Raw genomic sequence first — 57,671 nt, 5'->3', positions numbered from 1 at the left:
GCCCGGCGGCCGTGACGAACAGGAACGCGTCGTCCATCTCCACGATCGTCTGGCGGACGGCGCCGCCGTTGAAGTGCCGCCCGGCGCTGCGGGCCAGGCTCTGGAAGCCGGACGCGACCGCCGACAGGTGCTCGGCGTCGTCCCGGCCGAGCCCCGTGGACGCGCCCATGAGCAGCCCGTCGGCGGAGAGCACCACGGCGTGCTGCGCCGACTCGACCCGATCGACGAGATCGTCGAGGAGCCAGTCGAGCTTGCCGGTGCGACTCGTCGATTGTGCCACCTATGCGTCCCTTTCCGATGTGGGTTGATCGTCGGTGAGCGCCGCCTCCCGGCGCCCCCGGGTGAACCCTGCCTGCAGCGACGTCATCATCGCGCGGGTCTGCTCGGGTGACCTGCCGGCCGCGGCGGAGGCGAACTGCGACGCCGGCACGCCGTCGACCGTGTGCTCGTCGTCGGGCCGCTCCCGCAGCTGCGGCGCGAGGCTCGCCTGCCGGCGGCGCTTCGGCAGCCCGTCGTCGGTCAGGTCCAGCGGCACCTCGGGTCCGGGCCGCGACGACCCGGGCTCGGACCGCGATGACGACCCGGCCTCCCCTCGCGGCGACAGCCCGGCCTCCGACCGCGGCGACGGTCCGGTCTCGTGCCGCGGCGACGAGCCGGTCTCGTACCGAGGCGACGAGCCGGTCTCGTGCCGCGGCGACGGGCCGGTCTCGTGCCGCGGCGACGGGCCGGTCTCGTGCCGCGGCGACGCCACGGAGGAAGCACCGTTGCGCTGCGACGGCACGGAGGCCGGCACGACCTCGGCGTCGACGGGGGCGGCACGGCGGGCGGTCACCGGCGGGACCCGGTCCAGCACCGGGATCCGGCCCGCCTCCGCCGGCGCGGCGTCCAGGACCGCGGGCGTGCCGCGCGACGGCTCCGCCCCGGCGACCTCGCCGGCGGCCTGGGGCTCGACCATCACCTCACCGTCCACCTCACCGGCCAGCTCGCCCACCAGGTCGTTCCTGAGCTCCGACGGGGTCGGCGCGGTCAGCTCCGGGGTCGCACCGGTGATCAGGTGCGGCGGGATGAGCACGACCGCGGTGATGCCGCCGTACGGCGAGGACCGCAGCGTGACCCGAACCCCGTGCCGGGCGGCGAGCAGCGCCACCACGAACAGCCCCAGCCGGGCGCTGTTGGCGGGGTCGAAGTCCGGCGGGTGCAGCAGCCGCTCGTTGGCCTCCTCGATCGCCTCCGGCGACATGCCCAGGCCACGGTCCTCGATCTCGACCGCGAACCCGTTCGGCACCAGCTGGCCGCTGATCTGCACCCGGGTGTGCGGCGGCGAGTACGACGTGGCGTTCTCGATCACCTCGGCCAGCAGGTGGATGACGTCGGCGACGGCCCGGCCGACCAGCGACGCCTCCGGCAGCGTCAGGAAGCCCACCCGCGCGTAGTCCTCGACCTCGGACACCGCGCCGCGGACCACGTCGACCATCGGCACCGGGTTGCGCCAGCCCCGCCCGGGCGTCGCACCGGCCAGGATGACCAGGTCCTCCGCGTGGCGGCGCATGCGGGTCGCCAGGTGGTCGACCCGGAACAGGTCCTCCAGCTCCTCCGGGTCCCCGGTCCGCCGCTCCATGCGGTCCAGCAGCGCCAGCTGCCGGTGCAGCAGCGTCTGGCTGCGGCGGGCGATGTTCAGGAACACCTCGTTGAGGCCGCGCCGCAGCTGCGCCTCGTGCGCCGCGGACTCGATCGCGGTGCGCTGCACGGCGCTGAACGCGTTGCCCACCTTGCCGATCTCGTCGGTGCCGTACTCCAGCGGCGGCGCCGCCTCCGCCAGGTCGAGCTCCTCACCGCGGCGCAGCCGGCCGACGACCTCCGGCAGCCGCTGGTCGGCGAGGGCCTGCGCGTCCTGCCGCAGCCCTGTCAGCCGGTTGATCAGCGACCGGCCGATCCGGACCGACAGCACCACCGACACCGCGATGGCCAGCAGGCCCAGCACGGCGGCGAGCACGAGCCGCACGATGATGCCGACGGCGAGCGGCTCGGCCCGCACCAGGATCGTGTCGCCGTACTCCAGGTCCAGCTGGCGCAGCTGCTCGGCGAGCTTGTCGTACGCCTCCCGCCACACCGTGATGTCCACCGGGACCGCGGCGTTCGGCCGGGCCTCAGCAATGATCTTGTTCTCGAAGTCGGTCAGTTTCTTGTGCGCGTCGCCGGCGACGATGTCCTGGTAGGTCCGCCGCACCGACTCGGGCAGCTCCGCGGACTGCTCCGCGTATTCGCTGCGCTTCGCGCCGATCGCGGCGACGAGGTCGGCGGCCTCCGTGCGGACGAACTTGCCCGCCGCGGCGGCGCCGTTGATCAGCGCGTCCTCGCGGGCGAGCAGCTCCCGGGCCCGGCTCATCGCGATGTTGGTCCGGGCGTCCTTGCTCAGCTGGGCGTCACTGACCCCGGGCAGCGCGTTGTACCAGCGGTAGACCGCGTCGATCGGCCCGTTGTAGATGTCCATCGCGCCGGCCCGGTCGACCTGCCCGAGCGAGATCCCCGACCGCCCCGGCACGAGCCCGTCCAGCGCCACCATGATCTCGGTGAGCCGGCCCCGCGCGGCCTCCGGCATCGCTTCGCGGGTCTCCCCCTTGCCGGCCAGGGACCGGAAGTGGCTGACCGCAGCGTCCGTCTTGCGCCGCTGCTCGGCCAGCAGCGCCGTCTCCGGCTTCCCCTCGGCCCGGCCGGCCCCCAGGTACACCTGCGACAGCTTGCGCTCCCGCTGCAGCTCGACGGTCATCGTCTCGGCCGGCTCGGCGGCCAGCTCGTAGTACGTCTGAGCGTCGAACAGCTCGAACACCGCACTGGACGTCAGGCTCGTCGCGAAGACCCACAACACGACCAGCGACAACAGCGGCGGCAGCAGCAGGGTGACGATCTTGGCGCGGATCGACCACGTGCGGATTCTCCACGTGCGGGACTTCATGTGATCCTCGTGGGTCGCGTCGACAAGGGGGGTGGCGCGTCTCGGGCATGATACGGACACACAGGCGGGGAAGTCACCAACAAGGTCGTCCTCGTCCCAAACCCGGCTTCGCCCGTGATCTCCTCCCCCTCCTCCCCCTCCTCCCGGTGTGCTTTCCCGCCCCCCGGGCAGGGCGCCCGCCATGCGAGGTGGACGGTGGATTTTCGCGATCGGCGCCTGGACCGTGTGCACGGCGGCCCTCAGCGCCTTCGGCATCGGCAGGATCGAGGCCATCCGCACCTCACTGCTGGCCGCGACGACCCGCACCCCGGCACAGCCCGCCTCGACAGGCCCCTCCGCCGCCGGGTCGGTCTCCCCCTCGCCGCACCCGGGCTCCTCGCCGACCGCGGGCGCGCCGAAGGTGCTGCGCACCCCCGGCGGCAACATCACCGCCCACTGCGAGGCCGGCATGGTCTGGGCCGACCGGATCGGCCCGGCCCTCGAATACCGCATCGAGGAAGCCCAGCAGGGCCCCGGCACCGAGTACCGCCTCACCTTCCGCTCCGACACCCAGGTCATCCACATCGTCGTCCGCTGCAAGGACCTGGTCCCGGAGCTCCAGCTCAACTGACCGCCCCTGACACCGCCGGTCGCCGTGAGCGGCAGGCGCTCGCAGCCGATGTAATCGCGCAGCGTGCCCCCGGCGGCGCGGCGGGTATGCCGGCATGAGGTGGGTCCGTGTGCCCACAGGGCGGGCAGGGCGGGCAGGCCGGCTGGCAGGACGGGCAGGGCCGACAGGGCCGGCAGGGCCGGCAGGGCGGGCAGGGCCGGCAGGGCGGGCAGGGCCGGCAGGGCGGGCAGGGCCGGCAGGGCGGGCAGGCCGGCTGGCAGGACGGGCAGGGCCCACAGGGCGCGTCCGGCGTGCTGGCAGGGCGGCCGCACCGCGGCACAGCAGGGCCATTCGGTGAGTTTGTGGGAGTCGGCGGACCAGGCCGGGCTCCTGGTCAGCCGGGCTCCTGGTCAGCCGGGCTCCACAGCCACGGACCCTCACCGCACGGCAGGCCCCACACAACGCCCCGGCTGACCGCGACGACGCGCAACCCCTCACCGCGCGAGCCCGCCGCGACGCCCCCGCTCAACCCTCCCGTGTCACGCCGGCCCTTCCGCCCCCTCCCCCGACAGGCCGCCGCACACCCAGGAACCTACCCCCGGGGTACGACACTTCTCCGCCCCCGCCGACGAGCCAGGCGGCGTCAGGTCGGGATCGTGGTCAGGCCGGCCCGCCGGCCCAGGTTCAGCGCCAGGTCACGGGCCCGGATGGCGGCGCAGCGCTGGGCGGTCGCGGCGGCCTCCGCGATCGGGGCCTCGGCGAGCTGGGCGAGGACGAAGCCGGCGACGTACGCCGACCGGTTGCGCGGCCCCGGCGCCGCCGAGGTGTGCACGGTGTCGGCGTCCTGGCTGATCACCACCGCCCCGTCGGCGTCCAGCGCGACGGACACGACGGCCGCGGCGGTCGACCGCAGGAGCATGCCGCGGGCCGCGGTGACGGCGGCGGCGTTGGTACCTTCGACGACCCCACTGACCGTGTCGAGGGTCGGGGTGACCAGGTCGGGGCCGAGGTGCGCCCACGGGCCGAGGTCGAGGGCGTCGACGGCGAGCAGCGGCACGTCGAGGCGCCGGGTCGCCAGCATCGCGCGGACCGCGGGGCCCAGCGTGCCCGCGCCCAGGTCGCACACGACGACCGCCTCGGGGGCCTCGGCCAGCGACTCGTCGAGGCGTTGCAGCAGCGTCTCGGCCGCGGTCCCGCCGAGCGGGGTGGTGTCGCCGTCGTCGAACCGGGCGATCACCTGACCGGCCGCGACGAGGCGGCGTTTGGTGAGCGTACGCCGGCCGACGGAGACGACCAGACGGTCCGTGGCGCCGCTGTCCCACACCCTGGAGCGCAGCGTGGCACCCGCGTCGTCGTCGCCGGTCGCGCCGACGACGGTGGTCCGGGCGCCGAGGGCGGTGAGGGCGCCGGCGAGCGCCGCGGCACCGCCACCGACCTCGCGGGTCTTGTCGAGGGTGACGACGGGGACGGGGGCCTCGCGGCTCATACGCGTCGGGGTGCCGTGCAGCCAGCAGTCGAGCACGGCGTCTCCGACGACGAGCACGTGACGGTCCTGCCAGCGGGCGGCGAGCTCGGCGAATCTCACGCGGGGCGACTACCCGGCTCGTAACGGAACATTCCCTGCGACAATCACAGGATCGAACGCGCAGACGTGGCGATGATCGGTGGGGGCATGGCCGGCCTGTCCCTCGCCGCCGAGCTCGCCGAGCTTGATGGCCGGTTGGTGGAACGCGCCGAGGCCGCCGGTGGGCACCGGGAGCCGTTGCGGATCGTGGTGCTGGAGCGGGAGAACCAGTTCGGGTATCACACGACCGGGCGGTCGGTGGCCGCGTTCCTGGAGAGCTACGGCTCGCCGGAGGTGCGCGCGCTGACCCGCGCGTCCCGCATCATGCTCGACGCGCTCGGCGCCGAGTCGGGCACGCCGCTGCTGCGGACCCGACCGCTGGTCTGGGTGGCCCGCGAGGACCAGCTGCCGGCGATGAACGCGCTGCTGACCGCCAACCCGTCGCTGCGCGGCACCGACGTCGCGGGCGCGCAGACGCTGTGCCCCGCGCTGCGCCCGTCGGCGGTGGCCCGCGCGGCGGTCGAACGCACCGCACAGGACATCGACGTCGACGCGTTGCATCAGCTGTACCGCAAACGCGCCGCCGCCGCGGGAGTGGTGCTGCGCACCGCGATCGGCCTGGAGGCCGGCGAGTGGACGGGGCACGGCTGGCGGCTCACCACCGACCGCGGCGACCTGGAGGCCGGGCGGGTCGTCAACGCCGCCGGCGCGTGGGCGGACGCCGTGGCCGGGCGGCTCGGGGTGCGGGCGGCCGGGCTGACGCCGATGCGCCGCACCGTGGCGATCGTGTCGATCGACGGGGTCGCGCCGACCTGGCCGCTGGTCCTCGACGTCGGCGACGAGTTCTACTTCCGGCCGGAGAGCGGCGGGCTGCTGGTGTCGCCGTGCGACGAGACGCCGTCGCCGCCGGTCGACGCGGTCGCGGCGCCCGAGGACGTGGCCCTGGCGGTGGAGCGGGTCGCCGCCGTGACGACGCTGGAGCTGCGCCGGGTGCGGACCAGCTGGGCGGGGCTGCGCACGTTCGCGCCGGACCGCAACCCGGTCGTCGGGCCCGACCCCGCGCAGGAGGGCTTCTACTGGTTCGCGGGGCAGGGCGGCTTCGGCATCCAGACGGCGCCGGCCCTGGCCCGGCTGGCCGCCGCGGAGCTGCTCGGTGAGCCGTTCGAGATCCCGGGCCTGAAGCGCGGCGCCCTGCACCCGAGGACCTGACGCGCGGTCACCGCACCGAAGAGAGCCGCGCTGACAAAGGCGGTTACGCGGGACGGCGCAGCTCGTCCGGCAGCGGATCCGCCCTCCGCACGCCCGCCAGCCCCGCCACCGTGGCCGGGTCCCGCAGCAGCGCCTGCTCCGCGTCGTCGACGAACGCGAGATCCGCCTCCACGTGCCTCGTCGCCGCCGACAGCAGCAGCGCCACCACCGGGTCGGGCCCCTTGCGCCGCAGCCCGTCGAGGTTGCGCAGCTCCCGCAGCAGGTACGTGCGCTGCTGGCCGAGCACCGTGCGCACGATCTCCGGGTCGCCGGAGCGGGCCGCGGCCGTCACCTTGAGGAAGAAGTCGTCGCGGAAGCCGCCGCTGCGCGGGCTCGCCTCGTCCAACCACCGGCGCAGCTCGCCCCGGCCGGCGTCGGTGATCTCGTATACGACCCGGTCGGGCTTCACCGCCTGCGCGTGCCGCTCCGAGCTGACCATGCCGTCGCGGGAGAGCCGGTCGAGGATCTGGTACAGGTGGCCGATGTTGAGCGGCCCCCACTGCGGGCCGACCGCGGTCTCGAAGGCGCCCTTCAGCTCGTACCCGTAACTGGGCCCGTGCGACAGCAGCGACAGCACCGCGTGGTGGATCGGCATGCGCAGAGCCTACTCGCCTCTTGCATTGTCGCAATGCATTGCGACAGAGTAGGAACCATGACCGCACCGCCGACCGGCGCCGAGCTGTCCGTCACCGGGCTCACGAAACGGTTCCACACCGGTGAGCAGGACATCGTGGCCGCCGACGACCTGACCCTGCGGATCGAGGCCGGCAGCTTCACCGCCGTGACGGGCCCGAGCGGCTCGGGCAAGTCGACCCTGCTGCACCTCATCGGGGCGATCGAGTCCGCCGACGCCGGCACGATCGTGGTCGACGGCGTCGAGGTGACGGCCCTGCGGCGGCGCCGGCTGAGCGAGTACCGGCGCACGGTCGGCTTCGTGTTCCAGCGCTACCATCTGCTGCCCGCCCTCACCGCGCTGGACAACGTGATCGCGCCGGTGCTGCCGTTCCGGGTCGGCTTCGACAAGCAGGCGCGCGCCCGGGAGCTGCTGGAGGCGGTCGGTCTCGGCGGCCGCGAGCGGGCCCTGCCGGCGCAGCTGTCCGGCGGGCAGCAGCAGCGGATCGCCATCGCGCGGGCGCTGATCGGCTCACCGAAGCTGCTGCTCGCCGACGAGCCGACCGGCAACCTCGACTCCGCCAACGGCACACAGATCCTGGACCTGCTGCTCGACCTGCGCGAGCAGCACGGGATGACGGTGCTGCTGGCCACGCACGAGCAGCACATCGCGGCCAGATGCGACCGGCTGCTGCGGCTGGCCGACGGCCGGCTGACCGACGACATCGACCTGACCGACGGTGAGGACCCGTCCTCGACGCTCGCGCGGGCCACGCAGCTCCGGCTTTAGTCTGATTTCACCCCTTTGCGCAGGTACGATCAACGCCAGGTGCTTGCGGGTTAGGGGTGTGACATGCCGCAACTCGACCTCGGCGTGCTCGCGCAGCCCGGACGGCTCGCCGCGCTCCGGCGCGCACAGGCGCTGCTCGCCTCGTCATCGGCGCCCGTCGACGGGCTGGTCCGGCTCGCGGCCCGCTCCGTCGTGGCGCCGGTCGGCCTGCTGACCCTCGTCGACGACGAGCGGATGCACATCGTCGGCCGGCACGGGCTGCCGCCCGACCTCGACCGGGTCCACGCCGAGCCGGCGACCAGCTCCTTCTGCCAGTACGTGGTGGCCGAGAACACCCCCGTGGTGGTCAGCGACGCCCGGGACCACCCGGCGCTGCGCGACCTCGGCGCGGTGCACGACCGGGGCGTCACCGCGTACCTCGGCCAACCCATCCACGACCTGCACGGCCACACGCTCGGCGCGATCTGCGTCACCGACTCCGTGCCGCGGCACTGGACCGACGACGACGTCGCGGCCGTCGGGGAGTGCGCCGCCATGCTCGAGGTCATGCTGGGCGCCGAGACCAGCCGGCAGGACATCGCGATCGCCGCCACCGAGACCGACGCGGTGCTGGAGACGGCGCTGGAGGCGTTCGTCGGCATCGAGCTCACCGGCGAGATCACCCGCTGGAACCGGGCGGCGGAACGCACCTTCGGCTGGTCCGCCCAGGAGGCCCTCGGCAAGCAGGTCGACGAGCTGATCATCCCGGAGCGCTTCCGGGCCGCGCACCGCGCGGGGCTGACCAGGCTGGCCCGCGGCGGCGTGCCGAAGCTCATCGGGCAACGCCTCCAGCTCTACGCGGTCAACCGGGCCGGCGACGAGTTCCCGGTCGAGCTCACGCTCAACGTCGTGGACGGCCCGACCGGCCGGCACGCGCACGCGTTCGTCTACGACATCAGCGAACGCGTCGCCGCCGAACGGCAGCTCGCCCGCGAGCGGCACTTCCTCAGCGCCCTGCTCGACAACCTGGACGCCGGCGTGGTCGCCTGCGACGAGCGCGGCCGGCTGATCCTGTTCAACCGCGCCATGCGGGAGATCGCCGGCAGCGACGCCGACCAGTCGACCGTCGATTCGTGGGTGCAGCACTACCGCGCGTACCAGTCGGAGGAGGTCGCCTCCGACGACCTGCCGCTGGTGCGCGCGTTCCACGGCGAGCACGTCCGCGAGGCCGAGGTCGTCGTCCACCTGCCCGGCCGGCCCCGGCGCAGCTTCACCGCCAACGCCCAGCCGATCCGCGACAGCGACGGCAACCGGCTCGGCGCCGTCGCCGCCCTGCACGAGGTCACCGACCGGCGCCGGGCGCAGCGGCTCATCGAGTGCGAGCTCGCGGTGTCGCGCATCCTGGAGCACGCCCCGACGATCGAGGACGCCGGCCCGGAGCTGCTCGGCGCGGTCGCCCGTACGCTGCGGTGGCCGCACGCGGAGCTGTGGCTGGTCGACAAGGTCGGCAACGTCCTGCGCAACGCGGCGATGTGGACCGAGCCCGGTTACGTCATCCCCGAGCCAGGCCCGCTCGCGCCCGGCGTCGGCGTCTCCGGCGTCGCGTGGGAGACCGGCCAGCCCGCCTGGATCCCCGACATCTCCGTCGTCGGCAGCCGGCTCAACGTGCCGTCGCTGGCCCGGCACGGGCTGCGGGTCGGCCTCGCCGTGCCGATCCGCGACGGCGGCGGGGTCACCGGCACGCTGAGCTTCTTCGGCGACGCCGCCGAGGAGCCGGAGCAGTCCCTCATCGCGCTGCTGTCCGGGATCGCCGCGCACGTCGGGCAGTTCCTGGAGCGCCGCCGCGCCGAGGACCTGGCCCGCCAGCTGGCCCGCACCAAGGACGAGTTCATCTCGCTGGTGGGTCACGAGCTGCGCACGCCGCTGACGTCGATCTCGTCGTACACGGAGCTGCTCCTGCACGACAACGACGACGAGACGACCCGGGCCCAGTTCCTGTCGGTCATCGCCCGCAACGCGGAGAACCTCCGGGCCATCATCGACGACCTGCTCGACCTCGCCGGCCTGGAGAGCGGCTACGTCTCGCTCGTCGAGCGGCCACTGGACTTCGCCGCGGTGGTGCGGGCCAGTGCCGAGACCGGTACCCGCGCCGCCCGCGAGAAGGACATCGACATGCAGGTGGCGCTGCCCGACGGGCCCGCCATGGTCGCCGGCGACCAGCCGCGGCTGCGCAAGGTCGTGGACCACCTCGTCACCAACGCGGTCAAGTTCACCCCCGCCGGCGGCCGGGTCGAGATCGAGCTGGTCCGCGACGCCGCCGGGGTCGACCTGCGCGTCGCCGACACCGGCGTCGGCATTCCCGAGCAGGAGCGCTCCCGCCTCTTCGAACGCTTCTTCCGCGGCTCCAACATCCGCAGCCTCGGCCTGCCCGGCACCGGCCTCGGCCTGGCCATCAGCCGCACGGTCATCGAGCGGCACGGCGGCACGATCACCGTCACCGACCACGGCGACAAGCCGGGCACGACCTTCCTCGTCCGGTTGCCGTCCTTGTAGGCCGGGGCACAATGGTTGCTGATGCAACTACAACGATTGACCCTGCTGTTCGTGGTGAGCGCCCTGGTGCTCGCCGGCTGTGGCGACCCCGCCCCCTCCTGGAAGGGCGGCGGCGGCTCCGGTACGGCGGCCGCCGCCACCGTCAAGGTGGCCACGCCCACCGACGGCGCGCGGGACGTGTCGACGGCGACCTCGATCGTCTACGAGTCGTCCGCCGACGCCACGGTCACCCTGCAGGACGCCGCCGGCGCCACCGTCGAGGGCGGCCCGGCACCCGTGACGTCTGTTTCGTCCGGATCGTCCGGTCCGTCCGCGTCCGCGGCCCCCGGCGGCACCGAGTGGATGCCGGCGAAGCAGCTCAAGTACGGCACGGAGTACACGGCCACGGTCACCGCCGGCGCCACCAAGACCACGGTGAAGTTCACCACCATGGCCAGGCCGGCCAGCCTCGCCCGCACCAGCAGCCAGATCGGCGACGGCCAGGTCGTCGGCGTCGGCATGCCCATGATCCTGTCCTTCGGCGTCGACATCCCGAAGGACAAGCGGGCCGGCATCCAGAAGCGCCTGTTCATGTCCTCGGACCCGCCCCAGGAGGGCGTCTGGAACTGGTTCTCCGCCAAGGAGATCCACTACCGCCCGAAGGAGTACTGGCAGCCCGGCACCAAGCTCAGCCTGCGCGCCGCCGTCGGCGGCGTGTCCTTCGGCGGCAAGTCGTACGGCGAGAAGGACATCACCGTCGACGCCACCGTGGGCAAGAAGCTGATCATGGAGGTCGACAACGCCACCAAGCAGATGACCGTCACCGAGGACGGCGTGCTGCTCAAGACGATGCCCGTCTCCCTGGGCAAGCCCAGCAACCCCTCCGACAGCGGCAACTTCATCGTCATGGTGAAGAACGAGTGGGAGTGGTTCGACTCCTCCACCTACGGCGTCCCGGTCGACTCCCCCGACGGCTACCGCACCAAGGTCGAGTACCCGCAGCGGATCACCTGGAGCGGCCAGTACATCCACGCCGCCCCCTGGTCGGTCAAGGACCAGGGCAAACGCAACGTCTCCCACGGCTGCGTCAACATCTCCCTCGACCTGGCGAAGTGGCTGTACGGCGTGACCCACATCGGCGATCCCGTCATCGTCAAGGGCACCGAGGAGCGCGTGAAGTACGGCGACGGCTGGACCGACTGGGAGCTGTCCTGGGACGAGTACCGCAAGGGCAGCGCGCTCTGAGCCGCCGCCCCCTGTCCCCCTTGCCCGCCGCTGGCGGGCGGCCGTTTTGGCTGGCCGGGTGGGGACCTGGTAACCTGATTCATCGCGCACGGTGACGCGTCCCTGTTGCTTGCGCTTCAACGTTTTCCAACCCGAGCTAACAAGACGAGGTCTGTCGCGTGGCGAACATCAAGTCCCAGATCAAGCGCAACCGGCAGAACGAGAAGCGCCGCCTGCGCAACAAGTCGGTCAAGTCGTCGCTGAAGACGGCGATCCGCAAGTTCCACGAGGCGACCGCCGCCGGCGACACCGAGGCCGCCACCACGCTCCTGCGCGCCGCGTCGCGCAAGCTGGACCAGGCCGCCAGCAAGGGCGTCATCCACAAGAACCAGGCCGCCAACCGCAAGTCGGCGATCACCAAGAAGCTGGGTTCGCTGGCCGCCTGAGCGGTCACCACACCTCGTTCTGCCGAAAAGCGCCGCCCACCCGGGCGGCGCTTTCGCTGTACCCACCAACCGCCACCGGACCGTCTCCCGGCGACCGACGCGTCCGCCTCCGCGCACTTTCCCGCGCCGCGTTGTTCCCCACGCCGCGCTCTTCCCCACTCCCGCAGCCGGGCGTTGCCTACCACCCTCACAACCTCGCTGCCAGCTCAAGGCCGTGCCCGGATTACCCGCTGATCCCACCAGGGCGGTGCACCGCTTCCCAGCACCGCGCCACGCTGACGCGGTCACGCTGACGCCTCGGTCACGCTGACGCCTCGGTCACGCTGACGCCTCGGTCACGCTGACGCCTCGGTCACGCTGACGCCTCGGTCACGCTGCCAGGTCCTCACCGCCCGGACATCGATGAGCCGGAGGACCCGGGCTGTTCCCCCCGCGATCCTCCGGCTCATCATCTATGTCCCCGGACACGTGCACACCACGGCCACTGCCTTACCAGCGACCCCGGCGGCACCACCCGGGCCAGGTGACGCATCTTGAGCGCTTACCGCACCACCGGTCAGGCGAACCGCCCCTGGTTGAACCCCCCGGTCCGCTGCCTGGTCAGGTCCTCGTCCGCCCGCCACGACCGCTCGGCGTGCCGCCCCGACTGGAACTGCCCCGACGAGAAGTTGCCCGTGTCGTCCGCCCTGCGCCGCCCACCCGGCTGGCGCTGCGCGTGCCGCCCACCGGTCGCGTCCCGGTTCGCGCCGCGCCCGCTGTCGACGGGCCGGGTCGGGTCGTTCGGGTCGACGTCGTCGGCGGGCTCGTACCCGGACCACGCCGCCTGCCCCGCCGCCCAGCCGGTCTGCGCACCCCGGCTCGGCGCGGCACTCCACTGCGCCTGGTCCGCCCAGCCGGTCTCGTCGTCCCAGTCCGCCCACGGATCGACCGGCTCACCGTGCGCCGCCGCGCCACCCCGCCCGATCCACGCCGCCCGGTCACCCCAGACCGTCTCGTCACCCCAGTTGACCTGCCCGTCACCGGCACCGGCCGACCCCGCCCAGGCGGCCGCACTGCCCCAGCCCGCGGCGGTGTCCTCGCCCCAGGCGTGCCTGGTGTCGCCGGTCGACTCGACCCGGACCGGGTGCCCGCTCCACTGGCCGTCGTTCTGCCGCACACCACGCCCGCGCCCGTCGGTCGTCTCCTCGACGTCCCGCCCCCGGCCGTCACCACCCCAACCAGCCGCCCGCACCTGATCGGCACCGCCCTGCGCGTAGTCGTAGCCGGCCTGCGTATGACCCGACCCGGCTTGCGCGTAATCGGACCCAGGCTGCGCGTCGAAGCCGGCCTGCGCATAACCCGACCCGGCATCCGCGTAACTCGACCCCGCCTGCGCATAACCCGACCCGGCGTGCGTCCCCGGGTCGACGCCGGCTCCCTGCTCCCGGCCGGCGCCCTGCTCCCAGCCCACGGGCACAGCTCGGTCCCAGCTCTGACCGTCATCCTCATGGTCCCAGGCCTGCTCGTCGCCGACCCGCCGGTCGCGGCCCTGCCCGGCGTAACCAGCCTGACCGGCATAACCGGCCTCACCGGCATAACCGGCCTCACCGGCGTAACCAGCCTGGTCGTGGCCCCAGGCCTGACCAGCGCGGTCGTGACCCCAGCCCGCCTGGGCGTAAACGGCCTGGTCACGGCCGGCCTGGTCGTGGCCGGCGTGAGAGTGGCCGGCCCGGTCCCAGACGTCGGTGGTCTGGTCGTCGTGGCCCCGGCCGGTCTGCACCGGCTGGTCGAAGTCCTGGGCGAACTCGCCGGACCGCTCCCAGTGCTGACCGGCCTGCGCGGACCGCGCCGACTCATCCCAGCCGGTGCGGGTCGGCCACGTGCCGCCACCGGCCGTCTGGTCCCAGCCCTCGTGCTCGCCGGTCCGGCCGTGACGGCCGTCGGCGCTGGTCTCGTCGTCGCGGGAGCGGACTCCGCGGGCGTCGGCGCCGCGGTAGGCGGCGTGCACACCGGTGTCACGGTCGTGCTGGTCGGGACGGTGGGCGTCGCCTTCGGGGGACGCGGCGTGCGCGCCACCTTCGCCCGCACGGAACGCCGGGTACACGCCGGTGTCACCGTCCTGGAACGCTCGCCCCGAACCCGTGTCACCGTCACGGAACGCACGACCGGAGCCCGTGTCACCGTCACGGAACCCACGACCGGAACCCGTGTCACCGTCGCGGAACGCACGACCGGAGCCGGTCGTCTCCTCGTGGAACGCCGAGTGGGCGCCGGTGTCGCCGTCGCGGAGGGCACGGCGGGCGGCGGTGTCGGAGGTGGCCTGGCCGGGTGGAAGGTCGCTGGCGGGCGAGATCCCGTACCCGGCGTCGGGGGCGCTCTCCGGCTGGCGGGCACCGCCGCGGGGGCCGCCGTCGCGGGCCGGGACCGTGATCCGGATGACGCCGACCTTCTTACGCTGCGCCGGTGGCTCGCCGGCCGACTGCCGGGTCGCCGTGCGGGTGCCCCCGGTGCCCGCGCCGCGCCCAGCGCCCGCACCCGTGCCCGTGCCGCCCGCGCCCGTGCCGACCGTGCCCGTGCCGGCCGCACTCGTGCCGCCCGCACCCGTGCCCGTGCCGCCCGCGCCAGTACCGCCGCCGGCGCCGGCTACGACACCGGACCCGGCGCCGCCCTGCCGCACCCCGACCCCGCCGCGCCCGGCCCCGCCAACAGCAGCGCCGCCACCAGCGGTGCCGCCAACGCCACCGTCGGCAGCACCACCACCGGCAACCCCCGCGGCGGCCGACCTCGCGACGCTGCCCGCCGCCGCCCGGCCCGAGCCGGCGACCGGCACCCCGGCCCCGGACGGGTCACGGCCGGCGGCGCCGATGCCAGTGCCGGTGCCGGTGCCGGTGCCGGTCGAGTTGCCGGCGCCGCGGGCCATCTCGGCCCGGTCCAGCACGGTCGCGGTCCGCCGGGCGGCGGACACGGGCTCGTCGTCGTGGGCAGGAAGATCCACCCGAGTGGATGACGCCCGTTCGGATGAACCCCGGGCGGCGGAACGCGCCTGGGCCCGGACCCGCTTCGATCCGCCGATCGCCAGGTCGTTGACCTTGACCATGATCGCGACGACCGCCGGGAGCACGGGCACCGCCCACCAGCTGACCAACTCGGCGAGCGCGAGCAGCACGCCGGCCGCGATCATGCACTCGAACAGCATGAAACTGACGAATCCGCCGATGTGCAGGTGGCGAAGCCGCAGCGCACGCACATACAGCGGCGCCTGTGAGGCGAACCCGTTGCTCGTCGTCATCGTCCTATTCCTCCAGCACGCGCCGCGACCACTGCGAACACAGCCCGCTCGAGCGCATAGCCGCGGTCGTCCGAGCCACCCTTGACGGCGGCATTGCACTCTGCCGCCACTCGCATGGCATCAACGAGCGCCTCGGCCGTCCAGCCACGGGCTTGGCGCTGCGCGCGTTCGACCTTCCACGGAGGCATTCCCAAATTTCCGGCGAGTTGATATGCGCTGCCCTTGCCGGCGGCGGCCACGCGGGCGACCGTGCGGACCCCGTCGGCGATGGCGTCGGCGATCGGCACGGGGTCCACGCCGACGTGCAGCGCCCACCGCAGGGCCTCCAGCGCGGCGGCCGTGTCGCCGACCATGACGGCGTCGGCGACGGTGAACCCGGAAACCTCGGCACGGCCGCGGTAATACTGCGCGACGGTGCTCAGGTCGATCCGGCCACCGGTGTCGGCGACCAGCTGCGAGCAGGCGGCGACCAGCTCACGCAGGTCGTTGCCGACGGCGTTGAGCAGCGCCTCGGCGGCGTCCTCGCCGATCTTGCCGCCCTGGCGGCGGATCTCGTTGCGCACGAAGTCGACCCGCTCGCGGTGCTTGCTGATCTTCGCGGCGGGCACGACGTCGGCGCCGGCGGCCTTGAGCCCGTCGGCGAGCGCCTTGCCCTTGGCGCCGCCGGCGTGGGCGACGACGAGCACGACGTCGTCCTCGGGGTCGGCGGCATACGCCAGCAGCGCCGCGATGATGTCCTTCTTGGTGTCCTGCCCGCTGTCGACGACGAGCACCCGCCGGCCGCCGAACAGCGACGGGCTCAGCAGCTCCGCGAGCTCACCGGCGAGCAGCTCACCGCCGGCGCGGCGGTGGACCTCGGTGTCGGGGTCGGCGGCGCGGGCGGCGGCGATGGTGTCGGTGATCGCACGGGAGACGAGCAGCTCCTCGTCACCGATCACCAGGCGGAGGCGGGGCAGACCAGAACCAGACACGCGAGCCATCGTGTCACGACCCACCGACAGAAACGCCGACGGAGAACCCGGCAGCGCTGCCGCCGAGCGCCCGGCGGGCGGCGGCCGGTCCGTGCTCGACGACCGCGAGCCCCCCGCTGTCGTCGCGGACGACGGCGAGGTCGCCGTGCTCGTCGGTGCGCACCACCCGGGCACCGCCGCGGCCGAGGCGGGCCAGCACGCCGGCGCTGGGATGGCCGTAGTCGTTGCCGGCGCCGACGCTGACCAGGGCGACCCGCGGCGCGACCGCGTCCAGGAACGCCAGGTCCTGGTACGCCGAACCGTGGTGCGGGACCTTGAGCACGTCCGCGTGCAGCGGCGCGGCGAGCAGGCTCTCCTGCTCCTCGGTCTCGGCGTCGCCGGTGAGCAGCAGCCGGATCCCGCCGACGGTGACCGCGAGCACCAGCGAGTTGTTGTTGACGTCGGACCGGGTGCCGGTCACCGTCAGCGCCGGCCCGAGGACGGTCAACCCGACCGGACCGACGGTGAGCGTGGTGCCGGCCGGTGCGTCGAGGGCGGCGATCCCCCGGCCGAGCACGGCACCGCGGCCGGCGGCCGGCTCGGCGAACGGCGGCACGAGCAGCCGGTCGACGGGGCGCCGGCGCAGCACCCCGTCGAGGCCGCCGATGTGGTCGGCGTGGAAGTGGCTGATGACCAGCAGCGGCACCCGCCGCACGCCGAGGTCGCGCAGGCAACGGTCGACGGGGTCGGGCTGCGGCCCGGCGTCGACCACGACGGCGTCCTGCCCGCCGGCGGCGACGACGAGCGCGTCGCCCTGCCCCACGTCGCAGGCGACGACGACCCAGCCCGGCGGCGGCCAGCCGCCGGTCAACAGCCGGACCGGCACCGCGCCGAGCACGCAGCCGACCGCGACGACCAGCACGGCGCGCCGCGCCAGCCGCCAGCGGAACGCGAGGATGAGCACCGCGAGCAGCCCGCCGAGCACCACCCCGCCGAAGGTGCCGCCCGGCCAGGGCAGCACGCCGTCGGGGACGGCCGCGCCGTGGTGGGCGATGGAGACGAGCCACCGGGCCGGCCAGGCGGCCACCCAGGCGGTGAACTGCGCCGCGCCGGGCAGCACGGGTGAGGCGACCGCGGTGAGGATGCCCAGGACGGTGGCGGGCGCGACGGCGGGCGCGGCGAGCAGGTTGGCCGGGACAGTGGTGAGGCTGACGCCGCCGGAGATGCCCGCGATCACCGGCGCGCAGGCCGCCTGCGCCGAGGCCGGCACGCACACCGCCTCGGCCGCGAACGCCGGCCAGCCCCTGGCCTGCAGCGCCTGCGCCCAGCGTGGCGCCAGCAGCACGAGCCCGCCGGTGGCGAGGACCGACAGGGCGAACCCGGCGTCGACGGACAGCTCCGGGTCCGCCACGACGAGCACGAGAACGCCGGTGGCGAGCGACGGCAGCACCGCCCTGGGCCGGCCGAGGGCGAGCGCGACGAGGGCCAGCCCGCCCATCGCGGCGGCCCGCAGCACGCTCGGCGACGGGCGGACCAGCACGACGAACCCGACGAGCGCCAGCACGCAGATCAGCGCGGCGAGCTTCGGCCCGGCCCGGCACCAACGGGCGAGCATCAGGACCAGCCCGACCACGATCGCCAGGTTCGCCCCGGAGACGGCGGTCAGGTGGGTGAGGCCGGTGGCCCGGAAGTCGTCGGCGAGCCGCTGGTCGAGCCGGCTCGTGTCGCCGACGACGAGCCCGGGCAGCAGCCCGCCCGGCTCCGCCGGCAGCGGCAGGCACGCCCGTTGCAGGCCTTCGCGCAGGGTGCCGGCCGCCCGCTGTACGAACGGCGCCGGCTCGACCCGGGCGGGCCCGTCCGGCACGGAGACGACCGCGGCGCGCAGGTCACCGCCGCGGGGCGGGGACAGCCGGCCGGTCGCCTCGACCCGCTGCCCCGGCAGCAGCCCCAGCCAGCCTTTGTCGGCGGCGAGGACGAGCACCCGCGCGGCGAGCTCGACGCCGGTCCCGTCGGGTGTACGCAGCCACATCAGCCGGGCCGGCACGATGACGGTCGGCGCCCGCCCGGCCGTGGCGCGGCCCAGCCGCGGGTCGTCGGAGATCCGCAGCCCGAGCCGCACCGTGCGGTGCTCCGCGGCGAGGCCGGCGAGCGGCTCGGCGTCGCGCACGCCGACCCGGGCGGCGGTGGCCGCGGCACCGCAGGCGACGCCGAGCAGCGCCGCGACGACCACCCACCGGGTCGGGCGCAGCGCCCGCACGGGAAGCCGCGCCCACAGCACGGCGAGGGCCACGGCGCCGAGCCCCACCGCCCAGCAGGCCCAGGCGGGGCAGAACAGGCAGCTCAGGGCGGTCAGCCAGCAGCCGATCGCGGCGCCCGCCAGGCGCAGGTCGGTGCTCACACCGTCACCCGGTCCTTGAGCTGTTGGAACTTGGCGTCGCCGATGCCCTCGACCTGCCGCAGGTCGGTGACGGCGCGGAAGCCGCCGTGGCGGTCGCGGTAGTCGGCGATGCGCTGGGCGAGGACGGCGCCGATGCCGGGCAGCGTCTGCAGCTCGGTGACGGTGGCGGTGTTGAGGTTGACGAGGCCGCCGCCGGAACCGCCGGCGGCGCCGGGCGGTGCGCCCCCGGCCGGCGCGGGGATGCCGACCGCGATCATCTCGCCGTCGACGACCTTACGGGCCAGGTTGAGGCCGCTCAGATCGGTGCCGGGCAGGGCTCCGCCGGCGGCGGTGATGGCGTCGGCGACGCGGGCGCCGGCCGGCAGCTCGACCAGGCCGGGCCGCTGGACCTTGCCGTTGACGGACACGATCAGCCGCGTCGGGGCGCCGCTGGACGGGGGTGGGGCGGCGGAGACCGCGGTGGCCGGCGGCGCCGGCGTGACCTGCGGCCGGGACCGCCACGCGAGGAAGGCCGCGCCGAGCACGACGAGCGCGGCGACGACCGCCAGCACCCGCACGCCCCGGCGGCCGGGGTCGACCGCCGCGAGCCACGCCCTCGTGCCGCCGCCGTCGGTGTCCGTGGACGGGAGCGCCGGGTCGGTCCGAGCCGGGAACGACCCGTCCCACGGATAAGGGTCGGGGGACCCGTCCCCGGGACAGGGGTCGTCCGGCGGCAGGCCGACCACCCTGGCCAGCCGCCCCGCGGCCCGCGTCCCGTCGTCTGCAGCACTGCGCCTCATGCCCGGTCACGCTAGGACCGGACACCGACACCAGACCCCCGCACGACGCCGGCCCTGTGGACAACACCCCGCTTGTGGAAAACCCGCTCGCAAAAAACCCGCGCGGGGAAGACCCGCTCACGCGAAACCCGCGCGGGGAAGACCCGCTAGACCACGTACACCACCACGGCCACCATCCCCGGCCCCACGTGCGCGCCGACGACCGCGCCGACCTCCGTCAGGTACGCCCCCCGCAGCCGCTCCCCGAGCCGCTCCTTCAACGTCGTCAGCAGCGCGTCCGCCCGGTCCGGCGCCGCCAGGTGGTGCACCGCGACGTCGACGACCGACTCCCCCGCCGCCTCGTCCGCCATGTCGACCAGGCGCGCCAGGGCCCGGCTCGACGTGCGCACCTTCTCCCGCACCACGACGCCCTGCTCGGTGGTGTGCAGGATCGGCTTCACCGACAGCGCGGTGCCCAGCAGCGCGGCCGCCGCGCCGATCCGCCCGCCCCGGCGCAGGAACTCCAGGGTGTCCACGTAGAACAGCGTCGACGTGCGGTCCACCGCGTCGAGGGCCGCCTGCCGCACCTCGTCCAGCCCGGCACCGGACGCCGCCGCCGACGCGGCCGCGAGCGCCGGGAAGCCCAGCCCCATGCCCGTGGACTGGGTGTCGATGACGGACACGGCACCGTCGAACTCGGCCGCGGCCAGGACCGCCGCGTCGTACGTGCCGGAGAGCTTCGCTGACAGGTGCACCGACAGCACGGCCGGCGCGCCCGCGTCGAGCAGTCGCCGGTACACGTCGGCGAAGGCCTCCGGGGAGGGCCTGGACGTGGTGACGGCGACGCGGCGCGCGTTGAGCGCCTCGGCGACCGTGGCGGAGTCGATGTCGATGGTCTCGAGGCCGGCGACGCCGTTGACGACGACGGCGAGCGGCACGACGGTGAGCCGCCGGGCCGGGTCGGTGGCCAGGTCGACCGGCAGGCAGGCGGTCGAGTCGGTGACAACGGCGACGGCAGGGTGTGAGCCGGTCATGACGGCACCGTAGCCGATCAGCCGCTCCGGACCGAGACCACCTGGAACGGGGTGCCCTGCTGGCAGGTGCTCATCAGGCCGGGCTGCGGGGTGCCGACGACGGTGACCCGCTTGCCGACCTGCAGCGCGGCGCGGTCGCCGCCGACGAGCAGGTAGAGGGTGCCGGGCGTGCGCAGCAGCAGGCAGCCGGCCTCGACCCCCTCGACGACCTCGCCGGAGACGCTCATCCCGGACGCACCGGGGCCGAACGCACCGGGACCGGACGCACCGGGACCGGAGGCGGTCGGCGGGACGGTGGCCGGCCGGGACGGTGCGGGGACGGCGGAGACCTGGGACGGGACCGGCGACAGTGTCGGCGCCGCCGACGGCGCGGCCGTGTCGTCGGACGCCGCGGCACAGCCGCCGAGCACCGACGCGACGGCGGCCAGGAAGAGCACGGTGCGAATCGCCATGACCCTTTCGACGCTACCGCCACGCGCCGGGTTCCGCCGGGTCATGGCAGGTTGTGGCCCGCCAGCTGCCATCCGCGGGTCTCGTCGAAGCGCAGGTCGGTGGAGTGGCAGTTGAGCAGCGCGCCGAGGGTGGGTGCCAGCGACTGCGGCCAGCCGAGCAGCGCGCAGGTGCCGTGCCGGGCGACGGCGCCGTGGGTGGCCACGACGACGGTCGCGCCGGGCGGTGCCGCGGCCACGATCTCGTGCAGCGCGTCGGTCATGCGCTTGCTCAGCGCGTCGACCTCCTCGACGTCGGCGTCCTCGACGGGCTCGCCGCGCCGCCACCGCGCGAACGCCTCCGGCCAGGTGCCGATGATCTCGGGGTGGGTCAGGCCCTCCCATTCGCCGAAGCTGCGCTCGCGCAGCCGCGGGTCGGTGGTGACGGGCACGTCGACGAGCGCGGCGAGCGCGGCCATGGTGGTGCTGGCGCGGCGCAGATCGCTGGTCACGAGCATGGCGGGCTCGAGCGCGGCGAGCCGCGGCGCGGCGGCGGCCGCCTGCGCGAGCCCGGTCTCGGACAGCGGCGTGTCGATCTGTCCCTGCACCCGTCCGCCGGCATTCCAGGCGGTCTGCCCGTGCCGCCAGAGGATCAGGCGGGTCACGCGGGGGCGGGCAGGTCGCGGTCGACGAACTCGATGACCGGGCAGTCCTTCCACAGCCGGTCGAGCTGGTAGAACTCCCGCTCCTCGCTGTGCTGGACGTGCACGACGATGTCGACGTAGTCCAGCAGCACCCAGCGCCCGCCGCGCTCGCCCTCGCGACGGACCGGCTTCGCCTTCTCGGGCAGCTGCGCGAGTCGCTCCTCGATGGCGTCGACGATCGACAGGACCTGCCGCTCGTTGGGCGCCGAAGCGACCAGGAACGCGTCGGTGATGACCAGCTGGTCGGCGACGTCCAGGATGACGATGTCTTCAGCCTTCTTGTCGGCGGCCGCCTGTGCAGCGGTGAGCGCCAGCTCGATGGCACGCTCAGTCGCGGGCACCGGGCTCCCTTCGTCGGTCTGCCCCGGCCTGCTGCGCCGGGCTGGTTCTAGCCTCTCACGCCCGTACGACAGTCTGCCTCTCAGATGTTGTCGACTTTTCGGTACAAACCTCGCTTAGCGATGTATTGCACCACTCCGTCGGGGACGAGGTACCACACCGGTTTGCCGCCCTGGACCCGGCGCCGGCAGTCGGTGGACGAGATCGCCATCGCCGGCACCTGCACCAGCGAGACGGACGCCTCCGGCAGATGCGAGGCGTCGAGCTCGAACCCGGGCCGGGTCACGCCGACGAAATGCGCGAGGTCGAACAGGTCCCGGGCGTCCTTCCAGGACAGGATCTTGTTGAGCGCGTCGGCACCGGTGATGAAGAACAGCTCGGCCGTGGGACCGTAGCGCTCACGGAGGTCGCGCAGGGTGTCGACGGTGTACGTCGGGCCGACCCGGTCGACGTCGACCCGGCTGACCGTGAACCGGGGGTTGGACGCGGTCGCGATGACCGTCATCAGGTAGCGGTCCTCCGGCGAGCTGACCGACGACCCGCTCTTCTGCCAGGGGTCACCGGTGGGCACGAACACCACCTGGTCCAGCCCGAACCGGTCGGCCACCTCGCTCGCGGCGACCAGGTGGCCGTGGTGGATCGGGTCGAACGTCCCACCCATGATGCCCACGCGCATCCTGGCATCGTAGTGATCAGCACGGCGGGTCGCCCGGACGAGTGTCAGCGTGCGACGGCCCCGAGCCCCCGTGTAGCCTCAGGGTCCATGACGTTGTCGCACCCCAAGGGTGCCTTTGACAGCTCCCGTGCCGTCTGGCGCTCGGCGCCCGGTGAGAGCCACGGCAGCCGGGTCGAGGTGGCGTTCGTCGACGACCTGATCGGCCTGCGCAACGGCGCCGACCCGCACAGCCCCGTCCTCGTCTTCACCCAGGACGAGTGGGACGCCTTCGTCGCCGGCGCCAAAGACGGCGAATTCGACGTCTGAGCCGCCCAGCCCGGAGACCCGAGCCGCCCAGCCCGGAAGCCCGAGCCGGACAACCCGGAGCCCGAACCGGGCGACCCGGGACGCCCGAAGGCGCCCCGGGCGTCACGGTCACGGGTAGAGCAGCGACCGGATCGGCGGCATCCGCTCGAGCCGGGGCGCCAGCGCGCGCAGCCGCAGCGCGAGCGTGACCGCCTCCAGGGTCACCGCCGTGTCACCGGCCGCCGGCACCGGCGCCCGGTGCCGGTCCAGCCACGCCGACACGTCCGGCCAGTGGTAGACCGGCCGCCGCGGGTGGTCCCGGACCGGTGCGGGAAACCCGCCGCCGGCCCAGCCGCGCACGACCTCGACCGGCCGCCCGGCCCGCGCAGCGATCACCTCCAGGGTGACCAGCGGGTCGTCGGCCACGGCCGCGGCGACGCCGAGCCCCGCCGCGTCCAGGTCACGCACGCCCGACACGACCGCGTCGACCAGCGTCGGCGCGTCCCGGTCGAACGCCACCCAGGCCAGCCCGTCGGCGGGCACCACCTCGACGCACAGGTCGCCGGCCCGGTCGAACAGGACGTCCGCCCGCTCCTCGTCCAGTGGACCGGCGACGGTCAGCCGAAACTGCCGCAGCATCGTCACCGCCCCCGTCCGCACGCCACGTGCCGCTGCACGAACGCGTCGATGCGCCGCGCCACCAGCTGCGCCGCCACCCCCGGCGGCGCCTCCCCCGGCACGCCCAGCCAGCCCTGGCAGCCGGGACAGCTCAGTCGCAGCCAGTGCCGGTCCCCCTCGACATCGACGCCAGTCCCCGTCATCTCTTCCATGCCGTGCCCTCCCCGATCGGCGCTCCGCTCCAGCAAACACCCGGATCCGCCGCTTGGGAGGGGCCAGAGAGGGGGCCACTGACCGAAAGACATTTTTGGACATTACGACCGCGCCATCACCTGCTAAGGTAAATAACCGTGCTGCACCGACTGACCAGCTGGCGCGCCCACTAAGGGGCGGCCGCACGCAGACACACCCTCACCAGGCCGTCCGTTCCGGGCGGCCTTTGTCGTGTCCTGCAAACAGGGTCAAATGTCCGGATCGGCGAGCCTCCAACCAACCCCCTTGGAGGAGTTCCTCATGTCCCGTCGCATCTCCGGCTTCAAGCCCACCGGCCACCTGCAGCTCGGCAACTACGTCGGCGCGATCAGACCGGTCGTCCGCGGCCAGCACGAGCAGCCCACGGTCGTGTTCATCGCCGACCTGCACGCGCTGACCGTCCAGCACGACCCCGCCCTGGTCCAGGCGCGCTCCCGGGAGGTGGCCGGCCTGCTGCTGGCCGCCGGCGTCGATCCCGGCCAGGCGCTGCTGTACCGCCAGTCCGATGTCTCCGCCCACCTGGAGCTGCACTACCTGCTGGAGTGTGTGGCCAGCTACGGCGAAGCGCACCGCATGATCCAGTTCAAGGAGAAGGGCGGCGGTGGCGGTTCACGGCTGTCGCTGCTGACCTACCCCGTCCTGATGGCCGCCGACATCCTGCTGCACGACATCGAGGAGGTGCCGGTCGGCCGCGACCAGCGCCAGCACGTCGAGCTGACCCGCGACCTCGCGGAGCGGTTCAACGAGCGTTACGGCCCGACGTTCACCGTCCCGCGGGCGGTGCACCCGGCGGTCGCCGCGCGGATCGCCGACCTCGCCGACCCGACCCGCAAGATGGGCAAGACCAACACCTCGACGGCCGGCGTGCTGTTCCTGCTCGACCCGCCCGAGGTGCTGCGGCGCAAGGTGATGCGGGCGGTGACCGACACCGGCACGGAGGTGGTGTACGACCCGCAGGAGCACCCCGGCGTGGCCAACCTGCTCGACATCCTGGGCGCGCTGAGCGACCGGGACCCGGCCGACGTCGCCGGCGACTTCCGCGGCACCGGGTACGGCCGGCTGAAATCGGCGGTCGCGGACGCCGTGATCGCCACGCTCGAGCCGATCCAGCGCCGCTACCAGGAGCTGGGCGACGACGACGTCGAGCAGGTCCTGGCCGACGGTGCGGAGCGGGCCGCCCGGCACGCGGACGTGACCGTGCACCGGGCCAGGATCGCCCTCGGCCTCACAGGTGGACGGCGCGCTCCCGCAGGTACCCCAGCGACGCCGGCGACGGCCGGTCGACCGCACTGAAGCGGGCCGGCCGGAAGTCGATCTCCTCGATCAGCAGGTCGGCCTCGACCATCAGCGCCCACGGCACGTAGAACACCCGCTCCCCCGGCAGCGACACGCCGACGAAGTCGACGGCGGGCAGCAGCGTCGGCGAGCCGACCGCCCAGACGGCGGTGGTGAACGTGGAGCCGTCGGGACGGGCGGTCAGGGTGCAGTCGGCCAGGCGCGGGTCGGCCAGGGTCCGCCGCTGGTGCTCCGCCACGTCGGTGGCGAGCCGGCGGCGGGCCTTGGCCGCGGCGTGGAAGGCCGGGTGGTCGGGCGCGGGGTCGAAGGGCACCACGCGGCCGTCGTCGTCGGTGGTGTACGCCATCGGCGACAGCGGCCGCGGCGTGCGCGCGTACTCGTCGGCGGCCAGGTCGAACAGCTGCTCGACCAGGCGGGGCTCGTCGGCGCAGACCAGCAGCATCAGGGTGCTCGGCAGGAACGCGACGGCCCGCCCGCCGACCTGCTCGTCGAGCTCGGCCAGCCAGCCGTCCAGCAGCACCCAGGACACGAGGTGATCGCCGGAGTAGTCGGGCACGTGCAGCACCGACGGGCCGAAGAGGGCGGCGCTGGCCGGCAGCTCGGCGCGGGCCAGGGTGTGGTCGTGCGCCGCGGTGAAGATCTCCTCGACGCTGACGCCCCAGCGGGCGGGGCTGTCGAGATCGACCGGGACGTCGTCGACGAGCACGACCTCGTCGAGGTGCGGCAGTGCGGGGCGGCGCAGCGTGCGGGTGCCGCGGGCGGCGTGCCGCAGCGCGAGGCGGAGCTTCGGCAGCGCCTCGTCGAACGTCTCCGGCTGGGCCGGTGGCGCCAGGCTGTTGGCGACGAAGTCGCGCACGAACTGCTTGCGGTCGCCGGGCTTGCGCTGGTACTGACTGAACGCCTTGGCCAGGAAGAGCCAGCTGTAGGCGTCCTGGCCGCACTCGCAGACGATGGCGAACTGGGTGGGGCGGAACTCCGCGTCACGGACACCGAGCCTGCGCAGCTCAGCCAGCACCTGGTCGGCGAAGCGCTCACGTGGTGATCGGGCCGGTCGGGTCAGCCGCTCGAGGATGCCCACCGACCAGACATTAGCCTCACGCGAGCTCGGACGCGATGGCCTCCGTGGCAATAACGAGTTTTTCGTAGCACAGGCTGAGCGGACTGTGTACGTACGGCCCATAGGGTGGTATCGGTCGGTAACCGGCCGATTCGTACAAACGGATCGCTTCCGGCTGTCGGGTACCCGTCTCCAGCCGGATCAGCGGGTAGTGCGAGCCGACCGCGAGGTCCTCCAGCGCGGCGAGGACCCGCCGGGCGATGCCGGTGCCGCGATGCGCGGGACGCACGTACATCCGCTTCAGCTCGACCGTCTGGTCGTCGATCGGCTGGATCGCGCCGCACCCGGCGCCGACGCCGTCGACGGTGGCGACCACGAACCGGGCCGCCGGGTCGACCGGAAAGCGGCGCGCGTCAGGCCCGCCGTAGCGGTGCGCCATCTCGTCGGCGGCCGCCGCGAGCAGGTCCACGACGGCCGGGTCACCCGCGCCGCGGCGGGTCACCCGCACCTCACGGTCGGTGTCGTCGAAGCGTTTCTCGAAGCAGCGGCTGCTCTCGTACCGCACGTACGCGCCGAACCGCGGGATCGGCCGGTACCCGGCGGAGAGGAACAGGGCGATGGCGTCGGACGAGGTCACCCCGGTCTCCAGCCGCAGCACGCGGTGCCCGCGCGAGGCGGCGAAGTCCTCCAGCGCGGCGAGCATCCGCCGGGCCAGCCCCCGCCCCCGGTAGGCCGGGCGCACGTAGAGCCGGGTGATCTCGGCGACGTCCATGTCGGCGGCGAGCAGCGCGCCACAGGCGACCGCGTCACCACCCATGACCGCGACGAGGTACCTCGCCGCCGGGTCGACCGCGTAGACGTGGCCGTCGCGGCCGCCGTCCCGCGCCCGCAGTTCGACCTGCTGATCGACCACAAGCGCGATCACTTCCGAGTCGTCCGATGGACGTTGCTCGATCAACATGGGGAGACGGTACGCAACCCGGATTTCCCCGATGTTTCACCTGACCAGCGAATTTCGTTGCGCGGCGGGTCAAAAATCGTCCGCGTCGTCCTCGTCCGCCGGTGAAAGTTCCAGCGTCTCGTACGGCTGGCGGCGGGCACCCCGCATGGCCTTGCGCTCCGCGGCCCGCACCCGCTTGTTCGGCTCCTCGAGGCGGTAGTCGGTGCCCCGGTTACCCGGCACGAAGTCGTCGGCGGTGTACGAGTTGGGCTGCCAATCGAATTCACGGACGCCAATTCGAACTGGCGACCCGGAGACCGCGCCGGCCTTCTTGAGCGCCTCCTCGACGCCGAGCCGGGCGAGCCGGTCGGCAAGGTAGCCGACGGCCTCGTCGTTGTCGAAGTTGGTCTGCCGCACCCACCGCTCCGGCGCGCCGCCGCTGACCACGAAGACACCCTCGGCGTCCTGCGTGATCGTGAAGCCGCTGTCGTCGACGGCGACCGGCCGGATGACGATGCGGGTGCGCTCCGGCGGCGGCGCCAGCTTGCGCTGCTGCAGCACCAGCTCGGACATGGCGAACACGAGCTCGCGCAGCCCTTCGTGGGTGACCGCGCTCACCGGGTACACCGGATACCCGCGCTCCTCGAGATCGGCGCGCATGATGTCGGCGAGGTCACGGCCGTCGGGCACGTCGATCTTGTTGAGCGCGACGAGCCGCGGCCGGTCCTCCAGACCGCCGTAGGCGGCCAGCTCCGCCTCGATCGCGTCGATGTCGGACACCGGGTCGCGCTCGGTCTCCAGCGCGGCCGTGTCGACCACGTGGACCAGCACCGCGGTGCGCTCGATGTGCCGCAGGAACTCCAGGCCCAGGCCCTTGCCGGTGGCCGCGCCGGGAATGAGGCCGGGCACGTCGGCGACGGTGAAGGTGTTGTCGCCCGCCTGCACCACACCCAGGTTGGGCACCAGGGTGGTGAACGGGTAGTCGGCGATCTTCGGCCGGGCCGCGGAGATGACCGAGATCAGCGACGACTTGCCGGCCGACGGGAAGCCGACCAGGCCGACGTCGGCGACGCTCTTGAGCTCCAGGACGACGTTGATCTCCTCGCCGGGCTCGCCGAGCTCGGCGAAGCCGGGCGCCTTGCGGCGGGTGTTGGCCAGCGCCGCGTTGCCGCGGCCGCCGCGGCCGCCGCGGGCCAGCTCGAACTCCGTGCCCTCGCCGATCAGGTCCGCCAGGGGCTCGCCGTCCATGTCGAGCACCACGGTGCCGTCCGGCACCCGCAGGACCAGCGTCTGGCCGTTGGCGCCGTCGCGGTTGTTGCCCGCGCCGCCGGCGCCGTTGCCGCCCTTCTGGTGCGGGTGGAAGTGGAAGTCCAGCAGCGTGTGCACGCCGGGGTCGACGACGAGCTTGACGCTGCCGCCATGGCCGCCGTCACCGCCGTCGGGCCCGCCGAACGGCTTGAACTTCTCGCGATGGATGGACACGCAGCCGTGGCCACCGTCGCCGGCCTTCACGTGCAGCACGGCCCGGTCAACGAACGTGGTCACGACTTGATCCCTTCACTCACCAACACGAACGGCGGGCAGGGAGCGTATATGCCCCCGGCCCGCCGTCCGGAAAAGAAACTTCAGCCTGCGGCTGGGGTGATGCTGACCGTCTTGCGGCCCCGCTTGGTGCCGAAGAGCACGTGGCCCGCGGCGAGCGCGAACAGCGTGTCGTCGCCACCGCGACCCACCAGGTCACCCGGGTGGAACTTGGTGCCGCGCTGGCGGATGATGATCTCGCCGGCGTTGACCAGCTGGCCGCCGAACCGCTTCACGCCGAGCCGCTGGGCAGCGGAGTCGCGCCCGTTCCGCGAGCTGGACGCACCTTTTTTATGTGCCATCGCGCTGCCTACTTCCCGGTGGAGATGCCGGTGACCTTCACCTGGGTCAGCGGCTGGCGGTGACCCTGGCGCTTGTGGTAGCCGGTCTTGTTCTTGAACTTGTGGATCCGGATCTTCGGACCCTTGGTGTGCGCGACGACCTCAGCGGTCACCGCGGCGCTGGCAAGCTTCGCCGCGTCGGTGATGAGATCTTCGCCGTCGACAAGCAGCACCGCCGCGAGCGACAGGGAGTCGCCAGGCTGGCCCGCGAGCTTCTCGACCTCGATCACATCGCCCTCGGCGACCTTGTACTGCTTGCCGCCGGTCTTGACGATCGCGTACATCGGACGCGGACTCCTGTCGTAGCTACTGGCGGTTGGTCATCTGCTGCCGTGAAGAGCACGCAAAGACCCGGCGCACGAAGGTGCGCCTTTAAGAGGGTACGCCATCGGTGGCGCACCCCCCAAATCAGGGGCGGGTCCGCCTGCGCAGACCACCCCGGCGGGTCCGGCGCCGGGCACCGTTGCCCGCCGACTCGTCCTCGTCCTCGTCGATGTTGTCGGGATCGTCCTCGGAGGCGATCGGCGTGAACTCCGCCTCCTCCTCGACGTCCTCGACCGTGTGCGGCTCGTCCACGGTGTCGGTCTCGACCTCGGCGGAGGTGGTCTCCTCCTCCGCGACCGCCGCACCGCCGCGGCGCCCGCGCCGGCGGCCGCTGCGGGCCGGCTGCACGTCGGACTCGTCCACGCCGCTGGTGACGGTGGCCGCGGCCACCTTCGCCGGCGCGCCGTGCCCGTTGCCGTTGCTGCCGGCGTGCCCGCCACCGCCGCCGCCACGCTTCTCCGGGATCGGCTCGGTGTGGATGATCAGGCCGCGGCCCTTGCACACCTCACAGGTCTCGCTGAAGGCCTCCAGCAGGCCCTGACCGACCCGCTTGCGGGTCATCTGGACCAGGCCCAGCGAGGTGATCTCGGTGACCTGGTGCTTGGTCCGGTCCCGGCCCAGGCACTCGGTCAGCCGGCGCAGCACCAGGTCGCGGTTGGACTCCAGGACCATGTCGATGAAGTCGATGACGATGATGCCGCCCAGGTCACGCAGGCGCAGCTGGTGGACGATCTCCTCGGCCGCCTCGAGGTTGTTGCGGGTGACCGTCTCCTCGAGGTTGCCTCCGGCACCGGTGTACTTGCCGGTGTTGACGTCGATGACGGTCATCGCCTCGGTGCGGTCGATGACGAGGCTGCCGCCGGACGGCAGGAACACCCGCCGGTCGAGGGCCTTGATCAGCTGCTCGTCGATGCGCAGGTCGGCGAAGACGTCGTTGACGCCGGTGTACCGGCGCACCCGGTCGACCAGGTCCGGCGACACGTGCGACAGGTACGGCTCGACCGACTCGTAGGCGTCGTTGCCCTGGATGACCAGCTCGCGGAAGTCCTCGTTGAACAGGTCGCGCACGACCCGCACGACCAGCTCCGGCTCCTCGTAGAGCAGGGCCGGCGCGCTGCTGCTGCCGGACTTCTCCTGGATCGCCTCCCACTGCGCCTGCAGCCGCTTCACGTCGCGGGCCAGGTCGTCCTCGCTCGCGCCCTCAGCCGCGGTGCGCACGATCACGCCGGCGCCGTCGGGCACCAGGTTCTTCAGCACGTCGCGCAGGCGCTTGCGCTCGATGTCGGACAGCTTGCGGCTGATGCCGGAGGCGTTGCCGTGCGGCACGTACACCAGGTGCCGTCCGGACAGCGCGATGTGGCTGGTCAGGCGGGCGCCCTTGGTGCCGATCGGGTCCTTGGTCACCTGCACCAGCACCGAGTCGCCCGACTTCAGGGCCTGCTCGATGGAGCGGGTGCGGCCCTCCAGGCCGGTCGCGTCCCAGTTGACCTCGCCGGCGTAGAGCACCGCGTTGCGGCCCCGGCCGATGTCGACGAAGGCCGCCTCCATGCTGGGCAGCACGTTCTGCACGCGGCCGAGGTAGACGTTGCCGACCATCGAGCTGGACGAGGCCCGGGTGACGTAGTGCTCGACGAGCACCTTGTCCTCCAGGACCGCGATCTGCGTGCGGTCGTTCTTCTGCCGGATGACCATGGTGCGGTCGACCGCCTCGCGGCGGGCCAGGAACTCCGACTCCGACAGGATCGGCGGGCGGGTCCGGCGCTGCTCGCGGCCGTCCCGGCGGCGCTGGCGCTTCGCCTCCAGGCGGGTCGAGCCGGAGATGCCCTGCACCTCGTCGCGGTCGCGCTCACGGGTGGCCGGGCGCGGCTCGCGGATCTTCACCACGACGTGCGGGTCGTCGGCCGGCTCGGTGTCGGCGGAGCCCTTGCGCCGGCGGCGGCGACGGCGGCGGGTCAGGCCCTCGCCGTCCTCGTCGCCCTCCTCGGACGCCTCGGCGTCCTCGTCGGCCGCGGCCTCCTCCTCGACGTCGGTCTCGGCCTCGCCGTCGACCTCGTCGGTGTCGTCGCCGAGCGTGCCACGGCCACGGCCGCGGCCACGGCGGCCGCGCCGCCGCCGGCGGCGGGTGCCGGGCTCGAACTCGTCCTCGTCCTCGTCCTCGTCCACCTCGGCGTCGATCTCGTCGGTCTCCACGGGCGCGTCGGCGCGGACCACCTCGGCGGTGGGCGCGTCCTCGGCGGCGCGGCGGCCCCGGCGCCGGCGGCTGCGGCCGACCGGCTCCTCGGCGAGCTCCTCGGCCAGTTCGTCGGCGTAGTCGGCGGCCGGCACGGGTGCCGGCGGGGCGAACGGGTCAATGCCGGACGCCGAGGCGGGCACGGCGGCGGCCGGGCGGACCGGCTCGACCTGCTCGCTCGGCGGCATGAACAGCACCTGGATCGGCGCGGCCCGGCGGCCCCGGCGGGCCGGCGGCTCCTCGACCGGCGCGACCGGCTCCTCGACGGCCGCCGCCTCCTCGTCGAGGACCTCTTCCTCGGCGGGCTCGGCGGGCTCGGCCGGCTCGGCGGGCTCGGCCGGCTCGGCGACCTCGTCAGCGGCGGGCGCGACCACTTCCGGCAGCGGCTCGGGCTCCTGCACCGGCGCGGCCTTGGTGGCCCGGCGGCGGGTGCGGGTCGCCTTGACCGGCGCGGCGGCGGGCTCCTCGGCCTCCAGCGGCAGCGCCTGCTGCCCGGACTCGCCCAAATCGCCCGTTTCGTCGCTCGGTGCCGCCTTCACCGCCCTGCGGCGGGTCCGGCGGACGGGCGCGGCCTCCTCGACCGGCGCGGCGTCCGCGCCGGCGGCCGGCCCGGCCTCCGCACCGGAGGCCGACGCGTCAGACGCGGCGTCCGTCGCCGGCGCGGCGTCCGGGGTGGGGTCAGGCGCGGCGGTCGCCTTGGTGGCGCGGCGCCGCGTGCGGCGCACGGGGGTGGTGGTCTCTTCGGTGGTGGCGGCGTCTGCCACCGGCTCGTCGCCGGTTGCCTCGCCGCTTGCCGACTCGTTGTCGAACATGCGGACGTTCTCCAGTTCTGGCGCTCCCGGGCGCGTCCAAACGCAGCCACACGGGGGCACCTCTATGTTGTGCCGGCGGAGGTATCCGCTCGCACGGACGATCCGCCGAAAGTCTGCCAACCTCGCCGACTACACCAGTGACGAAGCCCCGACGGCGACCGCCGGCCGATCCGCATCGAGCGGATCGACGAACTCCCCCTGCGCGGTCAGCACGCCCTGAGCCAGTCGGGTCGCACGAGGCGGGACCGGAGGCTCCAGGTCGGCTACTACACGCAGACCGGACAGCACGTCGTCGGGTCGCACGGTCGGGGTTCCCTGCCGCACGACAAGGTCGAGTATCGCACACGGTGCGTCGGTGACCTCGGAAGGTGTGTCACCGGGGCTCGTGACGACCTCGGCGACGGCCAGCCGGACGACGGCCGCGCGCGTGTCGAAGACCCGCTTGCCCTGTTTCGTGAGCCGCTCCACGAGCACCTCGGGGGCGTCCAGGAAGGCCTGGACCGCCGCCTGCGCGCCGGCCGGCTCGATGCCGGGCAGCTCGATGCGCCACGCCGACGCGTCGATGCGGTCGGCGAGGCTGCCACCGCCGTTGAGCGGCGACTGGACGGCCTCGAGCACGTCGAGGCCGGGTGACAGCGCCGCGTCGAGGGCAGCGCGCAGCTCGCCGGGGTCGACCACGGCCCGCAGGCCGATCTCCAGGTACTCGGCCTCGCTCGCCACGCCGGTCGGCGCCGCCGAGGCGTAGGAGACCTTCGGGTGCGGGGTGAAGCCCTGCGAGTAGGCGATCGGCACGTTGGCGCGCAGCAGCGCCCGCTCGAACGCGCGAGCGAAGTCACGGTGTGAGGTGAACCGCATCGGGCCGCGCTTGGCGTAGCGCAGCCGGATCCGCTGCACGACCGGGTCCTGGCCGCCCTCCGGTTGCCGCTTAGCCATGCTGGTGCGCCTTGGGCGTGCGCAGCCCCACCCCGACCGGGGTCAGCGGCAGCAGCTGCTTGCCGGTGGGACCGATCTGGATCTCGGTGTCCTGGCTCGGGCACACGCCGCAGTCGAAGCACGGCGTCCAGCGGCAGTCGTCCTGCTCGAACCCGGTGAGCGAGTCCTGCCAGTCCTGCCAGAGCCAGTCCTTGTCCAGGCCGGAGTCGAGGTGGTCCCACGGCAGGACCTCGTTCTGGTCGCGCTCGCGGGTGGTGAACCAGTCCAGGTCCACGCCGTAGCCCGGCAGCACCGCCGCGGCGGCGTCGACCCAACGCTGGTACGAGAAGTGCTCCGACCAGCCGTCGAAGCGGCCGCCGGCCTCCCACACCCGCCGGATGACCGCGCCGACCCGCCGGTCGCCCCGGCTGAGCAGGCCCTCGATCAGCGAGGGCTGGCCGTCGTGGTAGCGGTAGCCGATCGCCTTGCCGAGGCTGCGGTCACTGTTGATCGCCTGCTTCAGCGCCCGCAGCCGGTGGTCGATGACCTCCGGGGTCTCCATCTTCGCCCACTGGAACGGGGTGTGCGGCTTCGGCACGAACCCGCCGATCGACACCGTGCAGCGGATGTCGCGCGAGCCGGTGGCCTCCCGGCCGGCCCGGATGACCTCGTGCGCCAGCTTGGCGATCTGCAGCACGTCGTCGTCGGTCTCGGTCGGCAGGCCGCACATGAAGTAGAGCTTCACCTGCCGCCAGCCGTTGCTGTACGCCGTGACGACCGTGCGGATCAGGTCCTCCTCGGTGACCATCTTGTTGATCACCTTGCGGATCCGCTCCGAGCCGCCCTCGGGCGCGAACGTCAGGCCGGTGCGGCGGCCGTTGCGGGCCAGCTCTTGGGCGAGGGTCACGTTGAACGCGTCGACCCGCGTGGACGGCAGCGACAGCGAGACGTTGGTGCCCTCGTACTGCTGGGCGAGGCCCGAGCACATGTCGCCGATCTCCGAGTGGTCCGCGGAGGACAGCGAGAGCAGGCCGACCTCGTGGAAGCCGGAGAACTCCAGCCCCTCCTGCACCATCTGCCCGACGGTGGTGATCGACCGCTCCCGCACCGGGCGGGTGATCATGCCCGCCTGGCAGAAGCGGCAGCCGCGGGTGCAGCCGCGGAAGATCTCCACCGCGTAGCGCTCGTGCACCGTCTCGGCGAGCGGCACCAGGGGCCGCTTCGGGTACGGCCAGGCGTCCAGGTCCATCGTGGTGCGCTTGTGCACCCGGAACGGCACGTCGGCCCGGTTGGGCACGACCCGCTGGATGCGCCCGTCGGGCAGGTAGTCCACGTCGTAGAAGCGCGGCACGTAGACCGACTCGGTGCGGGCCAGGCGCAGCAGCAGCTCGTCGCGGCCGCCCGGCGAGCCCTCGCCCTTCCACTGCCGCACGATGGCGGTGATCTCCAGCACCGCCTCCTCGCCGTCGCCGAGCACGGCGGCGTCGATGAAGTCGGCGATCGGCTCCGGGTTGAACGCGGCGTGGCCACCGGCGATGACGACGGGGTGCCGCTCGTCCCGGTCGCGGGAGTCCAGCGGGATGCCGGCCAGGTCGAGCATGGTCAGCATGTTGGTGTAGCCGAGCTCGGTGGCGAAGGAGATGCCGAACAGGTCGAACGCCGTCACCGGGCGGTGCGCCTCGACGGTGAACTGCGGCACACCCTCGGCGCGCATGAGCGCCTCCAGGTCGGGCCACACCGCGTACGTGCGCTCGGCGAGCACGTCGGGCTGCTCGTTGAGCACCTCGTAGAGGATCTGGACGCCCTGGTTGGGCAGGCCGACCTCGTAGGCGTCCGGGTAGGACAGGGCCCACCGCACGGTGGCGGAGTCCCAGTCCTTGACGACCGCACCGAGCTCACCGCCCACGTATTGGATCGGCTTGCTGATCCGGGGCAGCAGACGCTCGAGTTGCGGGAAGACGCTCCTGACGCTCACGAGCTACCAGGGTACGCGCCCGTCGGTCACGCCGTCCGGTGGCGCCGCCGCGGCTCCCGGCCGGCCGGCTGGTGCGGCGCCGGGGTGGCCGGTCGCGGCGGCGGGACCCGCAGCGTGACCGGCTTGTCCGGCTCGACGGTGAACTGCTCGCCGTGGTGACGCAGCGTCATCTTCCCGGAGTCCACGGTGTACGTCGCCTCCTGGTGGTCGACCACGACCCGCAGGATGCTGCCGTGGCAGGTGATCGCGAACGACATCCGGTCGAGCCGGTCCGGCAGCCGCGGCATGAACGACAGCTCCCCGCCGTGGTCGCGCATGCCGCCGAAGCCGGCGACCAGCGCCAGCCAGGTCCCGGCGAGCGAGGCCATGTGCAACCCGTCACCGGCGTTGTGCTGCAGGTTGTACAGGTCGACGAAGGCCGCCTCGCCGAGGTAGTCGTACGCCAGCTCGGTGTGCCCGACCTCGGCGGCCATGACCGCCTGCGTGCACGCCGACAGCGACGAGTCGCGGACCGTGCGCTCGTCGTAGTAGGCGAAGTTGCGGGCCTTCTGCTCGGCGGTGAACGCGTCGCCCCGCCAGTGCATGGCCAGGACCAGGTCGGCCTGCTTGACGACCTGCTTGCGGTACAGGTCGAAGTACGGGTAGTGCAGCAGCAGCGGATAGTGGTCGGCGGGCGTGCCGGGGAAGTCCCACTCCTGGTGGCGGGTGAACCCGGCGGACTGCTCGTGCACCCCCAGCTCGGTGTTGTAGGGCAGGTGGACCCGGGCGGCCGCGTCGCGCCACGACGCGATCTCCTCGTCGTCGACGCCGAAGGCGTGGGCGGCGTCCGGGTGCCGCTCGGCGGCGCTCGCGGCGGCGAGCAGGTTCTGCTGCGCCATGAGGTTGGTGTAGATGTTGTCGTCGGCGATGGCGCTGTACTCGTCGGGCCCGGTGACGCCGTCGATGTGGAAGACGCCGTGCCGGTCGTGGTGGCCCAGCGAGCGCCACAGCCGGGCCGTCTCGACCAGCACCTCCAGGCCGAACTCGACCTCGAAGGCGGTGTCGCCGGTGGCCCGCACGTACCGCTCGACGGCCGCGGCGATGTCGGCGTTGACGTGGAAGCCGGCGGTGCCGGCCGGCCAGTAGGCGGAGCACTCCTGGCCGCGGACCGTCCGCCACGGGAAGGCCGCCCCGGCCAGGCCCAGCTGCGCGGCCCGGTCGCGGGCCATCGACAGCGTGTCGTGCCGCCACCGCAGCCCGTCGCGGGCCGCCAGCGGGTGCGTGTACGTCAGCACCGGCAGCACGAAGCTCTCGGTGTCCCAGAAGACGTGCCCGTCGTAGCCGCGGCCGGTCAGGCCCTTCGCGGCGATCGGCCGCGCCTCGGCCCGCGCGCCGGCCTGCATCAGGTGGAACAGCGCGAAGCGCACCGCCTGCTGGATCTCCGCGTCTCCGTCGAGCTCGACGTCGGCCTGCGCCCAGAAGCCGTCCAGGAAGCGCCGTTGCGCGGCGAGCAGGCCGTCCCAGCCGCCGAGGCGGGCGCCGGCGATAGCGCCGTGGACCTGGTCGCGGATCGCCTGCCGGGAGCGCTGGCTCGACCAGCCGTAGGCGAGGTACTTGACGATCCGCAGCCGCTGGCCGGGCTGCAGCTCGCAGGCGAACGTGGTCCTCGCCCAGTCTGGCGTCGCCTCGGTGTGCGACCGCACCGGCACCGGCGCCTCGACCTCGTGGTCCATCTCCGCGCCGAGCCGCAGCCAGCTGGCCTTGGTGCGGTGCAGCAGCTGGGCGTTGAGGTCGCGGGCCGCGTGCTCCTCCGACTCCAGGGCGTGGCCGAGCACGGCGGCGACCCGCGGGTCCTTGCTCGGCTCCGGGGTGTCCTCGTTGGCGACCAGCTCCGACTGCACGATCACCCGGGCCGGGCCGTCGACAGGCTCGACCTCGTACAGGAACGCCGCGACCGACCGCTGCTCCAGCGACACCAGCCGGGTGGTGTGCACCTTGATGCGCTGCCCCGCGGGCGACACCCAGTCGACGTCGCGCCGCAGCGTGCCGGCGCGCAGGTCCAGGACCCGCTCGTGGCCGAGCAGGTTGCCGTACCGCACGTCGAAGGGTTCGTCGTCGACGAGCAGGCGGAACACCTTGCCGTTGGTGACGTTGAGGATGCTCTGGCCCTCCTCGGGGAAGCCGTAGCCGGCCTCGGCGTAGGGCAGCGGGCGCTCCTCGTAGAACGAGTTGAGGTAGGTGCCGGGCAGGCCGAACGGCTCGCCCTCGTCGAGGTTGCCGCGCAGCCCCAGGTGCCCGTTGGACAGGGCGAACAGCGACTCGGTCTGGGCCAGGTCGTCGAGGTCGAGACGGGTCTCACGGACCACCCACGGCTCGACCGGGAACATCGCCATTCACCCCTCCAGCAGGACGTCGAGATCCGGCACGACCACGTCGGCGCCGGCGGCTCGCAGGTCGTCCGCGTGCCCGCCGCCGATCCGGTCGACGCCGACGACGCAGCCGAACCCGCCGGCCCGGCCCGCGGCGACCCCGGCGAGGGCGTCCTCGAACACGGCGGCGTGCTCCGGCGCGACGCCGAGCTCCTTGGCCGCCTCGAGGAACGTGTCGGGCGCGGGCTTGCCGCGCAGGCCGCGTTCGCGGATGGTGCCGCCGTCGACCCGGACCTCCAGCAGCGGTGCCAGCCCGGTCGACGTGATGACCTGCAGGGTGTTGGCGCTGGAGCTCACCACCGCGCGGCGCAGCCCGGCGCCGGCCGCCGCGTGCAGGTAGCGCACGGATCCCGGGTACGGCTCCAGCCCTTCCTTGATGAGGGTGAGCAGCAGCGCGTTCTTGCGGTTGCCCAGGCCGTGCACGGTCTGCGCGTCAGGCGGGTCGCCGGGCGTGCCCTCGGGCAGCGCGATGCCGCGGGAGGCGAGAAAGTCCCGGACGCCGGCCTCGCGGGGCTTGCCGTCGACGTAGTCGTTGTAGTCGGCGACCGGGTCGAACGGCCGCTGCCCGGCCCGCCCTTTGAGGAAGTCGTCGAACGTCCTGGTCCAGGCCGTGTTGTGGATGACCGCGGTCGGGGTGAGCACCCCGTCGAGGTCGAACAGGCAGGCGGTCACGCGTTGCGGTAGCCCGAGCACATCCCCACCGTATCCATGTCGGCCACCCTCCAAACCCGGCGGCGGCGCTCTGCGGTCCGTGCACCGGGTAGCTAGCCTTCAGGATGTGACGCTCCCGGATGAATCGCCGACCGAACGCCAGCCGGCCACGCCGACGTGGGTGGGTTCGGCGTCGGTGCCGCCCGGCGGGTCACGCCGCCGACGGCAGTGGGAGGACACCCTCGACCTGCCCGCCGCGCCCCGCACCGTGCCGCTGCCGCCGGATCCGTCGCCGCCGGAGATCCGGTACGTCCCGGTGCCCCAGTACGGTCCGCCGCCGCCCGGGTACCGCCCGCCGTCGGGGCACCGGCCGCCGGCCGGCTACGGGCCGCCGCCACCGCAGTACCGCCCGCGCAAACGGCGCTGGCCGTGGGTGATGCTGCTGCTGCTCACCCTGTGCGCAGGCTGCTGCGGCGGCTCCTACGCGTGGGCCCGCCCGTACTGGGTGCAGTACCCGGCGTCGATCCAGGTCGACGCGACGGTGCCGGGGCTCACCCGGACCGGCGACGCCAACGCGAGGAAGGCGGCCACCGACATCCAGAAGGCGCTGACCTCGGACCACCCGGACGAGTCGGGCTTCACGGTGACCTACACCGACGCGTCGAACCGGCAGCTGCGGGTCATCGTCGCCGGCGCCACCCGCTTCATCACCGACCCGACCCGCGACCTGGAGGCGAGCATCCGCAAACTGCCCGCCGCGCTGCAGGTCGGCGCCGTGCGCGACATCGACCCGGGCCCGTTCGGCGGCGAGCAGCGCTGCGCCCCGGCCCGCTTCGACGGCCGGTCCGCGACCGTGTGCGGCTGGGCCGACCACGGCGTCATCGCGCTGGCCGTCTTCCCGGGCAAGTCCCTGGAGCAGGCCGGCACGCTGACGCACAACATCCGCGGCTCCATCGTGCGGCGCGACTGACCCGCCGCGTCGCGGGTCACCCGCCGGCGGCCACAGCGCACATGACGTTCACCTCGCCGCGGCGCGGGCCTTTCAGTCCGCCGAAGCGGCGGTGCCGTTGTGCCCGTTGGCGGCGGCGATCTGGTCCGGGCGTTTCGGGGCGTACCGGGCGACGTACTCCTGCCCGGTGAGCTGCTGGATCGCGTTCATCAGCTTCAGGGTCAGCTCGCGCAGGCCGCGGCTGTCGACCTCGCCGCCCTGCCACTGGCTCAGGTCCAGCGGCTCGCCGACGCGCACCTCGACGGTCGGCCCGAGGCGGGGCACCGACGCGCCGATCGGCTGGATCTTCTCGGTGTTGAGGATGCCGATGGGGATGATCGGGGCGGGCGCGTCGAGGGCGAGCTTCGCCACACCGGGGCGGCCGCGGTACAGCCGGCCGTCGGGCGAGCGGGTGCCCTCGGGGAAGATGCCCAGCACGTGGCCGGCGCGCAGGACCGGCAGCGCGGCGTCGAGGGCCATCAGGCTGGCCCGGCCGCCGGAGCGGTCGACGGGGATCTGGTTCAGCCCGTACATGACGTTGCGCATGACGGCGCCCTTGACGCCGGGTGCGACGAAGTACTCGTCCTTGGCCAGGAAGTAGACGTTGCGCGGCATGAAGGCGCCCATCAGCACCGAGTCGATGACCGACTGGTGGTTGCTGGCGAGGATCGCCGGGCCGGTGGCCGGCACGTTGTCCAGACCGCTGATCTTCGGTCGCCAGAGCAGGCGGGACACTGGTGAGATCGCGAACTTGCCGACCGCATAAAGCGCGGACAAAGGGCCTCCACCAGGCTCAACAGACGATGCCGCCCACTGTAGACGGCAAGGGTCGCCAGGTCAGCCGGAGAGGTCACACCGTGGGCAACACCACCCGCCCCGGATGACTCAGGAGGCGACCAGCACCAGCGCGGTCGCCGCCAGGCCGAGTCCGGCGAGCTGCACCGGACGCAGCCGCTCCCGGTCGACGAGCATCGCCAGCAGGACGGTGCTCACCGGGTACAGCGACGCGATCGGCGCGATGATGCTCAGGTCGCCGCTCTGCACCGCCACGATGTAGAGCGCGTTGGCGGTCATGTCGAGCATCCCGGCGACAAGCAGCCAGCGCAGCGGCGCGCCGGCCAGCCGCGCGGCGCCGGGGGCACGGCGGCGGCGCACGAGCAGCGGCCCGCCGACGGCGAGCGCGGCGAGCTGGGCGCCGAGCACGGGCCACATGCCCGCGTAGCCGCCGGCGGCGTCGCCGGCCCTGGACAGGCAGATGAAGAACAGCCCGAACGCGACGCCCGCCCCGAGCGCCAGCCCGAGCAGCCGCCCCGCGCCCGCCTGCCCTCTGCCGCCGACGCCGGGCCCGGTGCCCGCACCGTCATCGAGATCCGTGTTGTCGCCCGGGACCAGGCTGACCAGGCCGATCGCGGCGATCGCGCAGCCCGCCCCGGCCAGGGCGAGCCCGCCGGGGCGCTCGCCGAGCAGCAGCCCGGCGCCGACCGGCAGCAGCGCCGTGGTGACGGCGCTGACGGGGGCAACGATCGTCATCGCCCCGCCGGCCATCGCCCGGTAGAACACCATCATCCCGGCCACGCCGAACACCCCGGCCGCCGCGCCCCAGCCCAGCACCGCCGGGTGCACGGTCGCGGGCATCAGCACCAGGTACACCAGCAGCAGCGGCACCGCGGCCGCCTTCGACAGCACGACCACGGTCACCGCGTCGATGCGCTGGCTCGCCTTGCCTCCGGCGAAGTCACCGACGCCCCAGACCAGCCCGGACAGCGCCGCGAGCACCACCGCAATCACGAGAGCCGCTCTATCGTCACGCTGTCGGCGTCGAGAAGTTCGGCGAGCATGGCGGCGGCCGGGGTGAGGTCCGTGTCGAGGCCCTCGAGCAGGAACACGGCCGACGTGGTCGCGGCGGTGATCGCGGTGCGGCGGCCCTGGCGCCAGTTCCACCGCCGGCAGGTCACGCCGAGGTCGTCGCGCCAGATCACCTCGCCGGGCTCGGGGGTCTCCACGACCGGGGCGCCCTCCTTCACGGTGTCGAAGGGCTCGTCGCCGGTGGCGCGCACCAGCCGCTCGACGCCGGCGAGGGCGGCCCGGTCCTCCCCGCCGATCGGCACGGCGAAGCGGATGCTCACGGCGTTGTACGCGTCGACGAGCCGGTCGACCACGGGCACGTCCCCACGCGCGGCCCGCTTGCGCAGCGCCTCGGCGGAGCAGGGGGTGCGCTGCGGCTTGGCGCCGAAGGCCCGATAGACGTCCCGCCACGCCTCCAGGGGCGCGGTCAGGTCACCGGCGTCCCTGATCGCCTGGTGCAGCACGGCACCGTCGCTCGGACCGTTGCGCAGCCCGTCGGCGAGCACGGCGAGGACGGTAGCCTCATGGCCCACGGACCGGCACAGGTCGAGCACCTCATCGGCGATGGCGAACATATGCCAGTCGTATCACAATATTGACCGTGGAGGAAAATATTTTGACCGACGACGTGACTCAGGTCGCCCAGGCCGCGATCGCCCGGCACGTGAAGGGGCTGCGGCAGGGGCGTCGCTGGTCCCTCGACGAGCTGGCCAGCCGGTCGGGGGTCAGCAAGGGCATGCTCGTGCAGATCGAGGGCGCCCGGACCAACCCGAGCATCGGCACGCTGTGCCGGATCGCGGAGTCGTTCGGGGTGAGCATCGGCCGGCTGCTGGAGTCGGAGCCGGAGCCGGTCGTGAAGATCGTCGGCGCCGACGAGCCCCCGGTGCTGTGGCGCGGCGCGGCCGGCGGGACGGGCCGGCTGCTGCGCGGCGTCAACGACCCGGCGTTCGTCGAGGTCTGGGAGTGGCGGCTGCCGCCCGGGGAGACGCACGACTCCAGCGACCACTCGGTCGGCACCCGGGAGCTGATCCACCTGCGGGAGGGCTCGCTCGTGGTGACGGTCGACGGCACCGAGCACACCGTCGGGCCCGGCGAGACGATCGACTTCCGGGCCGACCGCCCCCACGCCTACCGCAACGCGGCGGACGTGGAGGCGGTCCTCACGATGGTGGTCGTGATGCCCGAGGGCGAGTTCGACCGGCGCGCGCCTAGACCTTCGTGACCAGCACCCGGACGGGCTGACCCTCGCCGACCTCACCGGCGAAGCCGTCCGGCACCGCGCCGAGCTCGACCGTGTCGGCCAGGACCTCGCCGGCGACGAACGCGCCGTGCACGGCCAGCACGTCGGCCAGCCCGTCGGCGTCCACGGCGACCGTGATGCGGTCCGACACGTTGAGGTCCGCCTCGCGCCGGGCCTGCTGCACGACCCGGACCAGGTCGCGGGCGAGCCCTTCGGCGGCCAGCTCGGGGGTGACCGTGCTGTCCAGCACCACCACGCCCTCGCCGCCGGGCAGCGGCGCGGACTGGGTCGGGTCGGCCGCGACGAGCTTCAGGTCGTACTCGCCGTCCTGCAGGGCGACCCCGCCGGCCACGACGTCGCCGCCGGCGGAGCGCTGCCAGTCGCCGGCCTTGACCGCCTTGATCACCTGCTGGACGTCCTTGCCCAGGCGGGGCCCGAGCACCCGCGGCACCAGCGTCAGCACCGGCGTGCAGTGCGCGGCGACGTCACCGGTGAACACGACCTCCTTGACGTTGACCTCGTCGGCGACGAGCGCGGCGAAGGGCCGCAGCGCCTCCGCCCGCGGGGTGGCCACGGTCAGCGTCGACAGCGGCAGCCGCACCCGCAGGCCCCGCGCCTTGCGCAGCGACAGCGCCGCCGAGCACACGTCGCGCACCGCGTCCATGTCGGCGACCAGCGCGTGGTCCGCCGGGAACTCCTGCGCCGACGGCCAGTCCGTGAGGTGCACCGACCGCTCGCCGGTCAGGCCGCGGTAGATCTCCTCCGCGGTCAGCGGCGCGAGCGGCGCCACGACCTGCGTCAGCGTCGACAGCACCGTGTAGAGCGTGTCGAACGCGTCGTGGTCGCCGGACCAGAACCGGTCGCGGGAGCGCCGCACGTACCAGTTGGTCAGCGCGTCCAGGTAGGAGCGCACGGTCGCGCAGGCCCCGGACAGGTCGTAGGCGTCCAGCTGCTGCTGCACGCCTGCGACGAGCTCGCCGGTCTTGGCCAGCACGTACCGGTCGAGCAGGTGCGTGCTGTCGGTGCGCCGCCGGGCGCTGTACCCGTCGGCGTTGGCGTACAGCGAGAAGAAGTACCAGACGTTCCACAGCGGCAGCAGCACCTGCCGGACCGCGTCGCGGATGCCGACCTCGGTGACCGGCATGTCGCCGCCGCGCAGCACCGGCGAGGACACCAGGAACCAGCGCATCGCGTCGGAGCCGTACTCGTCGAACACCCGGTACACGTCGGGGTAGTTGCGCAGGCTCTTGGACATCTTGCGGCCGTCCTCGCCGAGCAGGATGCCGTGGCTGACGCAGTTGTTGAACGCGGGCCGGTCGAACAGCGCCGTGGCCAGCACGTGCATGGTGTAGAACCAGCCGCGGGTCTGGCCGATGTACTCGACGATGAAGTCGCCCGGGTAGTGGTGCTCGAACCAGTCGCGGTTCTCGAACGGGTAGTGCACCTGGGCGAACGGCATCGACCCGGACTCGAACCAGCAGTCCAGCACCTCCGGGACCCGGCGCATGACCGACTGCCCGGTCGGGTCGTCCGGGTTGGGCCGGGTCAGGCTGTCGATCTCGGGCCGGTGCAGGTCGCCGGGGCGCACGCCGAAGTCGCGCTCCAGCTCGTCGAGCGAGCCGTACACGTCGACGCGCGGGTACTGCGGGTCGTCGGACTTCCAGACCGGGATCGGCGAGCCCCAGAACCGGTTCCGGCTGATCGACCAGTCGCGGGCGTTGGCCAGCCACTTGCCGAACGAGCCGTCCTTGATGTGCTCCGGCGTCCAGGTGATCTGCTGGTTGAGCTCCACCATCCGGTCGCGGAACGTGGACACCGCCACGAACCACGACGACACCGCCTTGTAGACCAGCGGCGAGTCGCAGCGCCAGCAGTGCGGGTAGGAGTGGCTGTAGGTGTCGTGGCGCACGACGACGCCGGCGGCCTTGAGGTCGCGGATGACCGGCTTGTTGGCCTCGAAGACCTGCATGCCCTGGTACGTGGGGACGAGCGAGGTGAACCGGGTGTGCTCGTCGACGGTGACGACGGTGGGGATGCCGACCGACGCGCAGGCGGTCTGGTCGTCCTCGCCGAAGGCGGGCGCCATGTGCACCACGCCGGTGCCGTCCTCGGTGGTGACGAAGTCCGCGCCGATGACCTGGAAGGCGTTGGGGGTGTCGGCGAGGAAGTCGAACAGCGGCGTGTACCGGCGCCCGACGAGCGCGGCGCCCTTGACGCTGTCCACCTTGACGGCGTTGGCCAGCTCCTTCTCGTACGCCGCGACCCGCGACTCGGCCAGCACGTACCGGACGCCGGCCTCCTCGTAGACGGCGTAGTCGATGTCCGGGCCGACGGCCAGGGCGAGGTTCGACGGCAGCGTCCACGGGGTCGTCGTCCAGGCGAGGATCCGCTCGCCGGTCTCCAGCTGGAAGGCCACGGTCAGCGCCGGGTCCTGCCGGTCACGGTAGACGTCGTCGTCCATCCGCAGCTCGGTGTTGGACAGCGGCGTCTCGCAGCGCCAGCAGTACGCGAGCACCCGGAAGCCCTCGTAGACCAGACCCTTGTCGTGCAGGGTCTTGAACGCCCACATGACGCTTTCCATGTAGTCCAGGTCGAGCGTCTTGTAGTCGTTGGTGAAGTCGACCCAGCGTGCCTGGCGGGTGACGTAGCGCTCCCACTCGTTGGTGTAGCGCAGCACCGACTCCTTGGTCGCGGCGTTGAACTTGTCGACGCCCAGCTGCAGGATCTCGGCCTTGGTGGTGATGCCGAGCTGCTTCTCCGCCTCGACCTCGGCGGGCAGGCCGTGACAGTCCCACCCGAAGCGCCGCTCGACCCGGAAGCCGCGCATCGACTTGTACCGCGGCACGACGTCCTTCGCGTAGCCGGTCAGCAGATGGCCGTAGTGCGGCAGGCCGTTGGCGAACGGCGGCCCGTCGTAGAACACGAACTCGTTGGCGCCGTCGACCCCGGCCTCGCGCTGCTCGACGGAGGCCTCGAACGTCTTGTCGGCGGCCCAGTAGTCGAGCACGCCCCGCTCGACCTCGGGCAGGTTGGGGCTGGCCGGCACGCCGTGCGCCGCGTTGTGCATCGGATAGGCCATCGGTGGTCGCGCTCCTCGCGTGATGTCAGCTTCCTGAACTCCACGCGGGGACGAACCCTCGCAGGTCCGCGGTACCACCCCGCTTGCCACCTCGCGGTGGCCGCTCGTTGGCCGGCTGTCACGGGCCGGTGCCCGTCCGGTTCTACTGAGGCCGGCACGCCGGCCCGTTCTTCCGGAGGCTCGCCGGTGATGGCCGGGTCGACGCCTGTGCGTTGAGGATAGCGCGCCGGTCACCCGGGTTTCTCCCGCCGCCCGTCACCCTGCCCACCGGCGGTGTGGCGGGCGGCGCCGGCGCGTTTCGGCGGCAGGCATAAAGAATAGTAAAGAAACCTTGACATTAAATCCCGGCTGGCGTTTGGTGACATCACACGTCGACGCCCATCGACGCCACCCCCACCTGGAGCCACGATGCGCCCACGCACCATCGCCCTGCTCGCGGGGACCGCAGCGGCCGCGCTGACCCTCGCCGGGGTCGCCGTCGCGCTGCCCGCCTCCGCCGCCGAGCTGCTCACCAACCCTGGTTTCGAGACCGGCAACGCCAACAACTGGAGCTGCGAGCCGGCCGCCGCCGTCACGTCCGGCGCCGCCCGCTCCGGCACCTACAAGCTCACCGGCACCCCCGGCGGCACCACCGCCCGGTGCCAGCAGACGGTGTCGGTCCAGCCGAACACGAAGTACACCTTCTCCGGGTACGTCAACGGCTCGTACGTCTTCATCGGCGTCACCGGCGGCGTCGACGCGAGCACCTGGACGCCCGGCACCAGCGGCTACCAGCAGCTGTCGGTCGCGTTCACCACCGGCGCGACGCAGACCTCCGCCGTCGTCTACGTCCACGGCTGGTACGGCCAGCCGGCGTACACCGCGGACGACTTCTCGCTCAACGGCCCCGGCGGCACCCCGCCGACCACGCTCGAGCCGACCACGCCGTCGGCGTCGCCGTCGCGGTCCACGTCACCGTCACCGTCGGTGTCCCCGTCGCCGTCCAAGTCGCCGTCGACCTCGCCGTCGCCGTCCACGTCGGTCCCGCCGAGCCCGCTGCCGAAGCACTTCCTCACCGGCTACTGGCAGGACTTCGTCAACAGCGCCGCGCAGCTGAAGCTGCGCGACGTGCCCAGCGAGTACGACCTGATCGACGTCGCGTTCGCCGAGACCGGCACCCAGCCCGGGCAGCTGACGTTCGCGGTCGACCCGCAGCTCGCCGCGGCCGTCGGCGGCTACACCGACGCGGAGTTCAAGTCCGACATCGCCACCCTGCACGCCCGCGGCAAGAAGGTCATCCTGTCCGTCGGCGGCGAGGCCGGCCGGGTCACCGTCGGTGACGCGACCGCCGCCACGAACTTCGCCAACAGCGCGTGGACGCTGATGCAGCAGTACGGCTTCGACGGCATCGACATCGACCTGGAGAACGGCCTCAACCCCACCTACATGGCGCAGGCACTGCGCTCACTGCGGGCCAAGGCCGGCGCGAACCTCATCATCACGATGGCGCCGCAGACGATCGACATGCAGTCCACCGGCAGCAGCTACTTCGCGCTGGCGCTGTCCATCAAGGACATCCTGACGGTCGTCTACACCCAGTACTACAACTCCGGCAGCATGCTCGGCTGCGACCAGATGGCCGCGTACTCGCAGGGCACCGTGAACTTCATGACCGCCCTGGCCTGCATCCAGCTGGAGAACGGGCTGCGCCCCGACCAGGTGGCCCTCGGCCTGCCCGCCGGGCCCGGCGCGGCCGGCGGCGGCGTGGTCGCCCCGACCCTGGTCAACCAGGCGCTGTCGTGCCTGGCGACCGGCACCAGCTGCGGCACGTTCAAGCCGCCGCACACGTACCCCGGCATCCGCGGCGCCATGACCTGGTCGATCAACTGGGACGTCACCAACGGCAACGCCTTCGCCAAGACGGTCAAGCCGCACCTGGCGACGCTGCCCTAGTCCGCACGCTCCCGGCCCAGGGGTGGGACGGGCGGGCCCCGCGGCCGGGGTCGAGACCGGCCGCGGGGCCACCGGCAGAGCTTTCTTCCCCAACACAGTGAAGGGGACGGGTGTCCCAGCACCCGTCCCCTTCGCTTTTTGTCCGCGGGGTGATTTTCCGAGGGTGAATTACTCCGCGAGCTCCGGGAACCACAGCGAAATCTCACGCTTCGCGCTGTCGACGGAGTCCGACGCGTGCACGAGATTCTCGCGGTTGGACAGCGAGAAATCGCCGCGGATGCTGCCCGGCGCGGCCTTGCGGCCGTCGGTCGAGCCGATCAGGTTGCGGATGACGGCGATCGCCTCGTCGCCGGAGACGACCAGCGCCACCAGGTCGCCGCTGGTCATGAAGTCCCGCAGCGGCGGGTAGAAGTCCCGCTCGACGTGCTCGGCGTAGTGCTGGTCGGCGAGGGCCACGTCCATCGTGCGCAGCCGCATCGCGTCGATCGCGAGGCCCTTGCGCTCCAGACGGCCGATGATCTCGCCGACCAATCCACGACGCACGGCATCAGGCTTGATCAAAACGAGCGAACGCTCCGCCACGACGTGCCTCCAAGATCGGTCCGGTTCGCCCCTGAGCCTACCGAGCGTCACCGCCTCCGACCCGCCAGGGTGCCGAACACTTCCGTTCCGGCGATGATCAGGCATAGCCTGATGTCAGTCGTCTGGGGAGGTCGACTTGCCGTCCAGCAATCGTGCACAGGACACCGGCAGCAGGAAACTCGTGATCGCACTGCTCATCGTGGTCGGCGGTTTCCTGGCATTCTGCGGATTGGGTATGACCAACGCCTTGGTGGTGGCGTTGGGCGTCATCGTGGCCGCCGCCGGCCCGGTGCTCATCCTTGTCCTGAACTCGCGCAACAAGGTGCGGCAATACGTTTACGGCACAGCGAGGGTCGCCGATATCTCGCCGCGCCCGACGACCGACGGCCGGACCGCCCGCGGCCGGCTCAAGCTCGTCGTGCGCGCCACCGGCGTCAACGGCGTCACCGTGTCCACGGTCGACCCGGCGATCCCCCTCGACAAGTGGCCCGACGCCGGCGCGACCCTGCCCGTCCAGGTCCTCAAGGGCAACCCGCGCAAGCTCGCCATCGTCTGGGACAAGGTCCAGTCGCACCAGGACGCGCAGGCCTCGGAGCGCCGCACCACCGGCAGCACCCCGCGCTACTCCGTCGACGGCGACGAGCTCGCCGTCGTCGACTCCCCGACCGACGAGTACGAGCGCCGGCGCGCCCAGGCCGCCGACGGCGGCACCCCGGACGACGCTGCTGACGGAAGCGGCTTCGGTACGCCCAGCGCCGGCATCCCGGGCGGCGGCGGGGGTCTCGGCGGCGGCACGGTGTACGAGCGGCCCGCCGAGGAGCTGCCGCCGGACAACCGGCCCACGCTCACCGACCTGCCCCCGATCGCGGCGCCGGTCATCGAGCCGGTCCGGCTCTCCGGCCGCTCCGACCGGATCGGCCAGACCAGGCCCGCCCCGCGACCGACCTCTCCCGCGGGCACCGGCACCGGCCTCGCCGCCACGGCCGCCCCAGGCACGGCCACCCCAGGCACGGCCACGACGAGCGGCGCGGTCACCACGACCGGGCCCGGCACGGCCGCCGCGACCGGCCCGGAGAGCGCCGGTGGCGCCGGCGCGACCGGCACGGCGATGACGAGCGCGGCCGGCCTCGGCGCGGGCCCGGCGGCCGCCGTCACGTACGCCGATCCCGGGCCTCCCGCGGTGGCCGACGGGTCCGCCGGGGAGCCCACCACCGAGGACACCCCGCCGATGGTGGTCCGGCTGCCGTCCAACCCGGTGCACGGCGGCGCCCGCCGGCGGCCGAGCCCCCGGCCCCGCCCCGGCACCCACGACCGCGGCCCCGGCCGCCCGGCACAGGCACCGCCCGCCACCGCCGCGGAGGAGACCCCCGCCGCGGTGACCGAGGAGAAGGCGGCGGCCGGGAGCACCCCCGCGGCCGATGAGGCGCCGCCGGCGGTGACCGAGGAGGCCACCGCGACGTACACGATCCCGGAGGCCGGCTCGACGCTCTCCCCACCGCCGGACCTGCCCGAGTCGGACCTGCCTTCCTCCGAGCCGTCGAGCGGGCCGGTCAGCGAACCGGCCGGTGAGACGGCCACCGGACCGGCAGCCGTCACCATGACCAAGCCCGCCTCCACCGGCGCCCCGGCCGCCGCCTCGCCGGCACCCGGCGATCCGGCGGTCGATCCGGCGGTCGAGTCGGCGGTGGAGGGCGGCGTGGAGCTGCCCGGCGACCGGCCGGCGGGCACCGCGACGCTCGCGTCGGGGCTCACCTGGTGGCCGGACCGCGAGACCGAGCAGCTGCCGACCAGGATGCCCCGCGCCGAGCACACCCCCGCCGCCGGCCTCGACGCGGACCAGCCGCCGACCACCACCGACGAGACCACCACCGACGAGACCGCCACCACGACCGGCGCCACGACCGGCACGACCGCCATGACCGGCGACCCGGCGCGGGCCGTCATCCCGCCGATCCCGCTGCGGTCGGCGAACGAGGCGTCCGCCGCCCTCGCCGGCGAGCCCGACGACGAGCCCGACGACGACGAGCCGGCCGGCGACGTACCGGCGAACACGGGCCCGACCTCGGTCCGCCCCTGGGGTGCCGTGGACGCGGGCCGCACCACGTCGGCGTGGTCAGGCAACGGACACGTCCGCTCCCTCACCTGGCCGGTGTCGACCGACGGCGATGACGAGCCGGTCCGGCCGGACCCGTACGCCACCGAGCACTACGTCGACGACGCGCCCGAGGACCAGCTCGAGGAGCAGCCGCCGTCGGAGGGCGCGGTCGGGCAGTTCCTGGCCGCCCGGCAGCAGCCGCAGTCGATGCCGCTCGACGGCGTCAACGGGGTCAGCATCACGCTGATCGTGTCCGACCTGGAGCGCTCCCGGCGGTTCTACCGCGACACGCTGGGCCTCACCGAGCTCGACAGCGGCCCGACCGCGGCGGTCCTCGCCACCGGCGACGCCAGGGTCGTGCTGCGCCGGGTCGCGGACATGCCGCCGGTGGACCGCCGGGTCGTCCACCTGAACCTCGAGGTGCCCGACGTCTACGAGGCGTACGAGCGGCTGCGCGAGCAGGGCGTCGACTTCGTCCACCGGCCGCGGGTCGTCCCGCAGGGCGAGCAGCTGGAGCTGTGCTCGGCGACGTTCCGCGACCCCGACGGCCACGCGATCGCGCTGACGAAGTGGGAGCTGCGGCGTTAGGCGTACCGGCGCAGGGTCTCCTCGGCGGAGCGGCGCATGAGGTCGCGCAGCTCCGCCGGCTCGAGGACCTCGACGTCGGGGCCGAAGCGGCCCAGGTCGACCCGGGCGTGCTCGAAGGACTCGATCGGCAGGACGACGCGGACCCAGCCGTCGGCGTCGGGCGGGCCTGCGGTGTCGCGCAGCGCCCGCTCGGCGACCGGGCCAAGCATCCACCACATGCTCGCGGCGCGCGGCCCGACCAGGACGGTCGCGTCGCCGCCGCGGTACAGGGTGCGCTGCAGCCGGTCGGACCACTCGGTCCAGTAGCCGCGCAGGTCGAAGCCGGCGGGGCGCTCGAAACAGCCGTCGAGGACGTCGACGGCGTCGATGCGGGAGATCCGGTACGCGTTGACCCGTTCCCGGCCGCGGGCGACGACGTACCAGGCGGTGCCCTTGAGGACCAGGCCGAACGGTTCGATGGTCCGCTCGACCCGGGTGCGGTCCCACTTGCGGTACGTGACCCGCAGCGGCCGCTGGTCCCACACGGCCCCGGCGACCGCGTCGAGGTGCGGCGGCGCCTCCGGGTCGCGGAACCAGCCGGGCGCGTCGACGTGCACGCGTTCCTGGATGCGGGCCGCCGTGGTGCGTTGCTCCAGCGGCATCGCGGCGAGGAGCTTGAGCTGCGCCGCCTCCAGGGTGGGCCCGAGGCCGAGGTGCCCGGCGGTGGCGCCGCTGCCGGCGAGGAACAGCGCGGCCGCCTCGTCGGTGGTGAGCCCCGTCAGGGTGGTGCGGTAGCCGTCGACGAGCTGGTACCCGCCGGCGGGCCCGCGGTCGGCGTACACGGGGACACCCGACGCGGAGAGCGCCTCGATGTCGCGGTAGACGGTGCGGACGGACACCTCGAGCTCGTCGGCGATCTGCTGCGCGGTGAGCCGGCCCCGGGTCTGCAGCAGCAGGAGCGTGGACAGCAGCCGGCTCGCCCGCATGCGTCAGGGTTTGTTCGCGTAGACGGCCCGGCGCACGTACAACACGTACGCCCAGCTGAGCCCGAACACGATGCCGAGCACGAGCAGCGACCAGTGCAGGACACCGCCGGCGAGCAGCGCCACCGGCACGACCAGCGCCGCCGGCCACGCCCAGTCGTGGCGCAGCAGCCCGCACAGGGCGAAGCTGAGCACGGCGAGCCCGGCGCAGAGCCAGATCGCCGCCGCCGACTGGCCCAGCTTCGCCAGCGGCAGCAGCGCCAGCAGCAGGACGAGCCCCTCGACGACGAGGGTGGCCGCGCCGACCCCGCGGACGGCGCCGCCCGGGTTCTTCAGCCCCGGGGTGCTCATCGCTTCAGCAGCCCGCGGGCGTCGGCGACGGTCACGACCGAACCGGTGACGAGGATGCCGATGGTGCCGGGGACCGCGTTGTCGGACTCGGCGAGCGCGACCGCGGTGTCGATCGCGTCGGGCAGGTCGGGCACCACGTGGACCCGTTCGGGCCCGTACAGCTCCTCGGCGATCGCGCCGAGCTGCGCGGCGGACATCGCCCGGGGCGAGCTGTTGCGGGTGCAGACGATGCTCTCCGTGATCGGCTCGAGCAGCTCCAACATGCCCTCGACGTCCTTGTCGGCGAGGGCGGCGACGACCGCGACGAGGCCGTTGAACGCGAACTCCTCGTTGAGCGCGCGGACGGTGGCGCGCATGCCGGCGGCGTTGTGGGCGGCGTCGACGAGGATCGGCGGCGAGTTGCGGACCCGTTCGAGCCGGCCGGGTGAGGTCGCCCCGCCGAACCCGTCACGGACCGACTCGGCGTTGAGGGCCCGCTCGGCGCCGGCGCCGAGGAACGACTCGACGGCCGCGAGCGCGATCGCCGCGTTCTGCGCCTGGTGCTCGCCGTGCAGCGGCAGGAAGATCCCCTCGTACGTGCCGGACAGCCCCTGCAGCGTGAGGACCTGCCCGCCGACGGCGAGGTCGCGCTGCACGACGCCGAACTCGCGGCCCTCCCGGGCGATGGTCGCGCCGACCTCGGCGCAGCGCTCCAGGATCGGGCCCATCGCCTCGTCCGGCTGCGCCGCGCAGATCAGCGTCGATCCCTTGTGGACGATCCCGGCCTTGGCCAGGGCGATGTCCTCGATGGTGTCGCCGAGCCACTCGGTGTGGTCCAGGCCGATCGGCGTGATGACGGTCGTCTGCGCGTGCAGGACGTTGGTGGAGTCGTCGGCGCCGCCCAGCCCGACCTCGACGACGGCGACGTCGACGGGCGCGTCGGCGAACGCGGCGAACGCCATCGCCGTCGTCATGTCGAAGTACGTGAGCGGCGCGTCACTGCGGGCGTCGAGGTACTCGGCGAGGGGCTGGACCTCGTCGTAGATCTCGACGAACCGCTCCTCGCTGATCGGCTCGTCCTCGATGCTGATCCGCTCCCGGATCGACTGCAGGTGCGGGCTGGTGTACCGCCCGGTCCGCAGCCCGTGCGCGCGCAGCAGCGAGTCGATCATCCGGGCCGTCGACGTCTTGCCGTTGGTGCCGGTGATGTGGATCGCCGGGTAGGCCCGCTGCGGGCTGCCCATGAGGTCGAGCAGCCCTTCGATGCGGCCGAGGTCGAACACCATCCGGGTGAAGCCCCGCCCGTTGAGCTCCTGGTCGACCTCGCTAAACCTGCTCATGCCGTCACCTCCGCTGCGCTCCGGCGCCGGCCTGAGCCCCGCCCTGCACCCATGGTTCGCAGCCCTCCGCTACGCTCCGGACCGCTCACAGCGCGTCCAGCTGCCCCGTGATGCGGGCCAGGTCGGCCTCGGCGGCGGCGAGCCGCTGGCGGATCTTCTCCACGACCGCCTCGGGTGCCTTGTCGGTGAACGCCGGGTTGTCGAGCTTCGCCCGGCACTGCGCGGCTTCCTTCTCCGCGGCGGCCTTGTCCTTGCCGAGGCGGGCCCGCTCGGCGGCGACGTCGATCGTGCCGCGGGTGTCGAGCTCGACGGTGACGCCGACGCTCACGCTGAGCTTCGCGGTGGCCGCGAACTCGTCGCCCGGCGTCTCCAGGCGCGCCAGGGACCGGATGAGCCCCTCGTGCGCGGCGAGCCCGGCGGCGTCGAGGCCCTCCAGGCGGGCGACGACCCGCTGGGCGGGCTTGACGCCCTGGTCGGCCCGGAACCGGCGGACCTCGGTGACGACCCGCTGCAGGTCGGCGACCTCCCGCTCGGCGGCGTCGTCGATCAGCGTCCGGTCGGCGGCCGGCCACGCGGCCCGCACCAGGGTCGGCGCGCCGGTGAGCGTGGTCCACAGCTCCTCGGTCACGAACGGCGTGATCGGGTGCAGCAGCCGCAGCAGCTGGTCCAGCACGTGGCCCAGCACCCGCTGCCGCTGCGGGGTCATGGCCGGCTTCGACAGCTCCAGGTACCAGTCGCAGACGTCGTCCCACGCGAAGTGGTACAGGGTGTCGCAGACCTTCGCCAGCTCGAACGCCTCGAACTGCTCGTCGACCTCGGCGATGACGTGCTGCAGCCGGGACAGGATCCACCGGTCGACCGTCGACAGCCCTTCGGTGGGCAGGTCGCCCTCGACCGTCGCGCCGTTGGACAGGCCGAACCGGGTCGCGTTCCACAGCTTGTTGCAGAAGTTGCGGGCGCCCTGCACCCACTCCTCGCTGACGGGCACGTCCGCGCCGGGGTTGGCGCCGCGGGCGAGGGTGAAGCGGGTCGCGTCGGCGCCGAACCGATCGATCCAGTCCAGCGGGTCCACCACGTTGCCGAACGACTTCGACATCTTCTTGCCGTGCTGGTCGCGGACCATGCCGTGGAGCATCACGACGTTGAACGGCTGCCGGCCGTCCATCGCGTACAGGCCGAACATCATCATCCGGGCGACCCAGAAGAACAGGATGTCGTAGCCGGTCACCAGGACGCTGGTCGGGTAGAACTTCGCCAGGTCCGGGGTCTCGTCGGGCCAGCCGAGCGTGGAGAACGGCCACAGCGCCGAGGAGAACCACGTGTCCAGGACGTCCTGGTCCTGGGTCCAGCCCTCGCCGGCCGGCGGCTGCTCGTCGGGGCCGACGCAGACGACCTCGCCCTGCGGGCCGTACCAGACCGGGATCCGGTGCCCCCACCACAGCTGCCGGGAGATGCACCAGTCGTGCATGTTGTCGACCCAGCCGAAGTAGCGCTTGGTGAGCTCCGGCGGCTCGACCCGGACCCGGCCGTCGCGCACGGCGTCGCCGGCGGCCTTGGCGAGGGGTTCGGTGCGCACGAACCACTGCAGCGACAGCCGCGGCTCGACGGTGGTGCCGCAGCGCTGGCAGTGGCCGACGGCGTGCACATACGGCCGCTTCTCCGCCACGATGCGCCCTTCGGCGCGCAGGGCGGCGACGACGGCCGGCCGGGCCTCGAACCGGTCGAGGCCGAGGAACGGCCCGTGCACGGTGACGACGCCGTGCTCGTCCATGATCGTGAGGCTCGGCAGGTCGTGCCGCTGGCCGATCTCGAAGTCGTTGGGGTCGTGCGCCGGGGTCACCTTGACCGCGCCGGTGCCGAACGCCGGGTCGACGTGCGGGTCCGCGACGATCGGGATGCGCCGGCCGGTGAGCGGCAGCTCGACCTCGGTGCCGACGAGGTGCTTGTACCGCTCGTCGTCGGGGTGCACGGCCACCGCGGTGTCGCCGAGCATCGTCTCGGCCCGGGTGGTGGCGACCACGATCGCGGTGTCGCCGTCGCCGTAGCGGATCGAGACCAGCTCACCGTCGTCGTCGGAGTGCTCGACCTCGATGTCCGACAGTGCGGTCAGGCACCGGGGGCACCAGTTGATGATGCGCTCGGCCCGGTAGATGAGACCGTCGTCGAAGAGCCGCTTGAAGATGGTGAGGACGGCCCGGGACAGGCCCTCGTCCATGGTGAACCGCTCACGGCTCCAGTCGACCGAGTCGCCGAGCCGGGTCATCTGGCCCAGGATCTTGCCGCCGGACTCGGCCTTCCACTGCCAGACCTTCTCCACGAACGTCTCGCGGCCCAGGTCGTGCCGGGACTGCCCGGACACGGCGAGCTGCCGCTCCACGACGTTCTGGGTGGCGATGCCGGCGTGGTCCATGCCGGGCAGCCACAGCGTCTCGTAGCCCTGCATCCGCTTGCGGCGGGTGAGGGCGTCCTGGACGGTGTGGTCGAGGGCATGGCCGATGTGCAGGGAACCCGTCACGTTCGGCGGGGGCAGCACGATGGCGAACGGGGGCTTGTCGCTGGCCGCGTCCGCGGTGAACAGACCGTCGGCGACCCACTGCTCATACCGCCGCTGTTCTACCTCTGCTGGCGCATACTGGGCCGAGAGCACCGAGGCAGTGGGGGCGGTCGGCTCGGCTGCGCCGGGCGTCCGTTGAGTCTCCGTCACATAGCGAGTCTAGAACTTCGCATGCGGGGTCTACGCTCGCCAGTGCCCCCTCACTCAGGAGACTGATCGACGGTGACTTACCCGCCTCGCCCGTCCGACGACGAGCCTCGTTCGCAGCCGTTCCAGCCGCAGTCGTACGACCTGGCGCCGGAGTTCGGCACGCAGCAGACGCCGAGCGACGGGTCCTACCAGCAGCAGCCCGGGCCGTACGGTCCACCGCAGTCGTACCCGGCGCAGCACCAGCCGTATCAGCAGCCCGCGTACCAGGATCCGTACCAGCCGTCGGCACCGCCGTACCAGCCGCAGCCGTACCAGCAGCAGCCTTTCCAGCCGCCGGTGCCGGGTCCCGCGTTCCCGCCGCCGCCTCCGCCGCCCGCCCGCCGGGGCAAGGGGCTGAAGATCACACTGGGCGTGCTCGGTGCCCTGTTCCTGGTCTGCGCGGTGATCTCGTGCGTGTTCCTGTACCCGGTCATCTCGGCGAGCGGCACCACCGTGACGGCGCCGGCGACGCTGCCCGGCGGTCTCACGAAGGAGACCTCCGACCAGATGCAGACGATCGTCGACCAGATGGAGGCCGACCTGCGCAAGGACGTCGGCGACGTGGACCAGGTCGCGGCGGGCATCTACAGCGACGGCGACCCGCAGAAGCTCGTCGTGCTGGTCGCGGCGACCTCGACGGTGGTCTTCCCCGACGACGAGATCAAGGACGCGTTCAAGGGCTTCAACGCCTCCGCCGGCGGCTCGCTCGGCGGGCAGACCAGCTACCCGGCCGGTGACCTGGGTGGCACGGTGAAATGTGCGACCGGCACGGAGGACAACATGCCGATGACGTTGTGCGCCTGGGCGGACCACGGCAGCGTCGGCATCGCCGTCTTCGTCGGCCGCGAGCTCCAGGAGGCCGCCGACCTGTTCCTGAGGATCCGGCCGGCCGTCGAGAGTCGCTGATCGTCGTCTTCCGCTCGGGTACGGGCAGGGGCCGGGCCGCCACGGTCCGGCCCCGCCGCGTATGCCGGGCCTTGCTACGCTGCGCCGATGGTCGATCTTCCGGGCATCTCCGACGACGCCTTCGAGGCTTCCGACGACGACGATTCCCGTGGTGACGGGTCCGGCTCGTCGATCAACGTGAAGAAGGTCGCGATCGTCTGCGGCGCGCTCGCCGGGGTCGCCCTGCTCGGCTCCGCGGTCGTCTACGGCCCGACGATCCTGCGGGTCAGCCAGCAGAGCGACACGACGGTGTCGACGCCGCCGCAGGTCGGCCCCTTCACCCTGTTCTCCACCGACGACGCGACGCAGACCGCGGAGTACGTCCGCGACGCCGTCGTCACCCAGGTGAGCCTGGACAAGAGCGTCGGTGCCATCTACCGGGACCAGAACGGCCCGTCCGAGGTGCGCACGGTCATCCTGGTCGCCGGCACCGGCCGGATCTGGAAGCCGGAGCGTTCCCTGGAGGCGGCGTTCAAGGCGGTCGCCGGCCCTGACCCGGGCGACGCCGGCATCCGCGACGTCCACGACGTCGACGCGGGAGAGCTCGGCGGGGTGGCCCGGTGCGGTGAGATCGTCGACAAGGACGGCTCGATGGCCGTGTGCGGCTGGGCCGACAATGGTTCGCTCGGCGTGGCCCTGTTCCCGGGCCGGCAGATGACCGACGCGGAGAAGGCGCTGCTGCAGCTGCGCCCGGCGGTCGAGAAGCGCTGAGGTACCGGGCCTTCGGGCCCGGTCATTTCCTTGTCCGGATACGCGAGTAGCCCCCACCATTCGGTGGGGGCTACTGCGAAGGTTTGTCCGGCGGCGTCCTACTCTCCCACACTCTCT

The 57,671-nt window shown here is 73.1% G+C and carries 48 protein-coding genes (1 of these 48 running past the window's edge); 14 read left to right on the top strand and 34 right to left on the bottom strand.

Going from position 1 to position 57,671, the window contains the following annotated elements; translation table 11 throughout:
* Positions 1-280 carry the 5' portion of a roadblock/LC7 domain-containing protein gene (locus OP18_RS44655; RefSeq protein ID WP_033365499.1) on the bottom strand. 143 nt of this gene lie to the left of the window's left edge, so only the first 280 of its 423 coding nucleotides appear in the window; its start codon is at positions 278-280; the stop codon falls past the left edge of the window.
* Entirely contained in the window at positions 281-2,953 is a 2,673-nt protein-coding gene (locus OP18_RS44650; RefSeq protein ID WP_052388274.1) for a nitrate- and nitrite sensing domain-containing protein, read from the bottom strand. It abuts the gene before it with no gap.
* 181 nt (positions 2,954-3,134) lie between these two features.
* On the opposite strand from OP18_RS44650, the gene OP18_RS58920 reads away from it, so the two are divergent.
* Positions 3,135-3,563 (top strand): hypothetical protein, encoded by a 429-nt coding sequence (locus tag OP18_RS58920; protein ID WP_162189912.1) that lies wholly within the window; start codon positions 3,135-3,137, stop codon positions 3,561-3,563.
* Positions 3,564-4,185: 622 nt separating this feature from the next.
* Here OP18_RS58920 and OP18_RS44640 read toward each other — a convergent pair.
* Positions 4,186-5,127 (bottom strand): PfkB family carbohydrate kinase, encoded by a 942-nt coding sequence (locus OP18_RS44640; RefSeq protein WP_052388273.1) that lies wholly within the window; start codon positions 5,125-5,127, stop codon positions 4,186-4,188.
* A 72-nt stretch (positions 5,128-5,199) separates the two neighbouring features.
* On the opposite strand from OP18_RS44640, the gene OP18_RS51685 reads away from it, so the two are divergent.
* On the top strand, positions 5,200-6,315 hold the full coding sequence (locus tag OP18_RS51685; protein ID WP_052388296.1) for an NAD(P)/FAD-dependent oxidoreductase: 1,116 nt from the start codon (positions 5,200-5,202) through the stop codon (positions 6,313-6,315).
* A 43-nt stretch (positions 6,316-6,358) separates the two neighbouring features.
* On the opposite strand, the gene OP18_RS44630 is transcribed toward OP18_RS51685, so the two are convergent.
* A complete protein-coding gene (locus tag OP18_RS44630; protein WP_052388272.1) occupies positions 6,359-6,949 on the bottom strand; it encodes a PadR family transcriptional regulator in 591 nt (196 codons plus the stop codon).
* 57 nt (positions 6,950-7,006) lie between these two features.
* Between OP18_RS44630 and OP18_RS44625 the strand changes: the two genes are divergently transcribed.
* The 4 genes from OP18_RS44625 to rpsT all read left to right on the top strand — a co-directional run bounded on the left by OP18_RS44625 (position 7,007) and on the right by rpsT (position 11,937).
* On the top strand, positions 7,007-7,756 hold the full coding sequence (locus OP18_RS44625) for an ABC transporter ATP-binding protein (RefSeq protein ID WP_033365496.1): 750 nt from the start codon (positions 7,007-7,009) through the stop codon (positions 7,754-7,756).
* A gap of 63 nt (positions 7,757-7,819) precedes the next feature.
* Entirely contained in the window at positions 7,820-10,288 is a 2,469-nt protein-coding gene (locus tag OP18_RS56255; RefSeq protein WP_052388271.1) for a sensor histidine kinase, read from the top strand.
* A 21-nt stretch (positions 10,289-10,309) separates the two neighbouring features.
* The gene (locus OP18_RS44615) at positions 10,310-11,512 is read left to right on the top strand and encodes a L,D-transpeptidase (protein ID WP_081971647.1); all 1,203 of its coding nucleotides are present in this window, start codon (positions 10,310-10,312) and stop codon (positions 11,510-11,512) included.
* A 158-nt stretch (positions 11,513-11,670) separates the two neighbouring features.
* A complete protein-coding gene (gene rpsT, locus OP18_RS44610; protein WP_033365494.1) occupies positions 11,671-11,937 on the top strand; it encodes a 30S ribosomal protein S20 in 267 nt (88 codons plus the stop codon).
* Between the two features lie 556 nt (positions 11,938-12,493).
* On the opposite strand, the gene OP18_RS62780 is transcribed toward rpsT, so the two are convergent.
* The 9 genes from OP18_RS62780 to nadD all read right to left on the bottom strand — a co-directional run bounded on the left by OP18_RS62780 (position 12,494) and on the right by nadD (position 22,492).
* Positions 12,494-15,205, bottom strand: a complete 2,712-nt coding sequence (locus OP18_RS62780; protein ID WP_033365492.1) for a hypothetical protein — start codon at positions 15,203-15,205, stop codon at positions 12,494-12,496.
* On the bottom strand, positions 15,202-16,185 hold the full coding sequence (gene holA, locus OP18_RS44600; protein ID WP_033365491.1) for a DNA polymerase III subunit delta: 984 nt from the start codon (positions 16,183-16,185) through the stop codon (positions 15,202-15,204). The genes OP18_RS62780 and holA overlap by 4 nt, the downstream gene beginning before the upstream one ends.
* Before the next feature lie 4 nt (positions 16,186-16,189).
* The gene (locus OP18_RS44595) at positions 16,190-18,553 is read right to left on the bottom strand and encodes a ComEC/Rec2 family competence protein (RefSeq protein ID WP_052388269.1); all 2,364 of its coding nucleotides are present in this window, start codon (positions 18,551-18,553) and stop codon (positions 16,190-16,192) included.
* A complete protein-coding gene (locus tag OP18_RS44590) occupies positions 18,550-19,332 on the bottom strand; it encodes a ComEA family DNA-binding protein (protein WP_081971644.1) in 783 nt (260 codons plus the stop codon). The genes OP18_RS44595 and OP18_RS44590 overlap by 4 nt, the downstream gene beginning before the upstream one ends.
* 146 nt (positions 19,333-19,478) lie before the next feature.
* A complete protein-coding gene (locus OP18_RS44585; protein ID WP_033365490.1) occupies positions 19,479-20,345 on the bottom strand; it encodes a DegV family protein in 867 nt (288 codons plus the stop codon).
* 17 nt (positions 20,346-20,362) lie between these two features.
* Positions 20,363-20,797, bottom strand: a complete 435-nt coding sequence (locus OP18_RS44580; protein ID WP_052388268.1) for a hypothetical protein — start codon at positions 20,795-20,797, stop codon at positions 20,363-20,365.
* 41 nt (positions 20,798-20,838) lie between these two features.
* The gene (locus tag OP18_RS44575; RefSeq protein ID WP_033365488.1) at positions 20,839-21,438 is read right to left on the bottom strand and encodes a histidine phosphatase family protein; all 600 of its coding nucleotides are present in this window, start codon (positions 21,436-21,438) and stop codon (positions 20,839-20,841) included.
* Positions 21,435-21,818, bottom strand: coding sequence for a ribosome silencing factor (gene rsfS, locus OP18_RS44570; protein WP_033365487.1), 384 nt, complete (start codon positions 21,816-21,818; stop codon positions 21,435-21,437). The genes OP18_RS44575 and rsfS overlap by 4 nt, the downstream gene beginning before the upstream one ends.
* A gap of 80 nt (positions 21,819-21,898) precedes the next feature.
* On the bottom strand, positions 21,899-22,492 hold the full coding sequence (gene nadD / locus OP18_RS44565) for a nicotinate-nucleotide adenylyltransferase (RefSeq protein WP_081971643.1): 594 nt from the start codon (positions 22,490-22,492) through the stop codon (positions 21,899-21,901).
* Positions 22,493-22,579: 87 nt separating this feature from the next.
* Here nadD and OP18_RS44560 point away from each other — a divergent pair, with 87 nt between their 5' ends.
* A complete protein-coding gene (locus OP18_RS44560; RefSeq protein WP_033365485.1) occupies positions 22,580-22,798 on the top strand; it encodes a DUF397 domain-containing protein in 219 nt (72 codons plus the stop codon).
* Between the two features lie 108 nt (positions 22,799-22,906).
* On the opposite strand, the gene OP18_RS44555 is transcribed toward OP18_RS44560, so the two are convergent.
* Together OP18_RS44555 and OP18_RS44550 are read right to left on the bottom strand one after the other, a co-directional pair.
* Positions 22,907-23,416 carry a hypothetical protein gene (locus OP18_RS44555; protein ID WP_156090223.1) on the bottom strand — a complete coding sequence of 170 codons (510 nt, stop codon included), beginning with the start codon at positions 23,414-23,416 and terminating at the stop codon, positions 22,907-22,909.
* Positions 23,417-23,418: 2 nt separating this feature from the next.
* Positions 23,419-23,607 (bottom strand): hypothetical protein, encoded by a 189-nt coding sequence (locus OP18_RS44550; RefSeq protein WP_033365483.1) that lies wholly within the window; start codon positions 23,605-23,607, stop codon positions 23,419-23,421.
* A 301-nt stretch (positions 23,608-23,908) separates the two neighbouring features.
* On the opposite strand from OP18_RS44550, the gene trpS reads away from it, so the two are divergent.
* A complete protein-coding gene (gene trpS, locus OP18_RS44545; protein ID WP_052388295.1) occupies positions 23,909-24,940 on the top strand; it encodes a tryptophan--tRNA ligase in 1,032 nt (343 codons plus the stop codon).
* Here the strand turns inward: trpS and OP18_RS44540 are convergent.
* The 10 genes from OP18_RS44540 to OP18_RS44495 all read right to left on the bottom strand — a co-directional run bounded on the left by OP18_RS44540 (position 24,873) and on the right by OP18_RS44495 (position 38,216).
* Positions 24,873-26,021 (bottom strand): hypothetical protein, encoded by a 1,149-nt coding sequence (locus tag OP18_RS44540; RefSeq protein WP_033365482.1) that lies wholly within the window; start codon positions 26,019-26,021, stop codon positions 24,873-24,875. The two genes, trpS and OP18_RS44540, sit on opposite strands and share 68 nt — an antisense overlap.
* A 16-nt stretch (positions 26,022-26,037) precedes the next feature.
* Positions 26,038-26,925, bottom strand: a complete 888-nt coding sequence (locus tag OP18_RS61430) for a GNAT family N-acetyltransferase (protein WP_052388266.1) — start codon at positions 26,923-26,925, stop codon at positions 26,038-26,040.
* Between the two features lie 105 nt (positions 26,926-27,030).
* Positions 27,031-28,485 carry a GTPase ObgE gene (gene obgE, locus OP18_RS44530; protein ID WP_033365481.1) on the bottom strand — a complete coding sequence of 485 codons (1,455 nt, stop codon included), beginning with the start codon at positions 28,483-28,485 and terminating at the stop codon, positions 27,031-27,033.
* 80 nt (positions 28,486-28,565) lie between these two features.
* Positions 28,566-28,823, bottom strand: a complete 258-nt coding sequence (gene rpmA, locus OP18_RS44525; RefSeq protein WP_033365480.1) for a 50S ribosomal protein L27 — start codon at positions 28,821-28,823, stop codon at positions 28,566-28,568.
* Between the two features lie 8 nt (positions 28,824-28,831).
* Complete coding sequence (gene rplU, locus OP18_RS44520; protein ID WP_033365478.1) at positions 28,832-29,146, bottom strand: 50S ribosomal protein L21; 315 nt, start codon at positions 29,144-29,146, stop codon at positions 28,832-28,834.
* 124 nt (positions 29,147-29,270) lie between these two features.
* Entirely contained in the window at positions 29,271-32,228 is a 2,958-nt protein-coding gene (locus OP18_RS44515) for an Rne/Rng family ribonuclease (protein WP_033365477.1), read from the bottom strand.
* 129 nt (positions 32,229-32,357) lie between these two features.
* Entirely contained in the window at positions 32,358-33,161 is an 804-nt protein-coding gene (locus OP18_RS44510) for a TIGR03936 family radical SAM-associated protein (RefSeq protein WP_081971642.1), read from the bottom strand.
* A complete protein-coding gene (locus tag OP18_RS44505) occupies positions 33,154-35,115 on the bottom strand; it encodes a TIGR03960 family B12-binding radical SAM protein (RefSeq protein ID WP_033365475.1) in 1,962 nt (653 codons plus the stop codon). The genes OP18_RS44510 and OP18_RS44505 overlap by 8 nt, the downstream gene beginning before the upstream one ends.
* A gap of 26 nt (positions 35,116-35,141) precedes the next feature.
* Positions 35,142-37,487 carry a glycoside hydrolase family 65 protein gene (locus OP18_RS44500; protein ID WP_033365473.1) on the bottom strand — a complete coding sequence of 782 codons (2,346 nt, stop codon included), beginning with the start codon at positions 37,485-37,487 and terminating at the stop codon, positions 35,142-35,144.
* On the bottom strand, positions 37,488-38,216 hold the full coding sequence (locus OP18_RS44495; RefSeq protein ID WP_033365472.1) for a beta-phosphoglucomutase family hydrolase: 729 nt from the start codon (positions 38,214-38,216) through the stop codon (positions 37,488-37,490). It abuts the gene before it with no gap.
* Positions 38,217-38,301: 85 nt separating this feature from the next.
* On the opposite strand from OP18_RS44495, the gene OP18_RS44490 reads away from it, so the two are divergent.
* On the top strand, positions 38,302-39,144 hold the full coding sequence (locus OP18_RS44490) for a hypothetical protein (protein ID WP_033365469.1): 843 nt from the start codon (positions 38,302-38,304) through the stop codon (positions 39,142-39,144).
* A gap of 72 nt (positions 39,145-39,216) precedes the next feature.
* Here OP18_RS44490 and OP18_RS44485 read toward each other — a convergent pair whose 3' ends face one another.
* The 3 genes from OP18_RS44485 to OP18_RS44475 all read right to left on the bottom strand — a co-directional run bounded on the left by OP18_RS44485 (position 39,217) and on the right by OP18_RS44475 (position 41,582).
* Positions 39,217-39,939 carry a lysophospholipid acyltransferase family protein gene (locus tag OP18_RS44485; RefSeq protein ID WP_052388265.1) on the bottom strand — a complete coding sequence of 241 codons (723 nt, stop codon included), beginning with the start codon at positions 39,937-39,939 and terminating at the stop codon, positions 39,217-39,219.
* 108 nt (positions 39,940-40,047) lie between these two features.
* Positions 40,048-40,950: a DMT family transporter gene (locus OP18_RS44480; protein WP_033365467.1), complete on the bottom strand. Its 903-nt coding sequence runs from the start codon at positions 40,948-40,950 to the stop codon at positions 40,048-40,050.
* Positions 40,947-41,582 carry a B3/B4 domain-containing protein gene (locus OP18_RS44475; RefSeq protein WP_033365464.1) on the bottom strand — a complete coding sequence of 212 codons (636 nt, stop codon included), beginning with the start codon at positions 41,580-41,582 and terminating at the stop codon, positions 40,947-40,949. Before OP18_RS44475 ends, OP18_RS44480 begins: the two co-directional genes overlap by 4 nt.
* A gap of 41 nt (positions 41,583-41,623) precedes the next feature.
* Between OP18_RS44475 and OP18_RS44470 the strand changes: the two genes are divergently transcribed.
* On the top strand, positions 41,624-42,229 hold the full coding sequence (locus tag OP18_RS44470; protein WP_033365462.1) for a helix-turn-helix domain-containing protein: 606 nt from the start codon (positions 41,624-41,626) through the stop codon (positions 42,227-42,229).
* Here OP18_RS44470 and ileS read toward each other — a convergent pair.
* Complete coding sequence (ileS, locus tag OP18_RS44465; RefSeq protein WP_033365460.1) at positions 42,216-45,326, bottom strand: isoleucine--tRNA ligase; 3,111 nt, start codon at positions 45,324-45,326, stop codon at positions 42,216-42,218. The two genes, OP18_RS44470 and ileS, sit on opposite strands and share 14 nt — an antisense overlap.
* A gap of 408 nt (positions 45,327-45,734) precedes the next feature.
* On the opposite strand from ileS, the gene OP18_RS44460 reads away from it, so the two are divergent.
* Positions 45,735-47,258 (top strand): chitinase, encoded by a 1,524-nt coding sequence (locus OP18_RS44460; RefSeq protein WP_033365458.1) that lies wholly within the window; start codon positions 45,735-45,737, stop codon positions 47,256-47,258.
* A gap of 168 nt (positions 47,259-47,426) precedes the next feature.
* On the opposite strand, the gene ndk is transcribed toward OP18_RS44460, so the two are convergent.
* Entirely contained in the window at positions 47,427-47,840 is a 414-nt protein-coding gene (gene ndk, locus OP18_RS44455) for a nucleoside-diphosphate kinase (protein ID WP_033365457.1), read from the bottom strand.
* A gap of 235 nt (positions 47,841-48,075) precedes the next feature.
* Here ndk and OP18_RS44450 point away from each other — a divergent pair, with 235 nt between their 5' ends.
* Entirely contained in the window at positions 48,076-50,523 is a 2,448-nt protein-coding gene (locus tag OP18_RS44450) for a VOC family protein (protein WP_033365455.1), read from the top strand.
* Here OP18_RS44450 and OP18_RS44445 read toward each other — a convergent pair.
* The 4 genes from OP18_RS44445 to OP18_RS44430 all read right to left on the bottom strand — a co-directional run bounded on the left by OP18_RS44445 (position 50,520) and on the right by OP18_RS44430 (position 55,859).
* Entirely contained in the window at positions 50,520-51,488 is a 969-nt protein-coding gene (locus OP18_RS44445; protein ID WP_033365454.1) for a helix-turn-helix transcriptional regulator, read from the bottom strand. The two genes, OP18_RS44450 and OP18_RS44445, sit on opposite strands and share 4 nt — an antisense overlap.
* A gap of 3 nt (positions 51,489-51,491) precedes the next feature.
* Positions 51,492-51,836 carry a DUF4233 domain-containing protein gene (locus OP18_RS44440; RefSeq protein ID WP_033365453.1) on the bottom strand — a complete coding sequence of 115 codons (345 nt, stop codon included), beginning with the start codon at positions 51,834-51,836 and terminating at the stop codon, positions 51,492-51,494.
* Positions 51,833-53,155: a bifunctional folylpolyglutamate synthase/dihydrofolate synthase gene (locus OP18_RS44435; protein ID WP_033365451.1), complete on the bottom strand. Its 1,323-nt coding sequence runs from the start codon at positions 53,153-53,155 to the stop codon at positions 51,833-51,835. The genes OP18_RS44440 and OP18_RS44435 overlap by 4 nt, the downstream gene beginning before the upstream one ends.
* An 85-nt stretch (positions 53,156-53,240) precedes the next feature.
* Positions 53,241-55,859 (bottom strand): valine--tRNA ligase, encoded by a 2,619-nt coding sequence (locus OP18_RS44430; RefSeq protein ID WP_033365450.1) that lies wholly within the window; start codon positions 55,857-55,859, stop codon positions 53,241-53,243.
* 72 nt (positions 55,860-55,931) lie between these two features.
* On the opposite strand from OP18_RS44430, the gene OP18_RS44425 reads away from it, so the two are divergent.
* Both OP18_RS44425 and OP18_RS44420 read left to right on the top strand, forming a co-directional pair.
* Complete coding sequence (locus OP18_RS44425; RefSeq protein ID WP_033365448.1) at positions 55,932-56,804, top strand: hypothetical protein; 873 nt, start codon at positions 55,932-55,934, stop codon at positions 56,802-56,804.
* 87 nt (positions 56,805-56,891) lie between these two features.
* Positions 56,892-57,554 carry a hypothetical protein gene (locus OP18_RS44420; RefSeq protein ID WP_052388263.1) on the top strand — a complete coding sequence of 221 codons (663 nt, stop codon included), beginning with the start codon at positions 56,892-56,894 and terminating at the stop codon, positions 57,552-57,554.
* Positions 57,555-57,671 lie beyond the last annotated feature (117 nt).

The organism is Dactylosporangium aurantiacum (assembly GCF_000716715.1).
Lineage (GTDB): Bacteria > Actinomycetota > Actinomycetes > Mycobacteriales > Micromonosporaceae > Dactylosporangium > Dactylosporangium aurantiacum.
The sequence above is the reverse complement of the archived record's forward strand: the minus strand, read 5'-3'. Positions and strand labels throughout refer to the sequence as shown.

What these genes read in the sequence shown, in the direction of transcription:
- OP18_RS44650 (WP_052388274.1), bottom strand. Translation starts at nt 2,953, where the DNA reads ATGAAGTCCCGCACGTGGAGAATCCGCACGTGGTCGATCCGCGCCAAG.
- OP18_RS58920 (WP_162189912.1), top strand. Translation starts at nt 3,135, where the DNA reads ATGCGAGGTGGACGGTGGATTTTCGCGATCGGCGCCTGGACCGTGTGC.
- OP18_RS51685 (WP_052388296.1), top strand. Translation starts at nt 5,200, where the DNA reads ATGATCGGTGGGGGCATGGCCGGCCTGTCCCTCGCCGCCGAGCTCGCC.
- OP18_RS44630 (WP_052388272.1), bottom strand. Translation starts at nt 6,949, where the DNA reads ATGCCGATCCACCACGCGGTGCTGTCGCTGCTGTCGCACGGGCCCAGT.
- OP18_RS44625 (WP_033365496.1), top strand. Translation starts at nt 7,007, where the DNA reads ATGACCGCACCGCCGACCGGCGCCGAGCTGTCCGTCACCGGGCTCACG.
- OP18_RS56255 (WP_052388271.1), top strand. Translation starts at nt 7,820, where the DNA reads ATGCCGCAACTCGACCTCGGCGTGCTCGCGCAGCCCGGACGGCTCGCC.
- OP18_RS44615 (WP_081971647.1), top strand. Translation starts at nt 10,310, where the DNA reads ATGCAACTACAACGATTGACCCTGCTGTTCGTGGTGAGCGCCCTGGTG.
- OP18_RS62780 (WP_033365492.1), bottom strand. Translation starts at nt 15,205, where the DNA reads ATGACGACGAGCAACGGGTTCGCCTCACAGGCGCCGCTGTATGTGCGT.
- holA (WP_033365491.1), bottom strand. Translation starts at nt 16,185, where the DNA reads ATGGCTCGCGTGTCTGGTTCTGGTCTGCCCCGCCTCCGCCTGGTGATC.
- OP18_RS44590 (WP_081971644.1), bottom strand. Translation starts at nt 19,332, where the DNA reads ATGAGGCGCAGTGCTGCAGACGACGGGACGCGGGCCGCGGGGCGGCTG.
- OP18_RS44585 (WP_033365490.1), bottom strand. Translation starts at nt 20,345, where the DNA reads ATGACCGGCTCACACCCTGCCGTCGCCGTTGTCACCGACTCGACCGCC.
- OP18_RS44580 (WP_052388268.1), bottom strand. Translation starts at nt 20,797, where the DNA reads ATGGCGATTCGCACCGTGCTCTTCCTGGCCGCCGTCGCGTCGGTGCTC.
- nadD (WP_081971643.1), bottom strand. Translation starts at nt 22,492, where the DNA reads ATGCGCGTGGGCATCATGGGTGGGACGTTCGACCCGATCCACCACGGC.
- OP18_RS44560 (WP_033365485.1), top strand. Translation starts at nt 22,580, where the DNA reads ATGACGTTGTCGCACCCCAAGGGTGCCTTTGACAGCTCCCGTGCCGTC.
- OP18_RS44555 (WP_156090223.1), bottom strand. Translation starts at nt 23,416, where the DNA reads ATGCTGCGGCAGTTTCGGCTGACCGTCGCCGGTCCACTGGACGAGGAG.
- OP18_RS44550 (WP_033365483.1), bottom strand. Translation starts at nt 23,607, where the DNA reads ATGGAAGAGATGACGGGGACTGGCGTCGATGTCGAGGGGGACCGGCAC.
- trpS (WP_052388295.1), top strand. Translation starts at nt 23,909, where the DNA reads ATGTCCCGTCGCATCTCCGGCTTCAAGCCCACCGGCCACCTGCAGCTC.
- rpmA (WP_033365480.1), bottom strand. Translation starts at nt 28,823, where the DNA reads ATGGCACATAAAAAAGGTGCGTCCAGCTCGCGGAACGGGCGCGACTCC.
- rplU (WP_033365478.1), bottom strand. Translation starts at nt 29,146, where the DNA reads ATGTACGCGATCGTCAAGACCGGCGGCAAGCAGTACAAGGTCGCCGAG.
- OP18_RS44515 (WP_033365477.1), bottom strand. Translation starts at nt 32,228, where the DNA reads ATGTTCGACAACGAGTCGGCAAGCGGCGAGGCAACCGGCGACGAGCCG.
- OP18_RS44510 (WP_081971642.1), bottom strand. Translation starts at nt 33,161, where the DNA reads ATGGCTAAGCGGCAACCGGAGGGCGGCCAGGACCCGGTCGTGCAGCGG.
- OP18_RS44500 (WP_033365473.1), bottom strand. Translation starts at nt 37,487, where the DNA reads ATGGCGATGTTCCCGGTCGAGCCGTGGGTGGTCCGTGAGACCCGTCTC.
- OP18_RS44475 (WP_033365464.1), bottom strand. Translation starts at nt 41,582, where the DNA reads ATGTTCGCCATCGCCGATGAGGTGCTCGACCTGTGCCGGTCCGTGGGC.
- ileS (WP_033365460.1), bottom strand. Translation starts at nt 45,326, where the DNA reads ATGGCCTATCCGATGCACAACGCGGCGCACGGCGTGCCGGCCAGCCCC.
- OP18_RS44460 (WP_033365458.1), top strand. Translation starts at nt 45,735, where the DNA reads ATGCGCCCACGCACCATCGCCCTGCTCGCGGGGACCGCAGCGGCCGCG.
- OP18_RS44450 (WP_033365455.1), top strand. Translation starts at nt 48,076, where the DNA reads ATGACCAACGCCTTGGTGGTGGCGTTGGGCGTCATCGTGGCCGCCGCC.
- OP18_RS44445 (WP_033365454.1), bottom strand. Translation starts at nt 51,488, where the DNA reads ATGCGGGCGAGCCGGCTGCTGTCCACGCTCCTGCTGCTGCAGACCCGG.
- OP18_RS44440 (WP_033365453.1), bottom strand. Translation starts at nt 51,836, where the DNA reads ATGAGCACCCCGGGGCTGAAGAACCCGGGCGGCGCCGTCCGCGGGGTC.
- OP18_RS44435 (WP_033365451.1), bottom strand. Translation starts at nt 53,155, where the DNA reads ATGAGCAGGTTTAGCGAGGTCGACCAGGAGCTCAACGGGCGGGGCTTC.
- OP18_RS44420 (WP_052388263.1), top strand. Translation starts at nt 56,892, where the DNA reads ATGGTCGATCTTCCGGGCATCTCCGACGACGCCTTCGAGGCTTCCGAC.